Origin of the sequence: Paenibacillus nasutitermitis (genome assembly GCF_014641075.1) — a bacterium.
Taxonomy (GTDB): domain Bacteria; phylum Bacillota; class Bacilli; order Paenibacillales; family Paenibacillaceae; genus Paenibacillus_Z; species Paenibacillus_Z nasutitermitis.
This window is the reverse complement of the sequence record NZ_BMHP01000003.1, coordinates 922743-980413: the sequence shown is the minus strand read 5'-3', so window position 1 is coordinate 980413 and position 57671 is coordinate 922743. Positions and strand designations below refer to the sequence as shown.

General features: G+C 53.0%; 50 protein-coding genes and 1 riboswitch (2 of these 51 cut by a window edge). Of the genes, 32 read left to right on the top strand and 18 right to left on the bottom strand.

Annotated elements, in window-relative coordinates; all coding sequences use genetic code 11:
• Nucleotides 1-162 carry the end of a DUF6807 domain-containing protein gene (locus IEY46_RS23160; RefSeq protein WP_188995466.1) on the top strand. It extends 732 nt beyond the left edge of the window, so 162 of the gene's 894 nt are visible here — the last part of the coding sequence; its start codon lies beyond the left edge, outside the window; it ends in the stop codon at nt 160-162.
• On the top strand, nt 159-1142 hold the full coding sequence (locus IEY46_RS23155; RefSeq protein WP_188995464.1) for an NAD(P)-dependent oxidoreductase: 984 nt from the start codon (nt 159-161) through the stop codon (nt 1140-1142). Before IEY46_RS23160 ends, IEY46_RS23155 begins: the two co-directional genes overlap by 4 nt.
• Before the next feature lie 70 nt (nt 1143-1212).
• On the opposite strand, the gene IEY46_RS23150 is transcribed toward IEY46_RS23155, so the two are convergent.
• Nucleotides 1213-1917: a DUF8692 domain-containing protein gene (locus IEY46_RS23150; RefSeq protein ID WP_188995461.1), complete on the bottom strand. Its 705-nt coding sequence runs from the start codon at nt 1915-1917 to the stop codon at nt 1213-1215.
• The gene (locus IEY46_RS23145) at nt 1914-2897 is read right to left on the bottom strand and encodes an NAD(P)-dependent oxidoreductase (RefSeq protein ID WP_188995459.1); all 984 of its coding nucleotides are present in this window, start codon (nt 2895-2897) and stop codon (nt 1914-1916) included. The genes IEY46_RS23150 and IEY46_RS23145 overlap by 4 nt, the downstream gene beginning before the upstream one ends.
• A gap of 344 nt (nt 2898-3241) precedes the next feature.
• Here IEY46_RS23145 and IEY46_RS23140 point away from each other — a divergent pair, with 344 nt between their 5' ends.
• The 4 genes from IEY46_RS23140 to IEY46_RS23120 all read left to right on the top strand — a co-directional run bounded on the left by IEY46_RS23140 (nt 3242) and on the right by IEY46_RS23120 (nt 9363).
• Nucleotides 3242-4222 carry a 3'-5' exoribonuclease YhaM family protein gene (locus IEY46_RS23140; RefSeq protein WP_188995457.1) on the top strand — a complete coding sequence of 327 codons (981 nt, stop codon included), beginning with the start codon at nt 3242-3244 and terminating at the stop codon, nt 4220-4222.
• A 312-nt stretch (nt 4223-4534) separates the two neighbouring features.
• Entirely contained in the window at nt 4535-5866 is a 1332-nt protein-coding gene (gene murD, locus IEY46_RS23130; protein WP_188995453.1) for a UDP-N-acetylmuramoyl-L-alanine--D-glutamate ligase, read from the top strand.
• A gap of 83 nt (nt 5867-5949) precedes the next feature.
• Nucleotides 5950-6441: an NUDIX hydrolase gene (locus IEY46_RS23125; RefSeq protein ID WP_188995451.1), complete on the top strand. Its 492-nt coding sequence runs from the start codon at nt 5950-5952 to the stop codon at nt 6439-6441.
• Between the two features lie 438 nt (nt 6442-6879).
• On the top strand, nt 6880-9363 hold the full coding sequence (locus tag IEY46_RS23120; protein WP_188995449.1) for a carbohydrate binding domain-containing protein: 2484 nt from the start codon (nt 6880-6882) through the stop codon (nt 9361-9363).
• A gap of 94 nt (nt 9364-9457) precedes the next feature.
• Here the strand turns inward: IEY46_RS23120 and IEY46_RS23115 are convergent, their stop codons facing one another.
• Nucleotides 9458-9808, bottom strand: coding sequence for a hypothetical protein (locus tag IEY46_RS23115; RefSeq protein WP_188995447.1), 351 nt, complete (start codon nt 9806-9808; stop codon nt 9458-9460).
• A 538-nt stretch (nt 9809-10346) separates the two neighbouring features.
• On the opposite strand from IEY46_RS23115, the gene IEY46_RS23110 reads away from it, so the two are divergent.
• Nucleotides 10347-10796: an SH3 domain-containing protein gene (locus IEY46_RS23110; protein ID WP_188995445.1), complete on the top strand. Its 450-nt coding sequence runs from the start codon at nt 10347-10349 to the stop codon at nt 10794-10796.
• Nucleotides 10797-10806: 10 nt separating this feature from the next.
• Nucleotides 10807-11517 (top strand): AIM24 family protein, encoded by a 711-nt coding sequence (locus IEY46_RS23105; protein ID WP_188995443.1) that lies wholly within the window; start codon nt 10807-10809, stop codon nt 11515-11517.
• A 96-nt stretch (nt 11518-11613) separates the two neighbouring features.
• Here the strand turns inward: IEY46_RS23105 and IEY46_RS23100 are convergent, their stop codons facing one another.
• Nucleotides 11614-12183, bottom strand: a complete 570-nt coding sequence (locus tag IEY46_RS23100; RefSeq protein ID WP_229750478.1) for a GbsR/MarR family transcriptional regulator — start codon at nt 12181-12183, stop codon at nt 11614-11616.
• 274 nt (nt 12184-12457) lie between these two features.
• Here IEY46_RS23100 and IEY46_RS23095 point away from each other — a divergent pair, with 274 nt between their 5' ends.
• The 3 genes from IEY46_RS23095 to IEY46_RS23085 are packed head-to-tail and all read left to right on the top strand — an operon-like array spanning nt 12458 to nt 15383.
• Nucleotides 12458-13648: a quaternary amine ABC transporter ATP-binding protein gene (locus IEY46_RS23095; RefSeq protein WP_188995441.1), complete on the top strand. Its 1191-nt coding sequence runs from the start codon at nt 12458-12460 to the stop codon at nt 13646-13648.
• Between the two features lie 4 nt (nt 13649-13652).
• Nucleotides 13653-14492, top strand: coding sequence for an ABC transporter permease (locus tag IEY46_RS23090; protein WP_188995438.1), 840 nt, complete (start codon nt 13653-13655; stop codon nt 14490-14492).
• A 6-nt stretch (nt 14493-14498) separates the two neighbouring features.
• Nucleotides 14499-15383, top strand: a complete 885-nt coding sequence (locus tag IEY46_RS23085) for a glycine betaine ABC transporter substrate-binding protein (protein ID WP_188995436.1) — start codon at nt 14499-14501, stop codon at nt 15381-15383.
• A gap of 117 nt (nt 15384-15500) precedes the next feature.
• On the opposite strand, the gene IEY46_RS23080 is transcribed toward IEY46_RS23085, so the two are convergent.
• The 5 genes from IEY46_RS23080 to IEY46_RS23060 all read right to left on the bottom strand — a co-directional run bounded on the left by IEY46_RS23080 (nt 15501) and on the right by IEY46_RS23060 (nt 19482).
• Nucleotides 15501-16172, bottom strand: coding sequence for a stalk domain-containing protein (locus IEY46_RS23080; protein ID WP_188995434.1), 672 nt, complete (start codon nt 16170-16172; stop codon nt 15501-15503).
• Between the two features lie 244 nt (nt 16173-16416).
• The gene (locus tag IEY46_RS23075) at nt 16417-17232 is read right to left on the bottom strand and encodes a 3'-5' exonuclease (protein WP_268239542.1); all 816 of its coding nucleotides are present in this window, start codon (nt 17230-17232) and stop codon (nt 16417-16419) included.
• Nucleotides 17233-17321: 89 nt separating this feature from the next.
• The gene (locus IEY46_RS23070; RefSeq protein ID WP_229750476.1) at nt 17322-17519 is read right to left on the bottom strand and encodes a hypothetical protein; all 198 of its coding nucleotides are present in this window, start codon (nt 17517-17519) and stop codon (nt 17322-17324) included.
• Between the two features lie 218 nt (nt 17520-17737).
• Nucleotides 17738-18640, bottom strand: a complete 903-nt coding sequence (locus IEY46_RS23065) for an aldo/keto reductase (protein ID WP_188995429.1) — start codon at nt 18638-18640, stop codon at nt 17738-17740.
• A 44-nt stretch (nt 18641-18684) separates the two neighbouring features.
• Nucleotides 18685-19482, bottom strand: coding sequence for an SDR family oxidoreductase (locus IEY46_RS23060; RefSeq protein ID WP_188995427.1), 798 nt, complete (start codon nt 19480-19482; stop codon nt 18685-18687).
• 379 nt (nt 19483-19861) lie between these two features.
• On the opposite strand from IEY46_RS23060, the gene IEY46_RS23055 reads away from it, so the two are divergent.
• The 8 genes from IEY46_RS23055 to IEY46_RS23020 all read left to right on the top strand — a co-directional run bounded on the left by IEY46_RS23055 (nt 19862) and on the right by IEY46_RS23020 (nt 31512).
• Nucleotides 19862-20221 (top strand): DUF948 domain-containing protein, encoded by a 360-nt coding sequence (locus tag IEY46_RS23055; RefSeq protein ID WP_188995425.1) that lies wholly within the window; start codon nt 19862-19864, stop codon nt 20219-20221.
• 311 nt (nt 20222-20532) lie between these two features.
• Nucleotides 20533-21369 carry a carbohydrate ABC transporter permease gene (locus IEY46_RS23050; RefSeq protein ID WP_308422829.1) on the top strand — a complete coding sequence of 279 codons (837 nt, stop codon included), beginning with the start codon at nt 20533-20535 and terminating at the stop codon, nt 21367-21369.
• A 114-nt stretch (nt 21370-21483) separates the two neighbouring features.
• The gene (locus IEY46_RS23045; protein ID WP_188995423.1) at nt 21484-22845 is read left to right on the top strand and encodes an ABC transporter substrate-binding protein; all 1362 of its coding nucleotides are present in this window, start codon (nt 21484-21486) and stop codon (nt 22843-22845) included.
• 116 nt (nt 22846-22961) lie between these two features.
• Nucleotides 22962-23852 carry a carbohydrate ABC transporter permease gene (locus tag IEY46_RS23040; protein WP_229750475.1) on the top strand — a complete coding sequence of 297 codons (891 nt, stop codon included), beginning with the start codon at nt 22962-22964 and terminating at the stop codon, nt 23850-23852.
• 3 nt (nt 23853-23855) lie between these two features.
• Nucleotides 23856-26270 (top strand): DUF5005 domain-containing protein, encoded by a 2415-nt coding sequence (locus tag IEY46_RS23035; protein ID WP_188995419.1) that lies wholly within the window; start codon nt 23856-23858, stop codon nt 26268-26270.
• Between the two features lie 36 nt (nt 26271-26306).
• Nucleotides 26307-27806, top strand: coding sequence for a DUF5005 domain-containing protein (locus tag IEY46_RS23030; RefSeq protein ID WP_188995417.1), 1500 nt, complete (start codon nt 26307-26309; stop codon nt 27804-27806).
• A gap of 103 nt (nt 27807-27909) precedes the next feature.
• Complete coding sequence (locus IEY46_RS23025; RefSeq protein WP_188995415.1) at nt 27910-28851, top strand: ROK family protein; 942 nt, start codon at nt 27910-27912, stop codon at nt 28849-28851.
• Nucleotides 28852-28899: 48 nt separating this feature from the next.
• Nucleotides 28900-31512, top strand: a complete 2613-nt coding sequence (locus IEY46_RS23020; RefSeq protein ID WP_188995413.1) for a glycoside hydrolase family 38 N-terminal domain-containing protein — start codon at nt 28900-28902, stop codon at nt 31510-31512.
• A gap of 238 nt (nt 31513-31750) precedes the next feature.
• Here IEY46_RS23020 and IEY46_RS23015 read toward each other — a convergent pair whose 3' ends face one another.
• Nucleotides 31751-32650 carry an AraC family transcriptional regulator gene (locus IEY46_RS23015; RefSeq protein WP_188995411.1) on the bottom strand — a complete coding sequence of 300 codons (900 nt, stop codon included), beginning with the start codon at nt 32648-32650 and terminating at the stop codon, nt 31751-31753.
• A gap of 245 nt (nt 32651-32895) precedes the next feature.
• On the opposite strand from IEY46_RS23015, the gene IEY46_RS23010 reads away from it, so the two are divergent.
• From IEY46_RS23010 to IEY46_RS23000, 3 genes are read left to right on the top strand one after another with little or no spacing between them, the layout of a single operon-like run.
• Nucleotides 32896-34635, top strand: coding sequence for a class I mannose-6-phosphate isomerase (locus IEY46_RS23010; protein WP_188995408.1), 1740 nt, complete (start codon nt 32896-32898; stop codon nt 34633-34635).
• 30 nt (nt 34636-34665) lie between these two features.
• Nucleotides 34666-35610 (top strand): ROK family protein, encoded by a 945-nt coding sequence (locus tag IEY46_RS23005; RefSeq protein ID WP_188995406.1) that lies wholly within the window; start codon nt 34666-34668, stop codon nt 35608-35610.
• Nucleotides 35611-35636: 26 nt separating this feature from the next.
• On the top strand, nt 35637-37058 hold the full coding sequence (locus IEY46_RS23000) for a sialate O-acetylesterase (protein ID WP_188995404.1): 1422 nt from the start codon (nt 35637-35639) through the stop codon (nt 37056-37058).
• 240 nt (nt 37059-37298) lie between these two features.
• On the opposite strand, the gene IEY46_RS22995 is transcribed toward IEY46_RS23000, so the two are convergent.
• From IEY46_RS22995 to IEY46_RS22980, 4 genes are all read right to left on the bottom strand, one after another.
• Nucleotides 37299-37439 carry a hypothetical protein gene (locus tag IEY46_RS22995; protein WP_188995402.1) on the bottom strand — a complete coding sequence of 47 codons (141 nt, stop codon included), beginning with the start codon at nt 37437-37439 and terminating at the stop codon, nt 37299-37301.
• Nucleotides 37436-37921: a GNAT family N-acetyltransferase gene (locus IEY46_RS22990; protein WP_188995400.1), complete on the bottom strand. Its 486-nt coding sequence runs from the start codon at nt 37919-37921 to the stop codon at nt 37436-37438. Before IEY46_RS22990 ends, IEY46_RS22995 begins: the two co-directional genes overlap by 4 nt.
• Before the next feature lie 14 nt (nt 37922-37935).
• Nucleotides 37936-38529, bottom strand: coding sequence for a DJ-1/PfpI family protein (locus tag IEY46_RS22985; protein WP_188995398.1), 594 nt, complete (start codon nt 38527-38529; stop codon nt 37936-37938).
• A 68-nt stretch (nt 38530-38597) separates the two neighbouring features.
• Nucleotides 38598-38677: riboswitch (ZMP/ZTP riboswitch) on the bottom strand.
• Between the two features lie 77 nt (nt 38678-38754).
• The gene (locus IEY46_RS22980; RefSeq protein ID WP_308422828.1) at nt 38755-39342 is read right to left on the bottom strand and encodes a VOC family protein; all 588 of its coding nucleotides are present in this window, start codon (nt 39340-39342) and stop codon (nt 38755-38757) included.
• Nucleotides 39343-39697: 355 nt separating this feature from the next.
• Here IEY46_RS22980 and IEY46_RS22975 point away from each other — a divergent pair, with 355 nt between their 5' ends.
• From IEY46_RS22975 to IEY46_RS22960, 4 genes are all read left to right on the top strand, one after another.
• The gene (locus IEY46_RS22975) at nt 39698-41932 is read left to right on the top strand and encodes an S-layer homology domain-containing protein (RefSeq protein ID WP_188995396.1); all 2235 of its coding nucleotides are present in this window, start codon (nt 39698-39700) and stop codon (nt 41930-41932) included.
• 190 nt (nt 41933-42122) lie between these two features.
• On the top strand, nt 42123-42839 hold the full coding sequence (locus IEY46_RS22970) for an ABC transporter ATP-binding protein (protein ID WP_188995394.1): 717 nt from the start codon (nt 42123-42125) through the stop codon (nt 42837-42839).
• Nucleotides 42836-44209: an ABC transporter permease gene (locus IEY46_RS22965; RefSeq protein ID WP_188995392.1), complete on the top strand. Its 1374-nt coding sequence runs from the start codon at nt 42836-42838 to the stop codon at nt 44207-44209. Before IEY46_RS22970 ends, IEY46_RS22965 begins: the two co-directional genes overlap by 4 nt.
• A 29-nt stretch (nt 44210-44238) precedes the next feature.
• A complete protein-coding gene (locus IEY46_RS22960; protein ID WP_188995390.1) occupies nt 44239-45321 on the top strand; it encodes an efflux RND transporter periplasmic adaptor subunit in 1083 nt (360 codons plus the stop codon).
• Here IEY46_RS22960 and IEY46_RS22955 read toward each other — a convergent pair.
• Entirely contained in the window at nt 45318-46205 is an 888-nt protein-coding gene (locus IEY46_RS22955; RefSeq protein ID WP_188995388.1) for a helix-turn-helix domain-containing protein, read from the bottom strand. The two genes, IEY46_RS22960 and IEY46_RS22955, sit on opposite strands and share 4 nt — an antisense overlap.
• A 135-nt stretch (nt 46206-46340) precedes the next feature.
• Between IEY46_RS22955 and IEY46_RS22950 the strand changes: the two genes are divergently transcribed.
• Nucleotides 46341-48812 carry a glycoside hydrolase family 38 N-terminal domain-containing protein gene (locus tag IEY46_RS22950; protein WP_188995386.1) on the top strand — a complete coding sequence of 824 codons (2472 nt, stop codon included), beginning with the start codon at nt 46341-46343 and terminating at the stop codon, nt 48810-48812.
• A gap of 71 nt (nt 48813-48883) precedes the next feature.
• Here IEY46_RS22950 and IEY46_RS22945 read toward each other — a convergent pair whose 3' ends face one another.
• The 3 genes from IEY46_RS22945 to IEY46_RS22935 form a co-directional block, all read right to left on the bottom strand.
• Nucleotides 48884-49711, bottom strand: coding sequence for a carbohydrate ABC transporter permease (locus tag IEY46_RS22945; RefSeq protein ID WP_188995385.1), 828 nt, complete (start codon nt 49709-49711; stop codon nt 48884-48886).
• A 45-nt stretch (nt 49712-49756) separates the two neighbouring features.
• Nucleotides 49757-50716 (bottom strand): carbohydrate ABC transporter permease, encoded by a 960-nt coding sequence (locus tag IEY46_RS22940; RefSeq protein WP_188995383.1) that lies wholly within the window; start codon nt 50714-50716, stop codon nt 49757-49759.
• A 78-nt stretch (nt 50717-50794) separates the two neighbouring features.
• Nucleotides 50795-52048: an ABC transporter substrate-binding protein gene (locus tag IEY46_RS22935; protein ID WP_188995380.1), complete on the bottom strand. Its 1254-nt coding sequence runs from the start codon at nt 52046-52048 to the stop codon at nt 50795-50797.
• A 243-nt stretch (nt 52049-52291) separates the two neighbouring features.
• On the opposite strand from IEY46_RS22935, the gene IEY46_RS22930 reads away from it, so the two are divergent.
• The 5 genes from IEY46_RS22930 to IEY46_RS22910 all read left to right on the top strand — a co-directional run.
• The gene (locus IEY46_RS22930) at nt 52292-53329 is read left to right on the top strand and encodes a LacI family DNA-binding transcriptional regulator (protein WP_188995378.1); all 1038 of its coding nucleotides are present in this window, start codon (nt 52292-52294) and stop codon (nt 53327-53329) included.
• A gap of 455 nt (nt 53330-53784) precedes the next feature.
• Nucleotides 53785-55086, top strand: a complete 1302-nt coding sequence (locus tag IEY46_RS22925) for an ABC transporter substrate-binding protein (protein ID WP_188995376.1) — start codon at nt 53785-53787, stop codon at nt 55084-55086.
• Nucleotides 55087-55116: 30 nt separating this feature from the next.
• Nucleotides 55117-55998: a carbohydrate ABC transporter permease gene (locus IEY46_RS22920; protein WP_188995374.1), complete on the top strand. Its 882-nt coding sequence runs from the start codon at nt 55117-55119 to the stop codon at nt 55996-55998.
• Nucleotides 55991-56824 carry a carbohydrate ABC transporter permease gene (locus IEY46_RS22915; protein WP_188995372.1) on the top strand — a complete coding sequence of 278 codons (834 nt, stop codon included), beginning with the start codon at nt 55991-55993 and terminating at the stop codon, nt 56822-56824. The genes IEY46_RS22920 and IEY46_RS22915 overlap by 8 nt, the downstream gene beginning before the upstream one ends.
• Nucleotides 56825-56845: 21 nt before the next feature.
• Nucleotides 56846-57671 carry the 5' portion of a Gfo/Idh/MocA family oxidoreductase gene (locus IEY46_RS22910; protein WP_188995370.1) on the top strand. 404 nt of this gene lie beyond the right edge of the window, so the window shows 826 of its 1230 coding nt (coding positions 1-826); the start codon lies at nt 56846-56848; the stop codon falls past the right edge of the window.

The following is a 57671-nucleotide window of genomic DNA, read 5'->3' as shown; positions in this document are numbered from 1 at the left end:
CAGCTGGGCATCTCGCCGAGCTGCTGCATCGCGGGAGATTGGCATCTTAAGCGGGGAGAGTCGAGGACGTTCAGGTTTCGCGTGTATGTATTTTGCGGGGACATTTCCATACCCGCTATTGAAGACAGCTGGAACCATTATACGGGAGGAATGGGATCATGAGCAGCATTATTGTCGTACATCCGGATTTTGACCGGATTTGGCCGTACTCAGCCGACCATTTATTGCAATTGTGGCAGGAGCAGGGGGAAGCGGAGCTGATTCGGGTTTCCCCGGATTTTCAGGGCGGACTTGATGAAGTGGTGAATCGCCCGGGGGAGGTCACCCGTCTTGTTGCACTGGGTCTTCCGGTCACTAAGGAAAGCGTGGAGCCGTTCGCAGCGTTGAAGGAGGCCGTGATTATTGTTTTGGGACATGGCGGCCGGGCAGCTCAGGAAGTGGAAGACAGCTTGAAGGAGCGCGGTGTAAAGCTGTATGTTCAGCCGTCCGAAGGTTTCTGGGGGCAGTCGGTGTCGGAGTTCGCCCTGGCTTTGACGCTTTGCGGGCTGCGCCGCATTCCGCAGCTGCATCATGAGATATTGACAAGCATTGGCCCATGGGATTATCCGCTGGAGCAGTTCGGTGACGATCCCAACTTTACGAACGGTACGGTAGCGGGCAAACGGGTGCGAATCGTAGGCGCGGGGAACATCGCTTCCCGGTATGCAAGCTTCGTTCACATGCTGGGCGCCGATGTGGCGGCATGGGACCCTTATGCGCCAGAGCCTTCGTTTCACCGGGCCGGGAGCCGCCGGGAATGGCATCTGGACCGTCTTGTGCGGGATGCGGAGATTTTCGTTCCCATGGTTCCGCTGACGGACAGCACAGAAGGGCTGGTTACAGCGCAGCATATACGCGCACTGCCCAAAGGCACGCTTGTGGTGCTGGCGACGCGGGCCGGCATTGTTGATATGGAGGAGCTGAGAAGGCGCGTGCTGGCTGATGAATTGAGCCTGGCCGCCGATGTGTTCGATATCGAGCCGCTGCCGCTGGACGATCCGCTGCTCGGACGCCACAATGTGGTCCATACCCCGCATAATGCGGGGCGCACTCTGCAAGCGAATCAGCTTTGGGCCAAGATGCTTGTTGATCAGTTCCTGTAAGCGAGGGGCCTTGCCTTGCGTCCCTCCACCCTAACAGCTGAGAACTGGCCGTCATCATGAGCCAGTGGTGTCAAGAAGCAGGATCTGCTTCGGGCTGAGGGTCCGGCCCCGGCCCCGGCGCTTCGTGCATAACATGATGTACGACCATCAGCATAAGCGAGCTGAGCAGCGATAGCACCGCGAAGAGCTCGACGATTTCCTCCAGAGTCTGCTCCAGGCGTTCGGCGGCTTTGGACATTCGGGACACATCGAAGGTATCCATTCCTACCGCCAGGGCGAACAAGGCTCCGGAGATGATCAGCCAGACCAGAGCCAGACGGCGGACGCGATAGAGGCGGATCACATATACCGCCAGCGCGAGTGCCACAATGGCATAGACCAGCAGAATGAAGTCGCCGGCCTCCATCCAGGGAAGGAACTTGATGCCGGTTGACTTCAAATAATGATCGCGGACGCGCTCGTGAAAAGCGAAGCGCTCATCCGCCATCAGAAAGGCGAAGGCTGCTGACAGCAGCAGCCAGTTTAGCGGGCGGCGCTTAAAGCCATCGCGGGCGTAAGTCAGCATGCAGCAAAGCAAAGCCATCAGGACGCATCCGAACCAGATGACGCTCTGCAGCCATGTCATCGGCGTTTGCTCAGCAGCCAGGTAGATCCAATAACTTGGCCATTTGACAGCCGCAAGCACGACTACGAATAAGGCGCTCAGGATGAAAGCCGATGCGATGATCCATCGTTCCATCATATGAAGGCGCGCTTCAAAGGTCTCATTTCTCATAAAAGCCTAGCGTCCTTTCCGGTAACAACGGTACCCAGGGAAGCTCCGCGGAGCAGTTCCGCCACATGATCCACAAAGCTGTCATATCCGCGTGCAATAACCTCCTCCGAATACCAGGCGGTATGACCGGTCTGAAGAATCCGCCCCTCTGCAATTTGGCGCTGAGCCAGAGTGTCTCCGGCCAGAGAGAAGAAATCGTCTACGGCATAACCTTTCAAATGACCCTCGTCAATAGAGGTGACAACAGCCGCATTGTCCACCAGCGCGGATCGCGATACATTGATCAAATAAGCCCCCTGCTTCATCCGGTACAGCTCATGAGCTCCGAAACTATGACCTATCCCCCAACTGGAAGGATAATGAAGAGAGACAATATCCGAGGAAGCAAGCAGCTCTTCCTTGGATACTTTAGCCAGACCCTGGCCGCGATCCTCTCTGGGATCGCAGCCAATCACATTCATGCCGAAGGCCTGTGCCAGACCGGCAACATAACTGCCGATCCGGCCCAGACCGATCAAGCCAAGCGTCTTGCCGCGCAGCTCCCAGCCTTTCACCGAGGTGCCCGCCGGCACCCTGCCGCGCACCCGGTCCTGGCTCAGATGGATCCGTCGCGAAAGCGTCAGCAGCAGTCCGATGGTATGTTCCGCGACGGATATCGTGGAGTACTGCGGCAGATTGGAGAGCGTGATATCCTTCTCCTCGAGCAGCTCCAGATCGATATAATCGATGCCTGTAGCAAAGACCGCGATGCCTCTAAGCCTGGGCAGCTGCGTGATCCATGATGCATCGATGGATGGGACGGAACGCGGGGTGAGGCCCGCCACTTCGGCTTCCTGCAGAAGGTCCACCAGACGGCCGGCAGGAATGGGATCGAGCGCAGTGTGATAGGTAATATCACCGGCAAGCTCCAGACGCGATATTTGCTCCGGCGTGAAATTATCTTTGCCGCTTGCCGTAATAAGAACAGCCTTCTTCTTCAATGATATCGACTCCTTGAGCAGCTGCGGCATGGGTTTAATAGAACCTTATCGCACGGGATCCAGTTCGAATGGCGCACGATAGATCTATATGGGACTTATGCAAAATAGATATAAAACATTCGAAGTTTCATGAAAAAGGCAGACGTATATTTTCGTTACCCAAAATGGTGTATTCTCAATCACTGCAAGCGGCAAAAAATGAATTTTTCTCCGGCTGGATAAGCTTTCGTAGTATAATAACCCTAACGATCACACGTTGGCCCGGGACAACCGGTTATCTGCTGTAAGGAGACCGTGTATCATCGCCCGCGAAACGAGGGAAGCTTTAGGAGGATTTTTCAGATATGACACTGATTAAGCAATTGAATTCGCAAGACGAGTTTGTCGGCTTTTATTTGCTGAAGGAGCTTGATGTCAAACAGACCAACGGCACACCGCCCAAGGATTATTTTGATATTGTGCTTTGCGATTCCAGCGGGCAGATGCCGGCGAAGTATTGGGATGTCTCAAGTACGGACAAGGAAACCTTTTTCCCGATGGGTCTGGTAAAGGTGCAGGGCACCGTTCTGACTTACCGGGAACGGCTGCAGATCAAGATCTCGCGTATCCGCAAAACCGAACCCGATGACGGGGTGAACATTACCGATTTTATCCGCTCGGCGCCAATCCGGCCTGTTGATCTGGTCTATGCCATCAAGCAGGCCATGGAGAAGATAGGAGACCCGGAAATCAGGACAATCGTCTCCTTCTGTATCGGCAAGGTTGAAGAGAAGCTGATGCATTATCCGGCAGCCAAGACGCATCATCATGCTTATTTTGCCGGACTTGCCTATCATATGGTACGGATGCTGGAGTTGGGAGAGTTTATTTGCAAGCAGCGTCCGTTCCTGAATCCGGATTTGCTGCAGGCCGGTATTATTTTGCATGACATCGCCAAACCGGAGGAAATGATTGCGCAGCTCGGTATCGTTTCCGAATACAGCGTCAGGGGCAAGCTGATGGGCCATATCTCCATGGCTTCCAACTGGATTACGGAAGCGGCTATACGCGAGGGCATTGCGCTGGACTCGGACCGTGTGCTGGCCCTTCAGCATCTCGTGTTGTCTCATCATAATCTCGGGGAATGGGGCAGCCCGGTCCAGCCTCAGACCGCAGAAGCGGTAGCGCTGCACCATATCGACGCTCTCGACGCCAAGCTGCAGATGGTGGAGGATGCGCTTGACACGACACCGGAGACAGAGCCTTGGACCCCGATGATCAGAGGACTTGAGAATAAAGCGGTCTACCGGACGAATATTCCGCGAGCTGCCCTGGAATCCTATTAACGTTTAAGAAGAGTCAGTTCCCGCTACTAGAGTTGGGGCTGGCTCTTTTTTTGTTCACTGGTATATAAACTTGATAGATGGATACCCCCCCAAAAAAAAATGATAACGCAAAGCAGCAATTATCGAACGAGCTTCGGCGACTACAACTCGAATGCGGATCCGGAGAAGATGAAAGAACTAAGCGAGCGTTATGCTGCGATGGATGAGCCTCAGAAAGAGAAGCAGGGCGGTTCCAATATGTGGTATATTTGAATTAATGATATGCATCGGCAGAATGGTTTTATCCCTAACATTTCTTAAGCGGAGGTGCCTATGAATCCTGCTTTTGACACCTATATCCAAGCGCTGGCCGGTCGGGATGTGACAGTTATCGGCGCCGGCGTCAGCAACGCACCGCTGATCCGAATGCTGTGCTCGGCCGGAGCGCGCGTCACCGTGCGCGATCGCAACCTGGCCCTGCCCCGAGAGGAGTGGGACGATCTGGGCGTCGGGTTGCACTTAGGGGAGAATTACCTGGATCACGTTGGGGGCGACATGGTGTTCCGCACCCCGGGCATGCGCCCAGACCATCCGGCGCTGGACTCAGCCCGCGCAGGTGGCAGCCGTGTGACCAGTGAGATGGAGGAGTTTTTCGCGCTGTGTCCATGTCCCATTTTCGGTGTGACCGGTTCGGACGGTAAGACCACCACCACGTCGCTGATTGCCGACATGCTGGCCAATGGGGGACGTACGGTGCATGTGGGCGGCAACATTGGCACGCCACTACTGACGCGCGCGGGCGAGATGTCGCCGCTGGACGCCTGCGCGGTCGAGCTGTCCAGCTTCCAGCTGATAGACATGACGCGCTCTCCCCATGTGGCGGTGATCACCAACCTCTCGCCCAATCATCTCGACTGGCACCTCGACATGGATGAATATATCGCCGCCAAGTGCCGCCTGCTGGATTTTCAGAGGGCTGGCGAACTTGCCGTCCTCAACGGAGACAATCCGGCGACCGCTGCACTGCGCGGGTGGGGGCGGACCAAGTACTTCGGCGGGCACACGGTCCGCGATGATGTGATCGACGGGCTGGTACCTATCCGTGACATTCGTATGCCGGGGTGGTATAACGTGGAAAACGTCATGGCAGCCATGACCGCTGTGCGGGGGACCGTGCCGGACGAGGCAATTCTGGAGACGGTGCGCACCTTCGTCGGCGTCGAGCACCGAAACCAGTGGGTGGCAGATGTGGGTGGCGTACATTATTACAACAACTCCATCGGCTCCAGCCCCACCCGTACCGTTGCCACACTGCATGCGCACGTGGGCCGAGTGCTGCTGATCGCCGGCGGGCGAGATAAGAAGGTACCGTTTGACGAGATGGCCCGGTTGCTGCCTGATCATGTCAAGGTGTTGCTGTTGATCGGCGAAGCGGCCAGTCAGATCGAGGATGCTGCGCGCCGAGTGCCGAGGTGCCCACCCATTGTCCGCTGCGAAGGCCTGGCCGAGGCAGTGGCGCAGTCTCACAAGATGGCCGCACCGGGCGACACTGTTCTGCTAAGCCCTGCCTGCACTGCATATGACCAATATAGCAATTTTGAAGAACGTGGGTGTCACTTTGTAGAACTGGTCGGGGCGCTGCACCGGTTGGAGAGAAAAGGTTGAGCAAGGCACAGGCGTTTGCCGGGAAACCTAATTGCCCTGGATATGGAATAAATATACAAACGTACTGCAAAGGAGGTCGTAATATGCCATTTCCAACGCATATAGTAGCCGCAGGTGGATTTGTGGAAGATGAGCAAGGAAATATACTTTTAGTACAAACTCGTGACGGTGGTTGGGTTTACCCTGGTGGACAAGTGGAAGTTGGAGAAAATCTGATGGATGCTTTGATTCGTGAAATCAAAGAGGAAAGTGGAATTGATACTACGGTTAGCTACTTAATTGGTGTCTATTCGAATACAGGGATTTTTAAATGGTATGATGGTGTGACTGATGTTCCTACGCAAGTTGGGTTTGATTTCGTATGTAAACCTGTTGGTGGGGAGTTGTTAGCTGTTACTGAGGAAACAACCGATAGTCGCTGGGTGGCGAAAGATAAAGTTCTTGATTTCATTGAACACCCCGCTATTCGCACTCGCTATCAGGCATATTTGGATTTTAATGGAGCGGTAAATTACATAGCGTATTTAACGAAACCTGAGTTCATAATCAAACATCAAACATATATATCGAAGTAGATGATAACAAACGTTATTGAATAAAACAGCGGCAGTTCAGGACTTGTTTTTACCAGTCTTAGGCTGCCGCTGTTTACGATTAGTAACGGGCATGAAAGCCGGCTTTCCTTAATGTACAGGAATCCGGCTTTTTAGCTTTCAATTAATGCTTAACGTACAATTTTCACGAGATGGTACGGTGAACCATTTTATTAAGGCATTGACGAGACTGGACGAGAGTGGACTCTCTATGGTTTATAATTTTATTAAAATTACAAATTTCGACAAACATTAAATCTCAATTGGATTAAGATATTCTATGAAATCCAAATTATAGGATACCCGAGACTGTGAAAAAGTATGATGGAAAGAGGTGCTGCCGCAATCTTTTTAAGAAGCTGCCAGGCTTGTAAGTTGTTAGCGCAAAGGTCTGATCCATTCCGAAAAGGAGGCTTTATTATGAGAAAGAAGTGGGCCAAAAGGATGACAGCCGCTGTGGCGGCATGCGTAGTGGCGGGAACGGTGGGATGGACGGCTCCACGCGCCGAGGCAGCTGGCGAGGAATTTCAGATGGGCATTTTCTTTATGCCAACCTGGCCTTATACCAACAGCACCCAGTATGATTATATAAAGGATGCGGGCATCAACCTAATCCAAACCTTTTATCCCAATGATACGGGGTTCAGCTCCATCGCACAGATGAATACCGTGCTTGATCTTGCAGCTTCCAGAGGAATCAAGGTCCAGGTGTCGGATACCCGCTCCGCAAACCTGATGACAACGGCGACCAATGCGGAAATCGACAACATCGCAAACACCTATAAGAACCATCCGGCAACCGGGGGTTATTATATTAAAGACGAACCAGGCGCTTCCGCCTTTCCGAGGGCGGCGCAGGTTTATCAGCGGTTTCTTCTTAACGACCCCGATTCCGTTCCCAATGTCAATATGGTGCCTTTTCTGGGTATTTCAGGCCTCAGCTCATGGGTGAAGGCGGTCGATCCGGCTAATCTGAAATATTTGACCCTGGACCGTTATCCGTTTCCGGTGAGCGGCGGCATTAACGGGGGCTTTTATCAGGAGATGGAGAATTTGCGGTCGGTTGGCTTGTCGTACAATCTCAAGACGGCTGTATATTTGCAGTCGGTTGGCATCCCCGGAAATTTGCGCAGACCCAATGCCAATGAGCTGAGGTGGAATGTTTATAATGATTTGGCTTATGGCGTAAAAGGGCTGTATTGGTTCACCTGGTTCCAGCCTGTTCTCACCCCGGGAAACGAAGTGTTTACAACGGCCATCTTTGATGCAAACGGCAACAAAACCGACTTGTACGAGCCGGCGAAAGCGCTTGGGTCCGAAATAAAGAAATTAGGTCCGACCCTGATGGGGCTGACATCCCGCGATGTGTATGTGAAGGGCTCCCGTCCTGTCGGGACCACGACAGTTCCCGCTAATTATTTCTGGCAGCCAGCGGCTGCAACCGACCAGCTGATCTCCCATTTTGCCAATGCGGACGGAAGAAGCTATGTGATGGTTGTCAACCGGGATTATGCCAACTCCCAAACCTTAAGCTTTACTTTACCGTCCAAGCCATCGGCTGTAACCGAGGTTTCCAAAACAACGGGCAGCGAGGTCGGGACCAATTACAATAATGCGACAGGCGCAATCTCGGCTTCGTTCCTTCCCGGCGAAGGGAAGCTGTATGCGATCTCGACTGATTTTGCTTTGCCGGCGGCAACGGTGAACGACACGGACAACGGCATTGTTTATTCCGGCGGCAGCTGGATTTACAGTGAAGGACGCGGTGTCGGCGATTATGGCGACAATGTCCACCATGCAACAGCCAACAACGATTATGCGCAGTATACGTTCACGGGAACGGGAATCGACTTTGTGACCGAGAAGGATCCGAGCGGCGGGAATGTCGATATTTATATCGATAATGTTCTGCAGCAGACGATAAGCACGTACGGCACGGTTTCGAACCAGAGCCAGCAGACCGTGTACAGCAAAACAGGTCTTGCAGCCGGTACGCATACGTTCAAGGCTGTGAAGAAGACCGGAACCTATATGGTGGTTGATTCCTTCAAGGTGCATTCCGATAACAGCGTTCTTCGTGCTGCTGCCAAAACCAACGATACGTACAGCGGTATTGTTTATTCCGGAACGGGTTGGGGCTACAGCAACGGCCGTGGGGTCGGGAACTTTATGAACGACCTTCATTACACGACAGTCAACAACGATTTCTTCGAGTATAACTTTAAAGGAACAGGCGTGGATTTTCTGTCGGAAACCGACCCCAGCGGCGGAGATGTGGATATCTATATTGACAATGTATTCAAGCAGACCATCAGCACGCTCGGGACAGCGTCCAATAAATCCCAGCAGTCGGTATACAGTATAAGCGGTCTTCCTTATGGTTCGCATACCATTAAAGCGGTCAAAAAATCGGGAACGTACATGGTTCTTGACGGCTTCAACGAATATTCGGGCAGCAACCTGATTGTAAATCCCGGCTTTGAGAGCGGTGTCATTTCCCCTTGGGGAAATGCAAACGGCGGGACGGTGACCGCCGACGCCGCAACCAAAAAATCAGGCAGCTATGGCGCCAAAGTCTCCGCGCGGACCGCTCCTTGGAGCAGTCCGACCCAGGATGTGAAAGCAGCCCTTCTGGCCGCAGGGGAAGGGAACTACAATTTATCCGCCTGGTTCAAGCTGGGCAGCGGAACAGGCAGAGGACAGGTTGCCATTAAGCTGGTCGACGATTCCGGCACCCACTATGTATCGACCGATTACAAATCTATTAACAGCAGTCAATGGACTCAAGGCACCAAGCTGACCAATATCACATGGACCGGTCAACTGGCATCGGCAGTGATGTATGTGCAGACTGAAACGGGAACAACCGATCTATACGTAGATGACTTCATGCTTAGCCGGTAGCGCTGCTCGTTACCTATGAGATTACTCTCCGTCTGTTCGAACGATTAGGACAGACGGGAGGAACCTGGGTTGAACATTTTACGACGTTTCCGTTCTAGCGCAGTTCCTCCAGCTCATCCACATAATCTTTGGCTTCCTTAAGCGAAACCTTTCGCTCAATTCTGAACAATTTTATGGCCTGGATTCTTTTTCCTTCCTCAAGCAGGATACGCAGCCTGTTATCGAGTTCCATGTTTCTGTCGGGATGCTGGATCTTTTGAGGAGCGGCAGCGGGCATTGATGCGCTTGCGCTTGTGATGGACAGACCTGCTGCTTCCGGCCGGCTCTCCAGACGTTCAAGGTCTGCCCGCAGGATATTCAATTGGCCTTGGAGACTGATGACCCTGATCAGGAGCAGCAGGGAAAGTACAAGTGCAATAACCGCCACCATTTGAGTCGTATCCAATCGGAATTCCTCCTTCGTCTTTGCGTTATTTTCTTCCTATATTGTAATGAAAGAGAGAAGTTCGTTCAATGGCAGATGCAAGGGGATGGCGGCCGGTACAGGAAAGGCTGCAACAAAACCGTAATTGAAACAGCGGCTAACTGCCGATCAATCAAGGCCTTGAAACACCCTGCTAGAATACCAAGAAGGTACAGAGCCTCTAGAATTTGAGGAGACTGTACTTTTTTTCTGTGAAGGCGCATTTCTTTAGTGGCTTGTTCCTTTCTGGGCGAAGAATGTCAAAATTGGCTTTGCTATGATGAATGGGAGGATATGGCAGGGGGCTAAACGGGTAATAAAAAGTAAGCAGCCTCCATATTGTCGATTTTTAGGGTTCTCTGAAACAAAAGCGGTGCAGAATGCGTATTTATCTATAATGGGATTTGCCGGAAAAGATTGACAGGACGGATGCCGTCGAAGGATGGCAGAAAGGCCGTTTCTTCTTTTTATTGCCCTGTGCTTTGCAAACCATCTTTTGTCTGAAGGGAGGCAGGATCTGATGAGGTTTGGGAAGTGGGGGTTATCGTTTGCCTGCGTTATGCTGCTGACAGGCGCTTCCGCGAATGTAGCGCATGCCGGTTTCGTGGATAATGTGAAAGGCATTTTCAAGCTCCCGGAAGAGGTGGACGAGCTTCGTAATCAGTATGACAGCACGAAGACCAAGCTGGAAGAGGTCACGAAGCAGTCGCAGGAAACTATTGAGCAATACCGCCAGGCGGGGGACCGGCTGCATGAAGAGAATATCAAGCTGATGGAGCAGAATGAGAATCTGGCCAAACGCAATGATGAGCTTTCGCAGGCCGTTATTTCCCTTCAGGCATCGGAGGAAGCACGCAGCGCAAAATCCAAACGATTATGGCTCTTTATTTATTCCGGTATCGGACTGCTGGCGTTTTATTTCCTCTCCGGCAGATTGCTGCGCCTGCTTCTGCGAAGCAGACAAGCCTAAGGGGGAGCAAATGGAAATTATTCCTCGAACAGGAGGCGCAGCTGCAAACAGCCAACAATCGGCGGTGGAGCTGAAGCTGCAAAAAGGGGATGCCGTTCATGTGCTCCATCCTCAGCAGATTGTTGCCTTTCAGGGTACGCCGCGCCAGCGCGAAGACAAGTTTATGAATGTGCAAGGGATTTACAGAAAGAAGAAGCTGATTAAGTCAAGACTCTCGGGTCCTTCCAATCTTTTGCTTGGCCTCCCGACCGGCTATACCCTCCATTGCCTGGAACTGGATGGGGATCATGATATGCTGTTTGATTTTCGTCATCTGCTGTTTCATACGGAAGACGTCAAGATGAAGAGCGTACTGCAGAAATTCAAAAATATGGTCGCCACTAAAGATATTATGCGCATGAGGTTTCACGGGCAAGGCGCGATCGGCATTATTTCCTGCGGTCCCGTAATCGAGTTAGAGCTGGATCCGGTGACGCCTTCTTTTATCGACAGCCGGGCTTTGATCGCCTTCCCGAGCAGGGTCGGTATCGATTTGAGCGTTTACGGCAACCATCTGGCCAGCCAGCATATGAGCTATCAATGGAAAATGACCGGCGTTGGCAAGGTGCTGCTGCAGGTTGGCTGGCCGGATGCCAGTCTGGAGCAATTCATCGGCCAGGACAGCTTGGTCAAGCGGCTGCTGCGGGAAATTATTCCATTCGGAGGCGTCTGGTTCAAGTAACAGTAATTTGCACAGGTAGATATTCACAGACAAAGGACGCAGCCTCTTCAGGGGCTGCGTCCTTTGTCTGTGAGCGGAGAAAGAAACAGGACAGATTTATATTTTCGTAGTCTTGGGAACGATCTCAAAAATCTCCCCGCTTTCCAATGCATCGATCAGCCGGTTAAGCCATTCATAATATTCAAGGGCACTCTCGATCTTGGCCAAATCGGCGGTGAGCAGCTTCTGCGGCGCCTCTTCCTCTTGATGGGCGGCCAGCAGCGCCAGCATCTCTTTCCTGGATTTCTGCAGGGACTGAATATTCATTTCAACGGACTTTCGCCATTTGATGGTGAAGAAATCGGCGAAGGTCTGATACCAGTCGCTTTCCACCTCATATAAATCCTTGCGCACGCCCTTGCCCCAAACTTTATGAATCATTTTAAGATCAGTCAGAGTGCGCATGCCAGTACTGATGCTGGTCTTGCTCAGCCCCATGGTATCCACCATTTCATCCAGGGTAACCGGCTCGCTCCTGAAAAACATATTTCCGTACAGATGACCGATGGATAACGTAACGCCGTAAACATCTATATTTTTTCCGATTGATTCGATGACGCGCTGGCGTGATTTCAGAATGGATTGCTGCAGGTCGTCTGAAATAGATTCGAATTCATTTTTCTGCACGTTATGGTCATCTCCTTATTCCTGCATGCAGAATGGGCAGGCAAGAATACTTTGATTTTAATTGTAGAGAATAAAAAGATGAAAGTAAAGCACTCAGAACGAGAGGGAAAAGGCGGAATCTGAAGTAATCAGTGTATAAAGTTTATAAAGTTAAAACTGTACATAAAATATAAACTGATTAAACGGTTGATTCCGAATGCAGTTTACTTCATAATGGTACAAGTCACTAAAGAGCGAAAGAAACCGGATAATCTGTGAGGAACGGGGTGGGTTCATGTCGATCATTGAGGTTAAAGGGCTGACAAAGATATTCGGACCTGAACCGAAGAGGGCCATTGCCCTCATGGAGAAAGGGAAGTCGAAGGACGCTATTTATAAGGAGACCAAGCTCACCGTCGGGGTGAACCGCGCGAGCTTCTCTATTGAGCCGGGCGAGATCTTCGTTATCATGGGCCTGTCGGGGAGCGGTAAGTCCACGCTGGTTCGACTCCTCAACCGGCTTATTGAACCGACCGACGGGCAGGTGCTTATAAACGGCCAGGATATAGTGAGAATGAGCCGCGAGGAGCTTCGTGACGTGCGCCGCAAGAAGATCAGCATGGTGTTTCAGAAATTCGCTTTGTTTCCGCATCGTACCGTGCTGGAGAATGTGGAGTATGGGCTGGAGATCCAGGGGATTCCTAAACCCCAGCGTACGGAGCTTGGCATGAAAGCGCTGGAGCTGGTTGGACTTGCCGAACGGGCCGACAGCCTGCCGGATCAGCTCAGTGGCGGAATGCAGCAGCGTGTGGGTCTTGCACGGGGACTTGCCAACGATCCTGATGTGCTGCTTATGGATGAGGCCTTCAGCGCCTTGGATCCGCTAATCCGCAAGGATATGCAGGACGAGCTTCTTGACCTCCAGTCGCGGATGAAGAAAACGATCGTATTTATTACCCATGACCTGGATGAGGCGCTGCGGATCGGGGATCGGATCGCCCTGATGAAAGATGGTGTCATCGTGCAGATTGGAACGCCGGAGGAGATTATGATTACGCCGGCCAATGATTATGTCGAGCGTTTCGTCGAGGATGTGGATTTGTCCAAGGTGCTTACCGCTTCCCATGTGATGAAGCGGCCGGTCACGATGGCGCTCGACCGGGGGCCGCGGGTGGCGCTCCAATTTATGAAGGAGCATGGTGTCTCCAATGTTTATGTGATTGGGGAGAACCGCAAGCTGCTCGGAGTGGTTACGGCAGAGGATGCTTCCCGGGCGGTAAGGGACGGGTTGAAAATTATGGATATTCTCATTGAGGAAGTACCCTGCGTATCGCCGGATACCATTTTGAATGATTTATTCGATCAGCTTAGCCAAACCAAAGTCCCGCTTGCCGTGATCGATGATCAAAGGCGCTTGAAGGGCATTATTATCCGGGGAACGGTACTGGCGGCACTTGCCGGCATCTCCGATTTGGGAGGTAAGTGAAACCATGGCTATACCGAAAATTCCGTTGGACCGCTGGATCGATCAGGCGGTGCTCTGGCTGGAAGAACATCTGGGTACTTTCTTCAACGGCATACGCATTCTGATTGAAGCGATTGTCCATTCTTTTGAATGGGTGCTGCTGGGCATACCAGCCCTTATTATTATACTGCTTGCCGCACTTCTCGCTTACCGGCTGGTGAACTGGAAGATTGCGCTGTTTACCGTGCTGGGACTCCTGCTTATTCTGAATCTTGGATACTGGGACCATACCATGATGACGCTGGCTCTTGTGCTGACGGCAGCATTGATTTCCATCATTTTGGGCATTCCGATCGGCATATTGTCAGCAAGCAATATGAAATTCCAGAACGTCATCACGCCGGTGCTGGATTTCATGCAGACCATGCCTGCGTTTGTATACTTATTGCCGGCTATTTCTTTCTTCTCACTGGGCGTGGCGCCGGGAGTAATCTCCTCCGTTATCTTTGCGATACCGCCGACGATTCGGCTCACGACTCTGGGAATCCGCCAGGTACCCAGTGACTTGACGGAGGCTGCCGATGCTTTCGGCTCGACGCCGATGCAGAAGCTGATCAAGCTGGAGCTGCCTCTCGCGGTGCCGACCATAATGGCGGGGGTTAATCAGACCATTATGCTCTCCTTGTCCATGGTCGTTATTTCTTCCATGATCGGGGCGCAGGGTGTAGGAGCGGACGTATACCGTGCCGTTACACAGACGAAGGTCGGGATCGGATTTGAAGCGGGGCTTGCGGTGGTCATTCTGGCTATTGTGCTGGACCGGATGACGCAAAGCCTGATGAAAACAAAAAAAGGAAGAGGTTGATAGCAAATGAGAAATAAATCCTTGTTGATTATAAGTATAATCCTTATTCTGTCGGTTGTTGCCGCCGGGTGCTCCGGAAACAACAACGCAAAGAAAGCCAGGAACATCAAACTGGCTTACGTGGCCTGGGATTCGGAGATTGCCAGCACTAATGTGGTGAAGCAGGTTCTGACCACCAAGCTGGGCTATAAAGTGGAAATGCTGCAGGTGGATGCAGGACCGATGTGGCAGGGAGTATCCGATGGCAGCGCTGATGCCATGGTAGCAGCTTGGCTGCCTACTACACATCAAAGTTACCTGGAGAAATATAAGGACAAGATCGAAGACCTGGGTCCCAATCTTCAAGGCACCAAAATCGGTCTTGTTGTTCCTTCTTATATGGATATCAACTCCATCGAGGATTTGAAGAAGGATGAAACAGCCAAGCTTGTCGGCAGTAAAATAATCGGCATTGAGCCGGGCGCCGGGCTGATGATGTCCACAGAGGAAGTGTTGAAGGAATATGGGCTGGATAAATGGACCTTGCTGGAGAGCTCTTCTGCGGCAATGGCCCAGGAGCTGCAAAAAGCCTACAAGAACAAACAACCGATTATCGTTACCGGCTGGACTCCCCACTGGAAATTTGCCAAGATGGATTTGAAGTATCTGGAAGATCCCAAAGGCGTATACGGTGGTGATGAAGAGATTGATACCGTCGTTCGCAAAGGGCTGAAGGAAGACCAGTCGGACGCATATACCTTCCTTGACCAGTTCAACTGGACGCCGGACGATATGGCTGAGGTGATGGTTGAAATCCATGACGGCATGGACCCGGAAGCGGCAGCGGACAAATGGATCAGCGCCAATGAAGACAAAGTCCAGGAATGGATTAAAGGGATCGCGACTGAATAAACTTGACGGTCCTCTCCAGAAAGAACAGAAGAAACGCTGCACCGCTTGAATCACTTTGGATTCAGCGGTGCAGCGTTTTTTTGCAGCTGGAGCTGAGGCTCAGCAAAAGGGCTGAGCTTATTTATAGTACGATGTAGTTAAAGGAATAAATAGTGCGCCGTCTGCCGCTACGTCCGCATGGAAAAAAATGGACCCGACGCCTCCGATATCCACTTCAATGGTAACAAGGCCGTCATTCATCGCAACGGCGGTTTGTTTAAGCTCTGTATCTGTATCGGTGTCCTTGATAGATATTTTCTCAATATCCTTGCCTACCGCTGCGACTTGCAGGTACAGCTTGTTATACTTCTTCTTCGGATAAAGCATAAACGAGCTGCCGCGGCTGCTGGTTGCATTATCGAAGTAGACGTCTTTATAGTCTTTTCCATTATAGGTTGTCTTTGATGAATCCTTGGTATGGTACATCGAGTCAAACCCTTCGGCAATCGAAACGCCTTCGGACTTCTCGCCGAACTGGATCGTCCCCGATTTCTGATCGAAATCCACTGCGACATTCAGTACGTCTGCGACGGACCGCACTGGCAGATAGGTCGTATTATTGTATGTAATCGGAACTAGAGTATTGCCATTGCCGTCGCGGAGCTGTACAGGCTTCCCGTCTACTTTGAATTTCAGGCCCGCATTCAGATAGGCTTTAATTTGGGTCATATTTGCTCCGGCGTAAACGCCTGCGCTCGTTGCGGCGAACAGGGACAAGGCCACAGCGGCTGCGGCCACTTTTTTCTTCATGATCACGATCGCTCCTTTTATCGTTAAATATGTATGCAAATGTATGATGCCCGTGCAGTACGAGTATAAAGAACATAATGAGGGCTGGCAAGCAAACAACAGCTCAGGTTGTAAAGTTGGGCCGTTAGTATGGTTTTTTTATCCGTCCTTTAGGCGGATGGTCACAGTATTTGGTGGGAATTCCGGCCAACAAAAACTGTTGTCCCTCAAGACAACAGCTTCGTGCACAGCTATAACCTTCAAGTCAGCTTGATTGGTCTTTCCCGGGAAAAGGTTCGGCAGTGGAGACGGAACCTTCATGGCCTTTCTCCGCAGCAGGTACCGGCTTCGGCTGCTGGCTGCCAACGACGGAAGCGAAGTAAGTCTCTAGCTCAGCTGCTTTGCGCGGATCAGCCAAAGATACCTTGTCTTTCAAAAAATGCTCCACGATCAGCTCCCACTGTGGAACCACCCGTTGGGCATACATGGTGCGGACCGCATTCTTGACCATCCGCCGTTCCTTGGCATTGGAATAGACATCCTTAAAATACTGCGCCTGCGAGAAGTCCAGTCTTGGGGCCACCGCACGGAACACCTCCGCGGTCATTCGCGCATCGTCAAGCGCCCGGTGCGCGGATCCTTCTGGGACGATGTCCAGATGGGCAAGCGCGGTTTCGACGCTGACGTCATTGGTAAGCTTCTGGTCCCGAAGAAAGCCTTTCAATAAATCAAAGGCAAGCGCGCGCATCCAGTAAGCATCATCCAGTTTATGCATACGTGTATCGTAGATAATCCTTTTAATATCCTCGCCGCCCCAGGTTAGGAGTATATACGTTTCGCTGCGGTCCAGCCAGCGGATAAAATCAGCGATTACGGTCCGAAATCCCGCAGCCGTATCGATATCTTCTTGGGCAATCCCGGTCTTTCCCTTAATGAAGCTGTTCAGCTTGGAGAAATAGACGGGCTTGATCAAAGCAGAAAATTCATCCACCAGCCGGTAGTCCTCCGTGAGCCGTACCGCCCCGATCTCGATCACTTCCATCGGTTTGTCGCTGGCAAATTTCCGTCCGTTGAATTCAATATCCAGAATAATGTAGTCCGTAATGCTCGCCTCCGGTTTCTAACGCACGGTCCCCTGATAGGTAGCTGCTTCAAGTGACTGCTGCGTGCTTATTCCACAATAGCATGTTTGAATGTCTCCGTCGAGAATTCCGCAATCCGCAGCGATGATTTCCGTTGCCGCCAGGAGAATTGTGGCAGCGCACAAGTATGGGTGGCGGCCGCTGTCGTTGGCATCATTGAAAGCGGCTGAGCCTGGCCAACTGCAGCACCGATGATGGCCATCTGTGGCGGGAAAGGAGGCTGCAACCCGGAAAAACCTTCTTACAGCCGCGAATCCGCAGTCCAGCTGCCTGCAGAAAGGAAAAACCTTGCTGCACCCGCGTTTCCCGGGCTGCTGCGGTTCTCCAGTGGTATTGGGTTCAGCCGCATAACCAGACCGAATAAAAAAAGGGATACTGCAAAGATCGCAGTATCTCTTTTTGGGCTTAAAGCGGATAAAATTGGCCGCTGCGACGGAGCAAGGATCAGGTCAGCCCTGCCCAGGCAGGCTCGGCTACTTCTTTCCAGCGGTTCAGGATCATATCCATTTCGCTTCCGCTCAAAGCTCCGTTTGAGGCATGAAGCACATTAAGCAGCAGATGCTCGGGCTTGGTCGTTCCGACGATAGCGGTATCTACCTGCGGCACGGACAAAACAAAACGCAGCGCGATTTCCGTTATCTTGTCCTTATCGCCCTGAAGGAAAGGGAAATCCAACTTTGCCAGCCGCTCGATATAGGGATCAGGCGCATTCTCCAGACCTTGGCGCATCCAGACCGCATTGGCGATAGGACGCTTGGCGATTATGCCCATCTGTCTGGTTTGCGCTTCTTTAAGCGTAAGCGATATCGCTTGCTGGTCTGCGACATTGATGGAGGTTTCCAATGCATCGAAGATGTCAGTCCGGATGGCATACAGGGCATCGGTACTGTCGCCGCTGTATCCGATATAGCGGACCAGTCCATCCTCCTTCAACTTTTGTACAGCGGCAATCAGATCGCCCTGCCGCAGAATAGCCTCGGAACAGCTGTGAATCAGCACCAGATCCAGATAATCCGTCTTGAGCTCGGACAGGCTGCGCTCTACGCTGGGCCGGACGTTCCGGGCATCCCAATCGGGATAATCCAGTCCGACGCTTGTCCCCTCTCCGCATTTACTGAAGAGATAATAGTCGCTGCGCCGTCCTGCTAAAGCATTACCGAGCAATGCTTCGCTGGACTTATAGCTGGATGCGGTGTCGATCACATTAATCCCTTGCTCCAGAGCCGTGTGCAGGAGCAAATCGGCTTCTTTTTGCGATAGGTCATAGCTTTTCATTCCGATTTCAGCAGCTCCAAAACCAAGCACCGATACCTGCATATCCGTTCTGCCGAATTTTCTTTTCTCCATTATCCATCTACCTCCACGTATGATTCCGCTAACCATGCCTTCATCTAGCCGCGAATCAATGACTCCGCTCCATCGATATAGATTTCCGTGCCGCTGATATGGGACGATTCATCGGAAGCCAGAAACAGCACCAGATCCCCGCACTGCTCAATGCTGCCCGAATGTCCTTCCAGCGGCTGGCTGCCTTCCGGAAACTGAACCTCCAGCTTCACGTCATCCAGCGTAGGCGAAATATCGGTATTCTCATCGATATTGGTCTCGATCGCACCCGGACAGATTGCGTTCACGCGGATATGGGATGGACCCAGCTCCAGCGCGGTCATCTTCATTATGGCCACCTGGCCCGCTTTGCTTGCGCTGTAAGCGGTAGCGCCCGTATTCGAGAAGATCCGGTTGCCGTTGACGGAGCTGGTTATAATGACGCTGCCGCCGCCATTTTTCTTCAAATAAGGGACCGCGTATTTCAATGTCAAAAAGGTGCCGCGCAGATTGATCGATAGCGTCTGATCCCAATCGTCCACACCGAGCTCCTCCAGCGCGGCCCACTTGCCGTTAATCCCTGCATTGGCAAATACAATATCAATCTTTCCAAACTTTTCGGCCGCTTGCTGCATCCCTTTCTCGATCATTTCGGGAACAGCAACATCCGTTTCGAACACTTCCGCCCGGCCGCCCATCGCTTCGATCTGTTTTTTGACTTTATTGGCATTCTCCGGCGTTCGGTCCAGCATGCAGATTGCTGCTCCGTGCTTTGCCAGCTTCAAGGCCGTGCCTTTTCCGATGCCGGAGCCCCCACCTGTAATGACAGCTACTTTGCCTTGCAAACGTTGTTCGTTGCTCATCGTAAGAAAGACTCCTTTTTGAGTAGATTTATGGTTACCCTTGTATACACGGGAGGACATACGCTTGAACCAGCCCCTCCTGCAAATAATAGAGCTTCATCATGCCTTTTAAAAACGGTTGAAACAATATTCCGCGAGGGAATTGGCGAAACGGCTCGAATGTCGAATCATGTTATCTTAACCATTATGATTCATTTGACCTGTATTCATACAAGCGGCGTCGAAGCTTGTTGTATAAAGAATTCCGGTTGCTGTCGAAATAGGCGGCTCCGGTTTAATTGTTGTCAGATCGCGTCCGTCGGAGACGAATGCGGGCAATTTGGAATGTCCAGGCCTCCTCGGACATAGCCTGTTACATAATAAGAACAGGAGTTGAGATATGATTATTCAATGGAGTATAGCTGCCGCTTCGGTTGCTTTTGTCGGCCTGGTCGTTTATCTGATTCAGACTTTGCAGAAGGGAATGGTAACGCTCGGGGAGACGAATAAGACGCTTGCAGAGGTAAGGAATGCGGTTCACGGCTTAACCAAAGAAGCGAATCAGCTGATTCATACCGCGAACCAGATTACCGTGGATGTGAAGGGGAAAATGAAAAACGTGGACCCGCTGCTGGAATCCGCCCACGATGTAGGTGAAGTGATTCAGAACGTGACCCATTCCTTCAGACAAGCTGCCAAGCAGGTCCATGCGGCCAAGGATGCGCCGCGTAATCCGCAGGTGCAGATCAAGATGAAATAGCTTGGGACGTAAGGCGGGGCCGGAGAAAAAGAAAGGAGCTTGCTAAATAATGGGACAAGCCGCACTCGAAGCCCGAAGCCCGATTGACGCTTATAACCCATTGCAAGCTCCTTAATGGCCTTTTTTCCATTCAACTGCGGTTGTTATCAGTGACGGTTTCTATGTGAATCGGAACAAGCTCTGCCCCGGAAACGATGTCTCCATATTATAAAAATTAGGCCAAGAAACAAAAAGACACGTCCGGGAATAACGCGTAAACTGTGTATATTGTTGAAAGCGGATACAAACAAACGATATGAGGAGATCACAAAATGGTAATGAAACCGGGCGAAGTCATTCATCGTTTCCTAGTTTACGGCTTGCTCATTATAGGCAGCCTCATCTTTATTTTGCCGCTCGTGTGGCTGTTGTCCACCTCTCTCAAAGGGGATATGGTACTGTTCGATATTCCTCCGAAGTGGATTCCCGATCCGTTTCACTGGGACAATTACAAGAAAGCCGTCCAGACGTTTCCATTTTTCCGGTACACGTTGAATACAGTTTTTATAACTCTGATGGCGATGATCGGCTCGCTGATGTCATCATCCTTCATCGCTTATGCCTTCGCAAGGCTGCGTTGGCCGGGGCGGGACGCGTGGTTCATCATCCTGCTTGCAACAATGATGCTGCCTTCCCAGGTGACGATGATTCCGCTGTTCATCCTGTTCAAGGAGCTCGGGTGGGTGAACACGTATCTTCCACTCATTGTACCGTTCTTCTTCGGCAGCGCTTTTTATATTTTCCTGGTCCGGCAATTTTTCCTGACCATTCCGAAGGAGATGAGCGAGGCGGCCAAAATCGACGGCTGTTCCGAAGTGTACATCTGGTGGAGGATCTTCATTCCTCTCTCCAAACCGGCCCTGGCCACCTTGGGGATATTCACCTTTACGCTTACCTGGAACGACTTTCTCGGTCCGCTGATTTATTTGAACAATCCACAGGACTTCACGCTTGCGCTTGGACTGAGAAGCTTCCAACAGCAGTTCGGAACCCGCTGGAATGTCATGATGGCCGCTTCCTTGCTGGTCATGCTCCCGACGATCGCCCTGTTTTTCTCCTTCCAACGCTACTTTATCGAAGGGGTTACGCTGACAGGAGTGAAGGGGTAACGATAACGATTCCCCGTATTGGGGAAAGGGGGAATGCTGGTTTCCGCATAAGAATCGAAGCAGTGTCCGCAATCGCATGATAGAAGAACGAACCATTCTGTGGGAGGTCAAACCATGAATATTAAAAAAAGCGCATTTATTCTTATCGCCGTACTTCTGTTTGTTTCATTGCTCTCGGCGTGCTCCAGCTCCAATAACAACAAGCCGGCCGGGAACGCGGAGCCGTCACCAAGCAACTCTCCGTCCGGGGAAACGACAGCTCCAGCCGATACGGCGGAGCCGGTCAAGATCTCCTTCTGGCACATCTATTCCGATGGTCCGATGAAAACGCTGATGGATCAGCTGCTCGCTGACTTTCAGAAGGAGCACAAAAACATCACGGTCGACCAGCTCGGCGTCAATTTCTTCGATTATTGGACGAAGCTATCGACAGCCATGGCAGCCGGCAGCGGCCCCGATCTTGCGCTTAACGACACCAGCACGCTGCCTTCCCGCGCCAAGTCCGGTGCGATTCTGAACGTGGATTCGTTCATCGAGAAGGACGGCGTCAATCTGGCTGATTTCTTCCCGGTGCTGGTCGACAAGATGAAGTATGATGGCAAAATGTTCGGCATGCCCAACGACACGGACGTACGAGTGCTCTATTACAACAAGAAGATGTTCAAGGATGCGGGATTGGACCCGAACAAGCCGCCAGCCAATTGGGATGAGCTGGAGCAATACGCCGACAAGCTGACGAAGTGGAACGATAAGAAAATGCTCGACGTTATCGGATTCTCCCCGTCGATCGGCAATCTTCACCTGTGGACGATGGCTTGGGCGAACGGCGGCGGCTTCTGGGATGACCAAGGGAAGCCGACCTTCAACAAACCGGAGAACGTGGAAGCATTGACGTGGATGAAGAAAATACAGGATAAATACGGTGTGAAAGCAATGTCCGCCTTCAATTCTCAGGCAAGCGCGCTTGGCTTCAGCCCCTTCATTGCCGGCAAAGCGGCCATGGTAGTGGACGTGAACAATCTTTACCAGGATATCAAGACGCGCGCCCCGGATATGGAGTTCGGCATCGCCCCGATCCCTTACACGAAGACACCAGCAAGCTGGTCGGCCGGATTCGATCTGGAGCTCGTGAACAACAAGGACGACAAGCGTGCCGCAGCCGCATGGGAACTGATGAAATATTTGACGAGCGCGGACGTGCAAGTCAAGATTCATGAAGCTTCCGGCTCTCTCGTATCCAACGTGAAAGCGGCGCAGGATCCGAAATTTATGAACGATGAGAATTGGAAAATGATCGTCGATCAGATGAAGGTTTCGAGATTTATCGAGTATGTGGAGGCTATGCCTTCGTGGCATGGCAATCTCGATCCGGTCGAGCAGTCGGTGCTGAACTCCGGCAAGGATCCGCAGAAAGCACTCGATGAAGCGCAGAAAAACGCCGAGAACGCTCTGGCTAACTTCGGCAAGACGCAGTAATTTCGGGCAAGAAGCAGCAGCAACAGAGCATTTCGAAATTCGTCCGTCCGCTTAACCGGCAGACGGACGAATTTAAACAGAAAGGGGCCCGGTCCGCCATGCGAGGGAAGCGTCCGATGAAATTGAGCACGAGGGAAGCCCTGAACGGGTATTTGTTTTTTTCGCCGGGGTTGCTCGGTTTTCTGGTATTTATGGCTTTTCCGATCCTGTTTTCGCTGTACCTGAGTTTTACCTCCTACAATATGTACAACTCGCCCAAATGGGTCGGGCTGCTGAATTACAAAATCATGTTCACCGAAGACCCGCTTTTCTATAAAAGCTTAGGCAATACCTTGTATTACGTGGCGCTCAGCGTTCCGCTCAATACCGCATTTGGCGTGCTGATTGCGATTTTGATGAATCAGAAAGTGAAGGGAATCCGGCTATTCCGAACGATTTTCTTCCTGCCGAGCGTCGTGTCGGGCGTAGCTGTCGCGCTCTTGTGGCAGTGGATTCTTGATGGCAACTTCGGACTTATCAACTCGTTCCTGTCCAATTTCGGCATTACCGGCCCAGGCTGGCTGACCGACGAGCATTGGTCGAAGCCTTCCATGGTGCTCATGAATCTGTGGGCCGTAGGCGGGGGCATGATCGTTTATCTGGCCGGTTTGCAGGGGGTGCCGCGCACGTTGTACGAGGCAGCCAAAGTGGATGGCGCGGGACGTCTCCGGCAGTTCTGGAACATTACGCTTCCGATGCTGACGCCTACGATCTTCTTCAATGTGATCATGGGCATTCTCGGCGGCTTCCAAGTGTTTCTTCAGGCCTATATCATGACGGGCGGCGGCCCAAACAACTCGACGTTGTTTTACGCTTTCCTGCTCTACAACAAAGCTTTCAAGGATTTGCAGATGGGCTATGCGTCCGCGCTTGCCTGGGTGCTGCTCTTTATTACGATGGTGTTCACGTTGATTATTCTCAAGACGAGCTCCCGTTGGGTTTATTACGAAGGCTCCGAACAAAGGTGAGTTATGGACCGTGAAAATAAGAAAGTGGATTTCGGGATGACGGGACGCAGGGGAAAATGGTTCGCGGCTGCCGGACTGGCCGCTGTAATGTCGGCCGCCGTCTGGTTCACAGCCATGCGGATGGCGGATAAAGTGGATGATGTGCCGCATCATGCCGGATACGGCGAATTCATTCCTGTGGCCGAATCGTCCGGCAAAGCGATGGACGGCTGCAAAGCTGGAAATGCCGCCAACCAGTCTGGTATGTATGGAACGGCGGCCAAATCCCAGACGCACACCAACCGGGCGGGAACGATGTGGTGCGTGGAAACGGCAGACGGGGAGCAGGCCAGTCTTGTATTTGATTTCGGCCAGGTGCAGCCGCTTGGGGAAATGTGGGTGTGGAACTACAATTTTGCGGACACGACTTCGCCGAAATCCTCTTTTATTCATAGAGGTCTGAAGAACATCCGGATTTATACTTCTGCGGATGGGGATTCATGGTCGGAGCTCAAGGGGGGAGATTATCCCTTCCAGCTAGCCGAAGCGGACGGCTCCGACCGTCTGCGGGCGACCAATCTTAATGACGGACACAGCAGTCCTGTACGTTTCGGCGGCATACCCGCCCAATATGTGAAGCTGGTTGCCGATACAGATCCCGGCAAGGGCAATTGGTCTCCGATCGGGCAGGAGGAGCGCATTTTCGGACTAAGCGAGGCGCGTTTTTACAGATACGCCGAGGAAGTCGTATACAAAGGCGGCATCAGCCCCGTTCAGGCGGTGGATTCTTCCGGCAGCGAAACGTCGCATCCCGAGCATGTCGTCAACCATTACGGCATGTCGGGGGTAAATGGCAAGCACGACACCCATGGGAATGACGTTCGGACGATGTGGCTGGCGTCCTCAGGGTCCCCGGGTGCGAAAGAACCGGCTTCGCTGACGGTCGATCTGGGCGGAACCTATCCGCTGGGGGAGATGCAGGCGTGGAATTACAACGGGGTAGATGGTTCCGGCAAGATACTGACGGATCGGGGCTTGAAGAACGTCCGCATTTATTATTCGATCGACCGTCGCGATTGGACCGAGCTGAAGGGTGAAGGTTACCCCTACAGACTGGCAAAGGCGGATGGAAGTGGGAAACTGGCCGCCACGAATCTGGACGGCGGCAAGCGTCAGCCGATTGAATTCGGCGGTGCATCCGCCCGATACGTGAAGCTGGTCCCGGCCGGTGGAGCCGGGACAGGAAACTGGGAAGGTGAAGCGGATGGTCATGCGCTATACGGGTTAAGCGAGCTCCGTTTCTACAGCACTGCGGGAATCGCCGCAGAGCCGGCGCAGGAATGGACCGGGCTGTTCAGCCGATATGACGGCTGGACGGGCGCGGACGGCATCTTCTCGATTCCGCTTAATGGCAACGAAGCTCCCGGCAGCGCCACCGCACCAATCAAGACGCTGTTTCTGTTCAGCGATACGTATGTCGGCAGCGTCAACCCGGTGTCACATGCCCGTGAATCGGGCGGTATTGTGAACAATTCCGTGGCGATGCTTGACGGCAGCTTGCCGGACCCGGCAGCGGTCCGGTTCGAATGGGCGCCGAAGACGGCGGACCTCGCCTTGTTCACGCCGAAGACGCCGGCCGCCAAGGCAATGCCTGGAAGCTGGTACTGGCTGCAGGACGGAATTGCCCGGGGGAACAAGCTCTACCTGTTCCCGCTGCTGATGGTGAAAGATCCGGCGCAGCCCCCCGGATTCCAGTTCGCCATCGGTGGCGTGTCCATGGTATCCGTCCCGCTGGAAGCGGACGGTCCACGCTATGAGATTCAGGAGCAAGTCGACACGCCATTGTACCGGAAGCTCCCGGACGGAAGCGAAATGACATTCGCCGCCGGCATTATGGATAACACCGAGCTTGCGGGTGCTCCCCACCCGGACGGATACATTTATGTCTACGGGTACAAGAGTGACACCAAGGGAGTGAAACGGCTCATTGCTGCTCGCACGATTCCGGAGCAGCTGGAGACTTTCCAGGCATGGCGGTATTGGAACGGGAGCGCTTGGTCGACGCGTATGGAGGAAGCAGCGACGCTGATGGACGGTGTTTCTCCGGAACTGAGCGTCACACCTATGAAGGAAGGGCGATGGAAAGGCAAGTATCTTCTCGTCTATGAGAAGGATTCGATAGGCGGTATGGTCACTTATGCCGTTGCGGATTCGCCAGTTGGTCCGTTCGGTCCGGCGACACCGCTGTTCCACACTCCGGAACCGGAGGACGGACAAGGAATCATAACTTACAACGCCAAGGCTCACCCCCATCTGTCCGGCAAAGATGAGCTTCTGATTACGTATAATGTCAACTCGACCGATGCGATGGCAAATACGGTCAATGGGGATATTTATCGTCCCCGGTGGCTCAGGCTCAGAGAAATTGCTCCCAAATAGGTAGAGTGAATGATAAGGCAGGAGGGATCAAGCGCCATGATGAACGTGTATGAAACTTCAAAACCCGACAAGAGTGGCGACCGGATACCGGTTCGCCGGACGTGGACCTCGGACCCGGATTCGCCCCTTGGCAGCGGCACATCCGGCCCTTCATTACCGAAAGGGGAGCGGCCGAAGACCGTCTTCGACTTCGGTGCAACGTATCCGCTCGGGGAAATAAGAGTGAATGGTATCAGCCTGATAGCGGCCGAATATTCTCTGAACGCCAGGGATTGGTTTCCGCTGAAGGGAATCGCGGGCGGTGGCTCCGCTGTGTTGGAAGGCGGCGGTAGCCCGGCCAGATATGTGTGCGTCATCACGGATGAAGAGGTGCCAAGTGGCGATGGGGCGAAGGCCGGCATCAAGTTTTATGCCGGCAGAGGATTGGCCGCAGAACAGGATGAAGCCTGGACCCGGCTGTTTCACCGGCAGGAAATCTGGAGCGGGGCGGACGGGATCTATTCGATCCCCTTCAATGGCGTGGAGACACATGGGCGTGCCGGGGGAACTAAAACGTTATTTCTGTTCGGGGATACCTTCGTGGGCGGCGTTGACAAGACGACGGACGAACGGCTCTCCCCGGTGATGCTCAATAATACGATGGCGGTGCTGGAAGGCGATAAGCCTGATCCGGACGCCATAACCTTCTTGTGGAACAGCGGGGGCGACTCGCCTGCCAGCGCCATCGCCCCAACCACTCCCAAGGCGCTGAGCGAGGCGGACACTTACTATTGGCTGCAGGACGGGGCCGCTATCGGAGGAGCGTTTTATTGCTTTCCGCTCATTATCGGTCCCGACCCGGACGGACCGGAAGGGTTCCAATTTGCCGTGCATGGCGTCACCATGGTTTCTGCTCCTATGGGAGAGCGAGGCCCCGAGCTGGATAAGCAGGTACAGGTGGATACCCCGTTATCCTTCGTCTCGTCCGGCGGACATTCGACCTATTTCGGCGCTGCGGTAATGCCGAACACGGCAGAGGCCGGGGTGCCTAATCCGGATGGATACGTCTATGTGTACGGAATCCAGAACGACAAGGCTGCCAAGCTGGTCGCCGCTCGTGCCCCCGCCGGGGATTTCGTCAACTTCGACAGTTGGACCTATTGGAACGGCGGTGAATGGACGGCCCGCAAGGAGGATTGCGTGCCGATCGTCGAAGAAACCTCGTGCGAGGTCAGCGTATCTCCGATGGTTGGAGGATTCCTGGACGGCCAATACGTCATTGCATTCCAGCAAGGCGGCACGACTGGCAACCACGTGGCCGTTTATTGCGGAGACAGTCCCGTGGGTCCATTCGGTTCCGCTATTCCGTTGCATTATTGCGCGGAGCCGGAAGAAGGCAAAGGCATTTACGCTTATAACGCCAAGGGGCACCCGCATTTGTCGCCCGGCGGCGAACTGCTGATCAGCTACAATATCAACACGACAAGTATGGATATGCATATGGCGCATGCGGGTATTTACCGTCCCAGATTCATTCGGCTGCGGCAAATCCCATGAACCAAATGCAGGCAAGGCGGCATGCACCGCCGTGGCTTGTGAACGGAAGGCCTGCTTCGCATTCCGCCAGTCAGAATATCCGAACAGGATGGGAGTACAGGCCATGAGAAAGTACGCGATTGTCTTTGATGTAGGCGGATTATTTATTAAAGCGGCCGTCCTGAGCGAGCTGGGGAAAGTGGTTCCCGGCACTTATATGATCTATCCGTCCAGATCGAAAGAGGCGAAGGATGAAATTTTGAGCCATCTTATCGATTTGATCAAACAGCAAACAAGCCGGATAACGGATAAGCACTTTCGGATCGAAGGCATCGGATATGCCTTTCCGGGTCCCTTCGATTACGATAAAGGCATCAGCTATATTAGCGGAATCGATAAATTCGAGGAAATCTACGGGGTGAATCTCCGGGAAGAGCTCTTAAGCAGGCTCGGCCGTGAAAGCTTCTTTACCTATAAGCGCACGCCGGACTTTCATATCGTGTTCGAGAACGACGCTAATCTGTTCGCGCTCGGCGAATACGTAGCGGGGAAAGCCCGCCGCTACCCCAAATCGATATGCATCACAATTGGGACCGGGGCGGGGTCGGCCTTCATCGAGAGAGGCGAGCTGATTAAGAACCGGCAGGATGTGCCCCCGAACGGGTGGGTCTATAACCAGCCTTTCCGCGAATCGATCGTGGACGATTACATCTCCAAGCGGGGTATTCTACGGCTCATGAGCGATGCCGGCATGGATACCGCGAATCTGGATATCAAAAATCTGGCCGAATTGGCCATGGACGGCGATGCGGAAGCGATCGGCATATTCAAGCGGTTCGGTGAAATGATCGGGGAGATGCTGGTTCCCTTCCTCCGGTCTTTTCAACCGGATGCCGTCGTCATTGGCGGCCAGATCGTGAAGAGCAAGGCTTTGTTTCTGGAAAGCACCAAGGCCGTGCTGCGGAATTATCCCATTACCCTTGAAATTACAGACGAAACTTCCATAAGTACGTTTGCAGGCGTGTCGAGGCTGCTCGCGCAGCAGAAAAATGTCATGAAACCTTGACCGCACCTGCATGCGAACCATCATGCCACCCGGAAATGAGGCCATCGTATGACCAGAATCAAAGAAATACTCGTATATCATCACAGCCATCTGGATGTGGGTTATACCCATCCGCAGCCCGTGCTCTGGGAGCTGCAGAAAACGTATATCGATCAGGCGATCGATCTGTGCGAGCAAACCGCGAACGATTCTGCCGAGAACCGCTTCTATTGGACATGTGAGGCGACCGCGCCGGTGATGAAATGGCTGGAAGACGCCGAAAGCCGTCAGGTAGAACGGTTTGCCGCCTGCTTGCGCAGCGGGCAAATCTGCATTTCGGCCACGAATATGCACGGCACGCCGCTATGCAGCGCCGAAGAGATAGCACGAATGCTTTATCCGGTCAAAACGCTGCGCGATAAGTTCGGAATCACCATCCGCACGGCGATCAACCATGATATCAACGGGCAGCCGTGGTCTTTTGCGCAGCTGCTGACGGATGCCGGAGTGGAACTCTATACGACAGGCATCAATACGCATTTCGGCGGCATCCCGCTGACTAGACCAAGCGTCTTTCGTTGGGCGGCGCCGGACCGGAGTGAGCTGCTCACTTTCCATGGGGAGCATTATTCACTGTTCACCCAATTCTGCTCGCTGGAGGAGATGAGCACCGGGCTCATGAAGCAGGGGCTGGACCGTTATATAGCCCGGCTTGAAAGCGAAGGGTATCCGTACGATTTCATCTACCTGTCAGCGACCAATATACCGATGCTTGATAATACACCGCCAGATCAAGAGCTGCTGCGGATGATCAGGTTATGGAACGAAGAGGGCCATGAGCAGCGCATCCGAATGGCAACGCCGGAGATGCTGCTTGATAGGCTGCGGGAGCTGCCGCGTGAAGAAGTGCCAGTCTTCCATGGCGACTGGACCGACTACTGGAACTTCGGGGCCGCAAGCTCCGCGGACGAGACGAGCCTAAGCCGCCGGACCAAGATCAGCTTGAAGAGCGCGGAATTTCTCGCCGCCGCTTTTCCCGGCACGGACGGGCAGCACGCGAATATGTACAATAAAGCCTGGGAACAGGTGCAATTGTACGACGAGCATACGTGGGGAGCGAACATTTCCGTGGTCGATCCGGACGCACGATTCACCAAGATCCAGTGGATGCACAAGGCGCATTCCGCCTACCAAGCCAACAGTCTCAGCGGGTATCTGCTGAACTGCGAGCTGGAGCGGCTCGCCGGCAATCCGCTTCAGTCCGGCAAGCCTGACGGCGTCCTGCTCGTGAATCCTTCGGCCGTGGAGCAGACAGTTGATGTCCGCCTGCCGGACTATTGGTTTCATGAAGGAAGACATACGTCCGCGGCACGGTTCCATGCGAATCAGAACAATGGCGATACGGACTGGATGCTGCCGTCCCGGGGGACGGTCGCTCTGCCGCCGTTCAGCTACAAGTTCGTTTCTGTGCAGGATGCGGATGATTTACCCGCTTTGGCCTCCGCAGACACCGATGTATCCGTAGCGGAAGGAAGGGTGGAGACACCATATTACCGGCTGTCGATCGATCCGGAGACGGGTAGAATTACGGAACTGGTCGACAAGATCAGCGGTTGGCAGCTGATCGATCCGGGCAGCGAGTGGACGTTCTTCCAATTCGTCCGGGAGACGCCGGACTCGCTGCATAACAGACAGCATCGGGAGACGTTGTTCAAACGGGAAATCGAGAAATGCAACAACAGCATCAGCTGCTGGAATCATGGATGGAAGGCCGACAGAAAGGGAGCGCAGCGGCTCGTCTCGATGTCGACAGATCTGCATGCTTCCGGGGTCACACTGACCCTGATATGGGAAACGCCGGGCGTTCGCCGGCTGGAACAGAAGATTACCCTGTTCCACGCTGAGCCGGGAATCGAGCTTAGCGCTTCGATGGATATGGAGGATACGCGGGAGCCGGAAGCGATTTATTTCGCTTTTCCGCTTCAGTTGAACAAGGATTGGAAGGCGGTCTACGACAGCGCCGGCGCTCTGATCCGGCTGGACGAGGACCAACTGCCGGGCGTATGCCGGGACTGGGTCACCGTCGATCAAGCGGTATCCATGTACGACGGAAGCCACGGCGTCACGCTGTCTTGCCCCGATGCCCCGTTGGTTCAGATCGGTGATTTCAACTTCGGCCAGGAGAGCCGTTCGATCCCGAGAAATGAAAATCCGCTACTGCTGGCGTGGCCGGTCAACAATTATTGGGATACCAATTTCAGAGCTTCCCAGCCAGGAAGGGTGACAGTCAAATATCGGCTGCACACGTTCACGGCATTCGAGCCTTCAGAGATGATCCGGCAAGGCATCCTCGCCTCCCACCCGATACAGATGTTTCCTGTTATCGACTGTCCGGTGGACAAGGAAGACACGCTGCTGGAAGCAGCCGGGGAAGGCGTCGTTCCCGTATATGTCAAACCGGCTGCAACCGGTGACGGAATGATTGTCCGCCTGCACAACTGGAAGGACGAAGCGGCAGCTTTCGTCATCAGGATACCGGGAACGCGGATTGTGCAAGCATTCCAGGCCAATATACTGGAGGAGAACCTCTCTGAGCTCCCCTTGACCGAAGGCGAAGTTCACGGGCGGCTTGAAGCAGGCCAGCTGATTACGCTTCGCCTTCATCGGGCCGTGCGAGAATAACCGGCAGTTCCATTGACATGATAACACCCCTTCGGATCGTCGCTGCAGGGGGACAGGGCGTAATGTCATCCGTCCTGTCCCCTTTCATGCGGTTCGTTCCGAAGGGGTGATTGTCAAGTTCTGGGTTCGTGGCGTGACTATGTCACGGTTCAGAGGTGATTATAAGGCGCTTAATATGGTGCTTATGTTGTGCTAATAAGAAGCTCATCCGGTATCGATCGGGCAGCGCAGCGCACCACTAGAACAACTCCGTATGTTCCTTCAGCTTCTTGAGAAATTGTCCCGGAGGCGCGCCCATTTCCGTTTTGAACACCGTCGTGAAGTAATGAACTGTATCGAAGCCGGTCTCCTCTGCGACCCGTTTAATGGACCAGTCCGTAGTGGTCAGCAGAATGACTGCCTGACGTATCCGTTCTTTGCGCACGTAATTCGTAAACGTCTGACCCAGTTCCTCGCTGAACAAGCGGGACAGGTGGCGCGGGGATACGTGCAGATGCTTCGTCACCGAGGCGAGGTTCAGATCCTGCGCCAGATTGTCCCGGATATACAGCTTCGCCCGATGCACCAAGCTGGAGGACGAAGGCTGGCTCACACGCAATTTCGCAGCGCTCCGCGTATCGGCGAATGTGCATTCAAAGGCAGTAATAAGCGCGCCCGACAAGCCGAGGATACTGTCCTCGAAGAAACGCTCGGCATGTTTGACCTGCTTCAGCAGCGCCAGCCAGATCATGACGGCAGGCAGCTGCTCCGCCTGCTGGATATGGAACGTCCTGAATTTCTCCATGTTCTGAAACCGACGGACCCCTTCTGTGGAAGATTCGGAAGGGATCATCTCGAACGCAACGAAAATAATGAATAACCCTTCGCTGCTAATAATTTGATGCTTGAGATGGGGACGGGACATGAACAGCGTTCCAGGATTTAGAGGAACCCGGTCTTCCCCCTCCTCATAAGTGCCTTCCCCGTCGATCACGTAACAGATTTCAAAGAAAGAGTGTTTGTGCACATGGTTCGTGTACAGCTTCTTCTCGCCCCCCCAATAGTGGACATAGAAGGATAATTCCGAACCGCGCAAATTGACCGCGAAATCGTTCAGAACGGCATTGCTGTTATCAAGTTCCTGTTGAGTGAAATTCATTTTGTCTGACACCATCCGATTGAAAGGCGATATTCGTCGCAGTCTTGGAAGCGCTCTTTTTGGAGGAGATATACCCATCATACTGGAGAAGGAAAACGAATTCAATGAGTGTGCGACCGTGTCTATTTTTTATAAATTACTGTCTCCTCTTTACAAAGACTTCCGGGCGGCTAGCTCCTACAATGAATATAATTTCCGCATATGCAGAAATAGAATCAGAATCAGAGGAAAAGGGGTGCCTCAACATGCCATCATACGAAAAAGAACCGTTCATTCCGATTTCCGGCAGGGACAGCGAGGTGTGGCAAGGATACTCCGCCATTGTCCGGCAACTGGAAGGCGTTATTAAACCGCAAGGGAAAACGGTTATCGTCATCGAGTGTTATCCGGCCGTAAGAATAAACGAAATTCTGAATGGGCTTCAGGCTCTGAAGCCGGTTCGAATTATCAGATCCGAGGATGCGGCGCTGGATTCTCAGCAGTTGGAGGCGAAGCTCTCACGGTATTTAACGGACGATCGCGTCTTCGGCTATATGGCGCCATTTACGATAGATGAATGGTACGACGCCGGCAAGCTTGCGGCGCTAACGAAGGAAATGCAGGAGATCCGGGAAGGCGTTGTCATCGCGATCGGGTTCGGAGCGTCATTGCTGGGAGCCGGCGACCTTCTGATTTATGCCGATCTGGCGCGTTGGGAAATTCAGCAGCGGTACCGGAGCCGGGAGTTCGGCAATTGGCAGGCGGATAATAGCAATGAAGAAATCCTCAAGAAGTACAAACGCGGGTTCTTCGTCGAATGGCGTACGGCGGATCGTCTGAAGCGCGGGCTGCTCCCGCAGGTGCATTATTATCTGGATACGAATCGGAAGGACGACCCCGCAATGCTGACGAAGAATGCCTTGCTTGCGGGACTCGGACAGGCGGTGAATCGGCCGTTCCGACTTGTCCCCTACTTCGACCCTGGCGTCTGGGGCGGCCATTGGCTTGAAGAGAAAATCGGCCTTGAGCCCAAGGATCATCCTTACGCATGGGGATTTGACGGCGTGCCGGAAGAGAACAGCTTGTATCTTCAATATGGCGGGACAAGGGTGGAGATCCCTTCCATCAACCTGGTGTTTTTCGAACCGAAGGCTCTGCTGGGCGAAGGGGTATTCGCGCGTTTCGGAGCGGAATTCCCGATTCGCTTCGATTTCCTGGATACAATGGGCGGACAACCGTTAAGTCTCCAGGTGCATCCGCTGACGGATTATATTAAAGACCGGTTCGGAATGTCCTATACGCAGGATGAGAGCTATTACATTCTCGATGCGGATGACGATGCGGTCGTTTACCTGGGATGCAAGGAAGAGGCCGATCCCGAAGCGATGATGCGCGATCTTGAGCGGGCTCAAGAGGGAGAGATATCGTTTCCGGCGGACCGGTACGTCAATATTTTCCCGGCCCGCAAGCACGATCATTTCTCCATCCCTGCCGGTACGGTGCATTGCTCCGGGAGCAACGCCATGGTGCTCGAAATCAGTGCGACGCCGTATATCTTTACTTTCAAGCTGTGGGACTGGGACCGCCTGGGACTGGACGGGAAGCCACGGCCGGTGCATTTGCAGCATGGACGGCGCAACATTGAGTGGGACCGCCGGACCGACTGGGTAACGCGGAATTTAATCAATCAGGCGGAGCAGATCGCGGGGGGCGATGGGTGGACCGAAGAGCGAACAGGCCTTCACGGGCTGCAATTCATCGAGACCCGGCGCCACTGGTTTACGAGCAAGGTCGATCATTACACAAACGGCGGAGTTCAAGTGCTGAATCTCGTGGAAGGGGAGGAAGCGGTCGTGGAAAGTCCGACCGGCGCTTTTCCGCCTTTCACAGTCCATTATGCGGAGACGTTCATTATTCCGGCAGCCGTCGGACATTACTCGATCCGTCCGTCTGATCGAAGCCAAGGGAAGCCCCTGGCAACCATCAAAGCGTATGTCAGAACTTGAATTCGATTACCGGCATAGGGGGATTCCGGCGTGAACATCACCATAGATTTCGGCGGAACGAATATTAAAATTGGTCTGGTTGAGGCCGGAATGGTGGCCGCAAAAAAAAGCATTCCGGCTCATTCGGCAGGAGGTCTTGGCTCTCGCTTGCCTGACGTGGAACGATCCGTCCACGAACTGCTCGCGAAAGCGGGCGTATCGCTGCAGCAGTGCAGCGGCATCGGTCTGGCACTCCCCGGCATTGTCGATTCGAAGCGCAAGCAGGTGCTCTCGGCAATTAAAGATAAATATACCGATGCGGCCGGATTCGATTTCACGCACTGGACCAATTCGGCATTTTCCCTCCCGCTGGCTATGGAGAACGACGCCAGAGCGGCCCTTATCGGGGAAGCGGCATATGGAGCCGCCCGGGGCGCCAAGGATGCGGTTCTCGTAATATTCGGCACCGGCATCGGGACGGCTGCGATCATGAACGGTGCCATCGTTCGGGGATCTCATTATCAGGCGGGTATTCTCGGCGGACATCTGGCAACCGATATCTATGGCGAGACGTGCTTATGCGGCAACGTCGGCTGCCTCGAAGCCCAGGCAAGTCACTGGGCTATCCCGCAGCGGGCGGGGAAAATCGATGGATTCTCTTCAAGCGCGCTGGCCCGGGAAAACCCGCTTGGCTACGAGGGCGTCATCAAGGCCTACGCAGAAGGGGACGAGTGCGCCCGGCAGCTTATGGACGATCTTATCCTGCACTGGAGCGCGGGCATCGTCAATTTGATTCATGCTTACGATCCAGAAGTCGTCGTACTTAGCGGAGGTCTGATGAAGTCGGCGGCGTACTTGCTCCCGCGTGTGGCTGAGCGGGTCCTGGCACTGGCATGGACACCTTGGGGGACACCCCGTTTCGAGGTTGCGGAAGACCCGGAAATATCGGTTATGCTGGGCTTGTCCCATTTGCTTTGCGAAGCGCGGAGGCCATGAATCTTGGAAAAGAAGGAGAACTGCCCATGGAGACAAGCCAAATCGGCGTTCGCGTGACGGAAGGGCCGTCATCGTGGACTGTATTGCAGCAGACGGGAGGATATGCTGATCTCTCGCTGAGAGGGGATTGGAATGTAAACGGCGACTACGATCCGGACCTCGTGAAGGCTTATGTCCGAATCGTGAATGAAGAGGACGGGCAAGCCGTCCTGCCATGGCAGCCTTGCGGCATGCATGAGAAACAGCATTGGTCGGTGCGGTTGTCTGTGCCGGCTGGAGGCTTGTACCGCGCGGAAACCTGTCTTCGGATCCGCAAGGACGATCCGGCGATGGAGTGGCCGCTGCGGGGAGATATGATCCATCATCTCGGCGTTGGCGACCTATGGATAATCGCCGGGCAGAGCAATGCGGCCGGCTATGGCAAAGGACCTTACGACGATCAACCGGAGCTTGGCGTGCATATGCTTCGTCACAATGGACATTGGGATATGGCCACCCATCCGCTCAATGAATCGACAGGAACGCTCCATCCGCCCAATCGCGAATGGTCCAATCCCGGGCACTCTCCTTTTCTGGTGTTCGGCAAGAGGCTGAAACAGGCGACCGGGTATCCGATCGGATTGATTCAGACCGCGCTTGGGGGCTCGCATCTGCGAAGCTGGAATCCGGAAGAGGAAGGCGAGCTTTACCGGAATATGAAGCAGATTGTCGAACAGGCGGGCAGGAAAATCAAAGGGATTCTCTGGTATCAGGGTTGCTCCGATGCGAATATGCCGGAAACGGACGAATCGGTCACTTATCTGCGCAGGTTCCGGACGGTTGTTGACCATTGGCGGGAAGACTTCGGCTTGGATACACTGCCGGTATTGACGGTCCAGCTTAACCGCTTGATTGGCTGGGAGGTCTCGGATGCCCTGGACCGCTGTTGGGGAAGGGTCCGGGAAGCGCAGAAGCAAGCCGCGGAAGAAATCCCGGGTGTATATGTCGTTCCAGCGCTGGACAGTCCGCTGTCGGATAACATTCATAACAGTCCTGCAGGGAACTTGAAGATTGGCGAGCGTTTGGCCCGTGTTGCTTTATCCGCCGTATACGGAAGTCATCTTCCTTACCGCGCTCCCCGCGCCGTGAAGGCATTGTCCCGCGTTAATCCGGAGACGGAGGTGTCAGAAATCGTTCTCCAATTCGCGGACGTGGCGGGTTTTCTTCTGACCCATACGAAGGAGGATGTGTTTACGGTCGAAGATGCCGCCGGGCGGATAGGCGTGATGGAATGGCACATCATCGCCGACCATGAAGTGCTGCTCACTCTGTCCCGTCATCCACAGGAAGGTGCCGCCGTTCATGGCGCGTTCGAGACCAACCCGGCTTATTACGTGCCTTTCGATAACGCAACCCAATGGCCGATGCTGGCCTTTTACGGTCTGCCGGTCGATCCTTCCGACTGTTAGTAGCTGCAGACGATAATCGTGTAATTCAGACGTCCCCCAAGCTATTATTGGTTCTTCTTTGAACAAACCCCGGGCAAACATAGATCGAATCGGTTCTTAGGAAATTCAGCCGCAGGGAGGACGACTATTCCCCCTCGAGAACGCCGTCCCTGGCGGGCATACCCTTGCAAGGTATGAATCGGAGGGTATGTTTCTGCTTAAGGCATGTTCTTAATACTGGCTCGAGGATCCCGAATGGATTTACGGCGACGCTTTTACGAGCAGCTGTTTGCTGGAGAAGCTTCCGGGCTTGCTGCGCAGGTCATCCTGAGCATCCTCGGATGCAGGAGCTGGAGCTGCAATTACGGAATGAAAAGCGATTATAACGTTACCGCTTATCATCCTTTAGTCAGCTTCTTTTCAAATGTGACCCGATGATAATCCCGCCTGAAATAATCCTGTTCATGGAGCGTGCATTCGAACCCGATGCCCCTGTAGAAGGCCAATGCCGAAGCGGTATGAGGAGGGTGGTCCAACGTATAAAGGATAACCTTTGCAGCGCCCAGATCAGCAAGGGTCGAGCAGATGGTATGAAGAAGGGTTTTGCCAACCCCTCTCCTTTGCTGATTTACTCTGGCGGCAACGCCGACAATTTCGTATTTATGCACTTCCTCATTAAACAGATAGCCGGCATGACCGATGATGTCGCCATTTTCGTCAAGCATGACATAATAGCCGCTCCTCCGGAAATCCCTTGTTGCCAGAAACTGATTCCAGCGTTCGGGATATTTCCTCCTGATGAAATCCAGAAAAGCCAAAGGATGCTCTGCCAGAAAGTTTTGGACAATGGCAGGATCGTCTGGTTCAAGCGTGCGAATGATCAATCGTTCTCCTCCTGTCAGGTGCCCGGCTGCTCAATCATCTGTCCCGGCCGATAATAGGGATAATCCATTTTCTCTTGTACCTGCCGGGCAAACTCCGTGCTCGTCAAGGATTCCACCAGGTATAATCCCAGATCAAGCGAAGCGGAGACGCCGCCGCCGGTGAACACATTGCCATCCCTGACAATCCGCGACTTGACGACCTCAGAGCAATAAGGGGCCAGCAGCTCATAAGCAGAAGGATTTGTCGTAGCACGTTTACCTTCCAGGAAGCCGGCCGCTCCCAGCAGCAGGGATCCTGTACAAACCGAAGCTTTGATCTCCACATTACGCGCCGATTGCAGCCAGGAGATGAAATCGGGGTCATCTTTAAGCTGCCGTGTGGCAAATCCGCCGGGGACGAACAGCAGGTCATACCCCGAGAGATCCGGATAGACATGCGGCACTTTAATCGTGAGTCCCCGGTCGTCCGTGATTTCTGCTTTCGTTGAGCAGAATTCCCAGGTCACGCCTTCTTTCGCCTTCAGAATTCCCATCCATGTTACCGCCTCATAAAAACCCGAAAAATCCAGCAGGGTCATCCCGTCAAATAAAATAAAGGCCATTTTCATTTTCTGCTTACCAACCTTTCTGTTTGTTGTATGAAACAAAAAAAAGTATCTGATCCCATGTGGATCAAATACTTTGCCCAGGCGTACGGCCGCTTTTACATGTGTTCCCTCATGGTTATCCATGTTTACGCCAGTCACACACCGCTTATTTAATTGTTATTATCTTATCTTTTATTGTCTGAATATTCAAGTATTTTAATGTCCCAACATTTGCTGCAAAGTTACTTATTCCCGGCAAATCATCAGTAAATTATCATCGGGATCTTTGATCACAAACCAGTGATTATCCTGAATACCGGTCACGAGGGTGACATCATTTGCTTTGGCAAAATCATAAGATGCCTGAAGGTCGTCGGTCATCAGCATAAACGCAGGCGTCTTAATATTCGGGGCGCCGCCTGGTTCCTTCCCGCCCCACATGGGCATCGTGTCGAGAATCAGGCCGGAGCCCTCCATCGGCAGCGGACAGAGATGGCCGTTCATAATCTCGCAATCTGCATTCAGTCCCAGCAAGCGGCAATACCATTCGCGCGAGCGCTCGATATCCCGGACGGGCACGAAAATATCGCCTACCTTGTTTTTGATCGGGCTTTGCTTAACAGACTTGGACGGCTTCTCTTGCTCGGAATTGCTCATATCCATTCCCCCAAATAATAGTTTGGCCGCATTCAGCATGACGACCGGCTTGTACCACTCGGTTCCCCGGTCCGCTCCCTTTCCGCGTACGAAAAGCTTACCGGAAGCTCTCCCAACCTGATGTTTTCTGGCATGCTCGCTGAACCGGAACCCTCCCTGAAAAGGCTGGCGGCCCATCAGGCTTCGTCACATCCGGCGGCTCTATTCGCGCGAAGAGATGCCCCTCTATATAACCGATAGCCTGCTGCACCGCTTTTGCCGTTTCCAATCCACCCGTTTCCTGACGTGAAGCCGTCCGTTCTTAGCTCTATAATACCAAATGGCGGACTGAAAAACGTGCCGTTTTTTATCAAGAAACGAAAACCATAATCTGTCATTTTTTATTGTTGACAGCAGCGGGGCCTTTCACTATGCTGATCTTAAAATGGTGGAAAAGACAAAGTAATCCAGCTTTCTCTGAAGCGGTTATGGGGAGCATTCCCCTGACTTGTAAGACCGGCTTGCATCCGATTTAAAAGAAGGAGATCATGTTATGCCAAAACGAAAGCATCTGATCATGGTTTTGCTTTTTCTGCTGGGTTGTGCTTCCTTTTCCTCTGCTGCGGGGGCGTTGCCGGCCGGGGATCCGACAACTTCCATTATTCCACTCCCGGGTTCGGTCATTTCGGGTGCGGTCGTCCTTCAGGAGAAACCTGCCGTGCGCTGGAATTATGACATGGGAAACAAAGAGATACTGATGGATCCTGCGGTAGGCCCGGATGGGACCCTGTATGTCAGTTATATTGGAAAAAGCGCAGGGGATCAGGGGCTGCTTGCCATTAATCCGAACGGGACCCTGCAGTGGAAGACAGACACCAAGCTGATCGTATCCACATCTGTTTTCACAGGGGATGATGGTACCGTTTATGTAGGGACGATGGGTTTTTTCGGTTCGGGAACCCTACTGGCGATGAACCCGAACGGATCGGTCAAATGGTCCTTTGGCCAGGATTTGCTTTTCCATACGCCACCTGTTGCGGGCAAGGACGGCGTGCTTTATGTCGCACCGGGAGACGGGGTTCTGTATGCGCTGCATTCCGCCGACGGATCGGTGAAATGGTCTATTGAATTAGGTAAATACTCTTCCATAAGCTTAGCCGTCGGAGATGACGGGACGGTCTATGCGGCGAACGCCGGAGACACGCTGTATGCCATTAAACCCAACGGCAGCATGAAATGGACGTTCAAAGGGGATGCCCCCTTTATTACGAGTCCTGCTGTAGGTCCGGAGGGGGTTATCTATGTCGGATCATCCGGAGGCAGGATCACGGCCGTTTCACCGGACGGCACCAAAAGAGGCGGGTTCACAGCAGGCGGGGGCATCACATCGGCGGCTGTCGGAGCGGATGGAGCCATCTACTTCGGTGCCGAAGATTCCACACTGTATGCCCTTTTGCCGGATATGAAGCTCAAATGGAAAGCGGTTCTGAACGGGCCGGTAAGCGCGGTTCCCGTGATCGGAGCGGACGGGAAGATCTATGCGGCAACATCGACTAAAAAAGCGGCCGGAAGCTCCATCTACGCCGTGCTGCCAAGCGGCAGGGTGGGGTGGAAATTTGACATGAAAACAAGCAAGGTCTACAAGCCGGCAGTTGGTCCCGGCAATACGCTGTATTCATTGGAAAGCAGCGGCTTGGTTTATGCGCTGTCGATACCGGTAAATAAAATCGCTTTGAACCAGTCGGAGCTTGCGCTGGAGCCGGGAACCTCCGGGAATTTGAAAGCTGTGATGGAGCCTGCCAATGTCTCCAATCCCAAAGTAATATGGAGCAGCACGAATCCCGGCATTGCCTCCGTGGACAGCAGCGGCGCGGTAACGGCTATCTCTTCCGGCAAGGCCACCATCACTGCCACTGCCGCGGACAATGGGCTTTCTGCCGCATGCGTCGTTACCGTTAGCAGCAAATCCGGGGCAATCGAGGTGACAAGCGTCAAGCTGAATAAGTTCGTTCTTTCGCTGCGGATGGGGGAGAGCGAAACCTTATCCGCTACCGTAATTCCAACCAATGCGGCGAATAAGAAAGTAGCCTGGAAGAGCAGCAAACCTTCGGCGGTCCAGGTTGATGCAAAAGGGAAAGTGACGGCGCTGTCGGTAGGAACGGCCCAAATCAGCGTCAAAACGGAAGACGGCGAGTTCTTCGCCGCCTGTATCGTAACCGTGGCAGCGGCTTCCGGTGATGCCCCTTCCTATGCGGATACGAAAGGAAATTGGGCGGAGGAGAGCATCCGTGCTGCGGCAGGCATGGAGGTTGCCAAGGGATATCCTGACGGTACCTTCCGCCCGGATGCGAACATTACCCGGGCAGAGTTTACCGTGATGCTCATGAACGGTTTAAAAACAGACACCGCGGCAGCACCGCTTAAGTTCAAGGACAACGAAGCGATTCCGTCCTGGGCAATGGCGGCGGTTCAAAAGGCAGTCGCTCTCGGCTTCATTAACGGATATGCGGACGGGTCGTTCCGGCCCAATGCCAACATCACCCATGCCGAGCTAACCTCCATGGTTGTCAAGGCGTCTGGCCTGCCGGTCGACCCTGGCGCTATCACAGGGTATGCCGATGACGGGGACATTCCCGCATGGGCCAAAGCTTCGGCTGCGACGGCGGAGAAGAATGGGATCATCGTGGTCGGCGGCAAACCGGGCAACAACTTCACGCCCAAGGCGCTGGCCAGCAGAGCCGAAGCCGTCAGCGCTATTGTCAGCTTATTAAGCGTGAGGCAGCAGTAATCCTCTACAGAGACCAGCATCATTGCAAAAAAAATAGCGTTTCAGGTGCTTCAACCTGCAGCGCTATTTTTCGTTTTTAAAACCCTATTTCCATATAAATCTATTTGTCCCAATCAATCGTTAAATAGAAGGAAACCGGTATTGATAAGGATTACCGGGTTGTTATTTGTATAAGGAAAGGGTTGGATAAATGCTGCGTGTTGAAGATGTATCGCATTCTTTTAAGAATGGCAGTGAAATAACTCCGGTGCTCCAGCATATCAGTTTCCAGGTCAAACAGGGCGAGATGATCGCGCTGCTTGGAAGCTCCGGCTCCGGAAAGTCCACTTTGCTCAACTTGATGGCGGGCTTAATGAAACCCACGGAAGGCGCGATCCATATTGCCGGCCATAATATTGTGGAGATGGGGGAGAACCGGCTTGCCGAATTCCGCCGTGCGCATATCGGGTTTATTTTTCAGGCTTACGAGCTGATTGCGAACCTCACGGTCCGCGAAAATGTGGAGCTGCCGCTTGTTTTTCAATCCGTTCATCCTTCTATCCGCAAACAGAAGGCGCTCGCCCTTCTGGCTCAGGTGGGCATACCGGAGAAGGCGGAGCAATTTCCTTCCCAGCTCTCCGGGGGACAGCAGCAGCGCGTCAGCATTGCACGGTCGCTCATTACCGAGCCGTCTGTTATTTTTGCGGACGAGCCTACGGGAAATCTGGATACCAGGACGGAGGAAGAAATTATCGCCATCCTGAAGAACCTCAACAAAACGATGCAAACCACCTTTATCATCGTGACGCATGAACGTGAGGTCGCCCAGCAGACGCAGCATATTATTACGCTGCGTGACGGTTCGCTGCTGACAGAGAAAGAGACAGAGGCGGCCGGCGCAGTCAGGGGAAGGGAGGTCAAGAGTTGAGAATTCGCGATATTACACGCCTCTCATGGGATCAGGTGAAACGGCGCAAGGTGGTTACGGCGCTATGTGCGGCAGGTATTTCTATCGGGTGCGCGGCGATCGTCGTAGCCTTGAGCGTCGGCCAGTCTGCACAGACTTATATTGAGCAGGAAATGAACAGCTTTTTCAAGATGGATGAAATAACCGTCATGGAGAACAGCGGTGTATCCTCATCAAGCAGCCAGGGGCAAAGCGCTTCCGCAGATTCCGAAAATCTTGAGCGGGGGAAGCTGACACAGCAGAAGCTGGAAATTATCCGCAATATACCCCATGTGAAAGCGGCTGCGGCATTCCAGCAGCTGAACAGTTTTCAAATGCTGACCATGGATAACCGCAATTCCTATATCGAAATTATCGGAACTGACCTGGAGCTGCTCAAGGATTTTGACAAGCCGCTCATGCAGGGCTCGGCTTTGGATGGGGAGGGAACCGTGATTCTCAGCTATGGGGCGACGCTGGGACTCGTCGATGATGAGACCCGCCAGAACCTGATCGATCAGCTTCAGCGCAATCCTTATGACACCAAGCTGACCGAGCAATACAATAAACTGAATCGGGTGCCCTCCTCCCTTTATCAGAGGCAGTTGCAGTTCCGCAGCTTTCAACAGGAAAATGGGAAAGCGGCGAACAGCTCGCCTTACCGCGTCGCCGGCATATTGAAGAAACCCAGCGGGGCAAATGAGGATTCGATTGCTTATGACAAGAAAGCATATGTCTCCCTGGAGACGGCCCGAATACTGGAGCAGGAATTATACCCCGACCGGGCCAATCAGCCTGCTGAAGCGGACAGCTATAATTCCGTGGTCGTCAAGGTAGACGACCAGGCGAATGTCGAGCAGGTGGAGAAACAGATTCAGAAGCTGACGCTCTCGACCCAAACGAATCTGCAGCAAAAGGAACGGATCGCCCAGCAGTTCAGCATCATCAAGGGCGTGGCATTGGGCGGCGGTGTGTTTATCCTCATTATCGCCTCTATCTCTATCGTGGTGGCGATGACCATGTCCACTTACCAGCGGCGGCGGCAGATCGGAATTATGAAGGTGCTCGGCGCGAATCTGGGACAAATCCGCAATATGTTCATTGTAGAGGCGGCGCTTCTGGGACTGCTTGGCGGGCTTTTGGGCGTGCTGTTCTCCTATTGGATCGTATGGGGCATTAACGGAATTATAAATGCCGTCAGCTCCGGGCAGGAGGAAGTCATCATCTTCATCCCGCTGATGACGATCCCTGTAGGCATGCTGTTTGCTATTATGACTGGCGTATTATCCGGCATCTATCCGGCTATCAGCGCGTCGCGCACCGATGCTCTGACCGCCATCCGAAGAGATTAGCCATAACAGGCAGGAGAGGGGAAAGAAGCATGAAGAAAAAAATAAAATGGCTGATTGCGGGGGTTATTCTGATTGGCATCAGCTACACGCTCTACACGGTATCGAAGCCGGCTCCCAAGGTAGAGGAAACGATGAACAACCAGGCCATCACCTTCGAGGTTGCCAAGAAGACGCTGGTGAATACGGTGGAGGTAAAGGGGAAATCCATGTATGAGCAGGAAACGCTGGTCTACGCTCCTTTTGGCTCGAGAGTCAAGGCGTGGAGCGTGGAGGACGGCCAGCAGGTGAAGAAAGGAGATGCTCTCTTCCGGCTGGATCAGACAGAGATCCAGAATGAAATCACGCAGCAGGAAGCGGAAATACATAAATCGAAGCTGGAAGCCCAATTGAATGCGTTCATGGGTCAGCTTGATCAGGGAACGGAAACGCTAGAGGGCGATGAATCGGCCAGGATTCGGGGGCTTGCAGCCAAAGAGGTTGCCCGGTTGAATCAGGAGCTTAGCGATGTGACGAGCGAAATCAAGCTCAAGGATATTGCGCAGCGCAAGGCCAAGCTTGGCGAAGCCAACTTCCGTTCCCCCGCTTCGGGCATCTTTCTGTACGACAGCGCCAATGCCCGTCCACAGGCAGTAACCGAAAATCAATACGTGGGCAAAATCGTCGACCTGAACAAGCTCCAATTGATTGCGTATGTCGGCGAACAGGATATTTTCAGCATCAAGCCGGGCATGCCGGTCGTGGTCAAGATGACGGCGAAGAAGGAGCTTAAGCTCAAGGGCAGTGTACTGAAGGTATCCAAATTTGCCAAGACCGGAGCAGAGCAGAGCAATGCCGACCAGGCCGCCCAGTTCGAGGTGGTTGTTGCCCTGGAGCCCAGCGAATATCTGATAGCCGGCCTTAGCCTGAACGGTGAAATTGAAATCACCCGCAAGGAAAATGTAACGGTTGTGCCTACGATCGCGGTTATGCGCGAGCAGAATGCTTATTATGTCATGCTGGAGAAAGAAAAAGGCGTCTATGAGCGGAAGGATATCAAAATTGGTATGGAAACGCCGGAGAATACGGAGGTGCTGGAAGGCCTGAAGGCAGGCGATACTGTCATTCTGAATTAGTTGGATTGGACAAGCTGCTTGCGGTAAATAGACGGGCTGACGCCGAGCTTGCGCTTGAACGCCTTGCTGAAATAGTAGATATCCGGAAAACCGGCCTTGGCGGCGATTTCCTTGATGGACAGTTGAGGATCCTCAAGCAGGTGGCAGGCTTTGGCCAGACGGATCTGGTTCATCCGCTCAATAATCGTCATTCCCGTCCGCCGCTTGTACAGTCTGGATAGATGGCCATAGCTCATATGCAGGGAGGCGGCAAGCGCCGTGGCATTCAGTTGATCCCCGTAAACACCCTCCATGTAAATTTCCACTTTCTTCACCAGCTGATCAGGGAGCTCCGCTTCGTACGGGATATTCTGCTTGTCCGACTGCTGCACGGCCGCCAGCTTCTCCAGGAACTGGACAAGCATCAGCTGCAGCCCAAGAGGAGATCCCCCGTGCGCGGCATCGTGAAAGAAATACTGCAGATGGTCCAGCAGCCCGGAGCTGTCCCGGTAGCCGTCCACCCTCCAGCTTCCCAACCGGGCAAGCCGGGGGTAGATGCTGCCGGAGCTAGGGCCGTTAAGCTCCCGGAGCCTGAACCTGAAGCTGAAGCCTTCATGAGGGTTTCCTTTTGTGTAGATATGGGAATGGACAACGCCCGGCGGAATCAGGAAGAAATCGCCTTCCCGGATCGTGCGGGAGACGCTGCCGAAGCTCGTGATCATATAGCCGGAGAGCACATAATTGAATTCGAACCAGGTATGGGAATGCGGAGGACAGCTTGTGGCATTGCCTATTTGCTCAAAAGTGATATCGATCCAGTCGATCACGGTATCATTGACGGTAATTTCATGGCATAAACGATTGAATATAGGCGGCAATTGCACTTTCAAGGCTGGAATATCCATAATCAGACTCCTCCGCTTTTTCTTCACTATATCATAATAGGACAAAAAGTGATGAGAATAAGCGATTTACTCCAAGGCGGCTGCTGATTCAAAATGAAAGGAGGAAAAAGAAATCGATACAAGAAGGAGTTAACCATGAAAAAACTTCATTTGCTCAGCAACGCGCACCTGGATCCAGTCTGGCAGTGGGAATGGGAGGAGGGGGCGGCAGCCGCAATCTCGACTTTTCGCGCAGCCGCCGATTTCTGCGAGGAATATGAGGGATATGTGTTTAATCACAATGAGGTGATTCTGTACAAATGGGTGGAGGAGTACGAGCCTGTACTCTTCGAGCGGATCCAGAAGCTGGTCGCGCTCGGCAAGTGGCATATCATGGGGGGATGGTATTTGCAGCCGGACTGCAATATGCCTTCAGGGGAATCGTTTGTCCGCCAGATCGAGCTTGGCCGCCGTTATTTCCTTGATAAATTCGGCGTGCGCCCGACAACAGCAATCAATTTTGATTCCTTCGGCCACTCGCGGGGACTGGTGCAGATTATGCGGCTGGCGGGCTTCGATTCGTATATCTTCATGCGTCCCGACATTATGGAGACGCTCCCCGCCCATGACTTCATCTGGGAAGGCTATAACGGGAGCCGGATTATGGTCCACAAAGTCCAGGGAGGCTACAACAGCCAGCTCGGAAATGCCCACGAGAAGATCGCCCAGTGGCTGGAGCAGAATCCTGAAGAGCCGACGGGTCTGATTCTGTGGGGAGTCGGCAATCACGGCGGCGGCGCTTCCAGGCTGGACCTTGACCGGATTGCCCGGCTGAAGGAGCAGACGGAAACCTTCGAGCTCGTTCATTCCACGCCGGAGCAATATTTCCGGGATCTCCCCGGCTTGAAGGAGCTGCCGTCATTCGCAGGCGATCTCGTTTCTTGCAATGTGGGATGTTATACGTCGATGATCCGGATTAAACAGCAGCACCGCAAGCTGGAGAACGAGCTGTACATGACGGAGAAGATGCTGTCCGCAGCGGCGATTCAGGGGCTGCTGCATTATCCTGCCGCCGACCTGCACGAAGCCGCATGCGACCTGATGACGGCGCAGTTTCACGATATACTGCCAGGCTCGTCCGTACAGCAGGTGGAGGAGACGTCGCTGCGCCTGCTGGACCATGGCCTGGAAATTACGGCACGCCTGAAAGCCAGGGCGTTCTTCGCATTGGCTGCCGGTCAGCCGAAGGCTGAGCTTCAGGAATACCCTGTCCTTGTTTACAACCCGCATCCCTTCCCGGTAACGGGCCTCTTCGAATGCGAATTCATGCTGGAGGATCAGAACTGGAAAGAAGAATTCTCACAGCCGATCGTCTACAGGGACGGCATAAGACTTCCCGGCCAGGCGGAGAAGGAAGCCAGCAATTTGAATCTGGACTGGCGCAAAAAAGTCGTCTTCCGTGCCGAGCTTGCACCGTCGTCGATGAACCGGTTCGACTGCCGCATTGAACGGCTGGACAGCAAGCCGAAGCCGCAGCTTGTGGAAAGCGATGGACGGTTTACCTTCCGAACCGGCGAGCTGGAAGTGGTGATCAACGCAGGCACCGGCCTGCTGGATGAATATAAAGTGAACGGGGTATCCTGCCTGGCTCCCGGCGCCTTTCATCCGCTGGTGCTGCAGGACAATGAGGATCCCTGGAGAATGGACCGGTATGACTTTGGTCCGGTGATCGGTGGATTTAAGCTGATGGACCGCGGCCGGGGCAGCGATTTCTCCGGGCTGACGCAGGCGCTGCTGCCTTCCGTGCGGGTGGTGGAGGACGGAGAGGTCCGCACCATTATAGAAGCGGTGCTGCAGTACAATGAGTCGTCGCTATGCATCACCTACAAGCTGCCGAAGCAGGGGACGCAAATCGAGGTCCATGTACGTGTCTTCTGGAACGAGAAGAACAAGATGCTGAAGCTGTCCATCCCGACCGGGATCAAGGATGGCCGATATATTGGGCAGAGCGCGTTCGGAGCGGGGGAGCTTGCCGCGGACGGAACGGAGACGGTCGCTCAGAAGTGGGTCGCCGTCGTATCCCGCGAGCATAACCGGACAGTCACTTGTGTAAACGACGGGATATACGGTTCCGACTTCAGGGATGGGGAAATCCGGCTGTCGCTGCTGCGCGGAGCCGGTTACTGCGCTCATCCCATTCCGGGGCGGACGATTCTGCCGCAGGACCGCTTTCTCCCGAGAATCGATCAAGGCGAGCGGTTGTATACCTTCTGGCTGAACGCTTCGGAAACGGAAGACCGGCTTGCCCGGGTGGACCGCGAGGCTGGCGTTCACAATGAGAAGCCTTATGCCCTCTCCTTCTTCCCGTCCGGCGACGGTAGTCTTCCGGCATCCGCAGTCGGATTGTCGGACGAAGTCGTGCAGCTCAGTGCCTTCAAACAGGAGACGGATGGCGCTTTTACGGTGCGGCTGTTTGAACCGACCGGTACGGCTCGGGTGACCCGTTTATCCTTGCCCGTGCTTGGCATCGAACTGGATGTGCACGTAAACGGCTTTGAAATCAAAACCTTCCGCGTCGATCCGCAAGCCGGAACGATCGACGAATGTTCGATGATCGCTGAACAATAAACATTTCGCAAGCACAGCCCGCCATGCCGATCCATGCATGGCGGGCTGTTTGCTGTTTAAGATAAGGCCGCTCAGCTTTTGACGGCGCCTGCGGCGATATCGGAAATAAACTGCTTGCTGATAAAAAGAAACAGCACAATCAGCGGCAGTACGGCCAGAAGCGTACCGGCGATAACCATGGAGTAATCCGTCATATAAATGCCGTTCAGGGAAGAGAGAGCAATCTGCAACGTGTACTTGCTTTCATCGGTAATGATAATAAGCGGCCACAGGTAATCATTCCATACGCCAATAAAGGTGAACGCCCCCAGAAAGGACAGCGCGGGACGCAGGATCGGAAGCGAAATGTTCCAGTACAGCCGGAAAAACCCGCAGCCGTCCATTCGCCCGGCGTCCAGAAGCTCCGAAGGTATGGACTCCTCGGCATATTGTCTAATCCAGAAAATGCCGAATGCATTCACCATCCCAGGAATAATCAAGGCTTTGAAGGAGCCTACCCAGCCGAATTTGGCCATTATGACAAAGGAGGGTACAAGCGATAGCTGGGCAGGCGCCATCATGGTAGCCAGCAGCAGTACGAACAGCCAGTTTTTTCCCGGGAAGTCATATTTGGCAAAGGTAATTCCGGCCAGCGAATCGAAGAACAGCACCAGCAGCGTGCAGACACAGGCAACGAACAGTGTGTTCAGGAAAGCGCCGAAGAAATCTATGCTGGCCATGACCCGCGATATATTATCGAACAGCTGGCCCCCGAACCATAACTTCGGCGGGTAGCTGTAAATTTCCGCTGTCGTGCGCGTGGACATCACCACGAGCCAATAAAAGGGGAAGATTGAAACGAGAAATCCCGCAATCAATCCCAGATGAAGCAGAGCCGATTTCCATCTTGCTGTTGGCATTTCTCTCACCTCGTTTATAGAGTGTCATCCATATGGGAGTCATCGTCATTTATTGACCGAATTGCCCTGTACCAGCTTCCAGTTCACAATGGAGAACAGAGCGATAAGGACAAACATTCCCCAGCCGACGGCAGCTCCGTAACCAAAGTAATTGTTGATGAAAGCTTCGCGGTACAAATAAAGCACGATGGTGAGGCCGCCGCCGCTAACGCCGCCATCATTGCCGACAAGCACCTGGGGTTCAGTGAAGATCTGCATACCGCCTATGGTGGAGGTGATCACGGTAAACAGAATAATCGGCCGCAGAATGGGGACTGTGATCCGGAAAAAAGCCTGGGGGCCGGAGGCTCCATCCATTTTGGCCGCCTCATACAGCACCGTCGGAATGCTTTGCAGGCCAGCCAGATAAATGACGGCGTTATAACCGACCCAGCGCCAGACCACCATCAGGGAAACGGCCAGCTGGATGCCCCAGGTTTTGTTCAGCCACTCGACAGAGGTAAGGCCGAGCAAAGAGAGAATATAGTTGAGCAGGCCGTAATTATTGGAGAACAGGGTGCTGAAAATAATCGCTACCGCCACCAGCGAGGTAACATTTGGCAGAAAATAGCCGATCCGGAAGAAAGTACGGAATTTGACGAACGATGCGTTCAGCAGGAAGGCGACGACCAGAGCCGAGAACAGCATCGGAATAGTGGAATAGACCCAGATCAGCAGCGTGTTGCCGACCGCCTTCCAGAATTCGGGATCACTCAGCATAAAACGGTAATTGTTCAACCCGTTAAATGTCATATCCCCGATTCCATCCCATCGCTGAAACGACAGATACATGGAGAATGCAATCGGAAAAAGGCCGAATACCGCAAACAGCAGGTAAAATGGCGAAATCGCCAGGTAGGCCTTGCGGTGCTTCCATATTTCAGAGGCCTTACCAGGTTTGCGTTCCGGGCGCGGCGCATGCCGGTTCTGTTTGCTCAAGGCTGGTTGCTGTATCTGCTCGGCCATAACGTGTAGCCTCCTTGTGTGGAACGGCAATGGTTTGCCGTCTATTCCTTATTTAGGGGTCAGGCAAGGAGCACTGCATTATCGCAGCAGCTCCTTCTTGACCCGGGCCAGGGCATCCTCCCATGCTTCTTTCGGGTCCTTTCCTTGAAGAGCCACTGATTGGAGCTGGCGGTTGACGATGCCATTGAGATTGGCGTATTTGGATCCGAAGTATGAGGGCTTGACATTTCGTGCCGATTCGGTGAATATCTCACCGGTTGCCTGACCGCCGAAGAATTCTTCTTTCTCCAGCAGCGCCTGATCATCCAATGATTTTACAGCGGATGGAAACAAATTGATGTCAATGAAAGATTTAACCTGATTCTCCGGATTTTGGAGCCATTTGATGACCTCGAATGCTTCCTCCGGATACTCGCTCGTGGTCATAATGGACAGGAAGGAGCCGCCGTTGTTACCGTCACCACCCGGTGCCCGCGCCACACGCCATTTTCCGGCTGTATCGGGTGCGGCTTGCATAAGAATTTCCTTGTTCCAGACGGCGCCGACAAAGGAAGCGATCTTACCGTTGTTCATAGCGGCGTTCCACTCAGAGGTGCCGCCGTTTGTGTTGGCCAGCAGTCCCATTTTGGAGGCTCTCACCGCCAGATCCCACGCTTTTTTCATGGAAGAAGAGGCATCTTCCCCGATAAAAGTCTCGTCCATCGTAAAATAGATCTTGTCGCTTTGTGCGTTTACCTGTGTGTATATGCCGCCGATATTATCCGTCAGCTTAACATCCTTCCCAAGCGCGGCCTGGAGCTTCTCTCCCGCAGCAAAATAATCCTCCCAGGTGCCCATCGCCTTACCGACTTCCTGGGGATCGTCCGGCAGACCGGCTTTTTGAAACAGATCAGCGCGGTAGTACAACGCCGTTGGTCCTGTATCAAGGGGAAGCGCAATCATTTTTCCTTGGGGTGAAACGCCGAGCTGCCACTTCCAGTCCAGAAAATCCGGCTCAATTTCTTTGGCGCCGAGCTCGTAAAGGTCATAGAAACGGTCGCTGTTAGGGAACATTTCGGTAACCCAGTCATTGAAAGCGACGATATCGGGTCCACCCGATCCCGCGGCAAGCGTGGTTTTGAGCTTGGATTTGAAGTCGCCGCCAATTTTCTGGGCATTGATCCGAATGGATGGAAATTGGTTCTCAAGCGAAGCGATCAGCTTATCGTCTAGGCCGCGGTTCCAATACCATAAGGTAAGCGTTATCTTTTTGTCGCTTGAATTTCCTGCCGAGCAGCCGCAGACTGTCAGGACAAGGATGAATAACGTTAAGGCAATCCGCTTTTTTGCCACTTAAGCCGCCTCCCGTAGGTGTTCATGATCATAGTGCCGCATCCAGTGTATAAAAACTTGGCAGAATGACTCATGCGTGATGTTTCTTTAGTTATAAACGATTCCTTTCCAGATGAAACGACATGGAAAAAGTTACAAATCAAACCGTTCCATTCAGAAAAAAAGGTCACAGAAGGTTGATTTCTGGCGTTACAGTTTGTATAATCAACTCATAGAAATCGATTACTAAAGGTGAGCTGTCCTATGAAAAAACCAATTACCATCCACGATATCGCCAAAATTGCCGGTGTTTCCTCAGCCACGGTGTCGCGGGTACTCAGCAACAGCACGTATCCGGTCAGCGCCGCGATGAAGGAGAAGATTCAGCGCATCGCCAAGGATTCGAATTATATTCCGAATCTGCTGGGCAAGCAGTTGAAAACCAACTCCAGCATGACGATCGGTGTCATCATTCCTTCAATCAGCAATCCTTTCTATTCCTCTGTGATTCTTGGAATTGAGGGCATCGCCCGCCAGCACAATTTTCATGTGATTGTATGCAATTCCCTCCACGATGCGGCATTGGAGGAGGAATACCTGAAAACCATTGTGGAGAATCAGGTCAAAGGCTTGATTATTTCCTCCATTTCCACGGACAAGCGGCTGCTCAAGCAGATGGTGGATACGGGCATGAAAGTGATCGCTATCGATCAGAAGGTGGAAGGGGAGGGTATCCGTCAGATTGAGTTCGATTATCGCAAAGGCGGTTATCTGGCTACCCGGCATCTGCAGGGCAAGGGGCATAAACGCATTGCTTATGTCACCTCACAGATGGACCGCCCCAGCCGCAGAAGCATTTACCGCGGATATCTCAAGGCTACGGAGGAAGCGGGACTTGAGCCCGTTATGGTGGAATCCGCGGAAGAGGATGTCTACAACAGTGCGTATGAATTTGATATCGGCAAGAAATTAACCAGTCAGCTGCTCAGCAGCAATGACCCGCCAAGCGCGATATTCGCATGCAATGATGTCATGGCTTTTGGCGTCATCAATGAACTTACAGAGCGCGGCATACAGGTTCCGCAGGATATATCGGTGATTGGCTTCGACGGGATTGAATACGGCCAGATGATTCAACCGCCTCTTACCACAGTGAAGCAGCCGGACTATGAGATGGGCAAGATGGCCTGCAATATGCTGATGGATATGCTCAAGGGCGGCGATGGTCCGGTTTTTGATATCATGCTGCAGCCAAAACTGCTGGAGCGCAGCTCTGTAACCAACGCAAAAGAATTACTGTAAACGAGGCTTGTGGGAGATTTGTTTTGCGCATCAAGCATGTATAGCAGCATTCTTCAGGAATGCCGCTATACATAAGGGTCCGTTGGAAGCGATTGCACAAACAGACAGGCAGGAAAAGCAATCGACTTCAATAAATAGAGATCCAAGATCACATATAACATTTTAAGTAATATTAATGTTATGTATATGGGGAATCTTTATTATATTTCTCCATATCGAGTTGCTGAAAGGCGATTTTTCTAACACAGCCGGAATGAATTTTATAAAAAAGGGTTTTCAAGCTCTTATAGGCTATGTTATACTCCTCTTACAGTAATCGATTACTATTGATTTTCGATACTTGTAAATTTTATTTTTAAGCAAGTGTTGTGAGTATGTTATTTTACCTAACATATAAAATTGAAATGTGAATTGGAAAAACGGCAACTAAAGTTATTTACAGGGAGGCTATTTCAATGAAGAAGACATTTCATCTATCTGTTCTTGCCTTAACTGCTGTTCTCGCATTATCCGCGTGCTCTTCGTCAAATGGAGAAAACAACAAGCCGGATGGTTCGAATTCCGGCGGCGAAACACCGAAACAGGTCACGTTAAAGCTCGGATTGCCGGGCAGCTACGATGTGACCAGCAAAGAAATTGTCGACGGATTCATCGCCAGTCATCCCAATATTAAAGTAGAAATTCAGGAAGCGCCTTGGGGGGACTTCACCTCGAAGATCGCGACACAAATTGCCGGCAATACGATGCCGGACGTGTGGCTGCAGGAGAATGCCGTCATTCTGGGCTATGGCAAGCGGGGTGTAGCCGAGGATCTGAGCCCTTTTATCGAGAAGGATCTGAAAGCGGACGATTATATCGACGGACTGTTCGCGGCGAAAGCTACTGACGGCAAAGTGTACGGCGTACCGCATGGGATCAACCCCATCGCGCTGGCTTACAACAAGAAGGTGTTCGACGATGCCGGGGTTCCGGCGCCTACTGATGACTGGACCTATCAGGATCTGATCGATGCCTCCAAGAAACTGACGAAGAAGAATGAGGTTTATGGTTTCGTCGGCGCTTATTCCATTACACAGGGCTGGTTCCCGTGGATCAAGCAGGCCGGCGGTTATGCGCTTGACGAGACACTGACAAAAGCAATGTTCTCGGATCCCAAATCCATAACCGGTCTGACGCAGCTGGTGGACGGGGTGAAAGACGGGTATTTCACGAATCCTGATTTTCTGACGGTTAACGGCGGCGAGCTGCAGACTTTCGCGGCGGGCAAAGCGGCCATGTACTTTATGCAGTACAGCAGCCAGGTATCCATGAACAGCGATTTTCCGGATACCGACTGGGATGTTGTGAAAATCCCGAAAGCCGTCGACGGCAAACGCTATGTGCCGATGGTGACCAATTCCTGGCTGATTTCCTCCCGAGCCAAGCAGGAATCCAAGGATGCCGCCTGGGAGTTCCTGAAGTATTATTTGGGTGATGAAGCACAGAAGATTGTCGCGGACAGCGGCTCGACGCTTCCGGTCAAGAAGACGGCGCTGGATTCGCTGGATCAGAGTACGACGAAGCCTGCGAACAAGAAGGCGTTTACCGAAGGTATCGCCGAGGGGGGCGTAACGCTTGACGAGAATGCTTCCTGGAGCGAATGGCGTATTATTGTTCAGCAATATGTGAATGAACTGGCTAAAGGCAACGGCGATGCACAGAGCATTGCCAAAGAAATAGACAAGAAGGTTCAGGAAGTGCTGGACAGCAATCAATAGTAAGCCAGGGCAAGGAAAGGCTGTGGTTATATGCACAAGCAAGGATATTGGGGATATATATTCACCCTGCCATTCATCATAAATGTGATTGTGTTTGTCCTTTTTCCCATCGTGTTTTCGGCCTATATCTCTTTCACGCAGTGGGATTTGTTTAATGCTCCGAAATGGGTGGGAGCGGACAACTGGATTCGCACGCTCAAACAAGAGCAGTTCTGGGTCTCGGTGCGCAATGTGCTGTATTTCTCGGCCATTTTCGTTCCGCTCCAGACGCTGATCGCATTCGTGGCGGCTTATCTGCTGAATCTGTCGATCCGGGGCAAGACCTTCTTCCGGCTGCTGTACTTCATGCCGGTGGTTACGCCCTGGATCGCGGGAGGGCTGATCTGGGTATGGCTGTACAATTACCAGTACGGACTCATTAACTGGGGACTTGAAGCCATCGGAATCGCGCCTGTGAAATGGCTCGACAGCCAGCACTGGTGGGTCGTTATCGGAAGTGTGGCACTTACGAACGTATGGAAGGGCGTCGGCTCCTCCATGATCATGCTGCTCGCCGGCATGCAGAATGTGCCGAAGGAAATGCTTGAAGCCTCGCAGATTGACGGCGCTACCGGCTGGAAGCAGCTGACGCGTATCGTATTTCCGATGGTATCGCCGATGATTTATCTGGTTATGATTCTCTCGACCATCTCGTCGTTTCAGACCTTTGATGTGTTCCTGGGGATGTTCGGCTCGTTCGTCGCAGGGATTCCGGACCGCAATATGGTGCCGAACCTGCTGATTTACCGCGATGCGTTCCTGCTGTTCAAGATGGGCCCCGCGTCGGCAACGGCATGGCTGTTGTTTGTTATTATCCTGTCCATCACCCTTTTCCAACGTTACTTTGAGAAGAGGTGGGTGCACTATGATTAATTACCGCAAAGTGATTGCCCACGGACTGATTTATCTGGTGCTCGGCATTGGCGCGATCGCCATGGCTTTTCCGTTCATATGGATGCTCTCGACATCGCTTAAGACGCTGGGGGCCGTCTCCAAGCTGCCGCCTGAAATCATTCCGCGCCCATTCAATTGGGATAATTACGTTACCGTATGGAATAAGGTCAGCTTCGGACGTTATACGCTGAACAGCTTTCTGATTGTGGTGGTCGACCTTGCGGGCACGCTGATTTCCTGCTCCCTGGTCGCCTTTGGACTTGCGATGTTCCAGTTCAAGCTTCGCAATCTGATCTATCTCGTTATGCTGGGCACCTTGATGCTGCCTTCGCAGGTGACGATGATCCCGAGCTATTTTATCTGGAAAGAGCTCGGGGGCTTGGACACCTATTATCCGCTCATTGTCCCCAGCTTCCTGGGCGGGGCGTTCGGAATTTTCCTGATGCACCAGTTTCTCAAGAGCCTGCCAAAGGAGCTTTATGAATCCGCCGTTATCGACGGCTGCCGCCCGCCGGGCATCTTCTGGCGGATATATCTGCCGCTGTGCCGTCCGGCGCTGTCGGCGCTGGGTGTCTTTACGTTCATGAGCGCCTGGAATAATACGGTGGGGCCGCTGATCTATCTTCAGAGCAAGGAATTATATACGCTCCCCCTCGCACTGCTGTATCTCAAATCCGATACGGATATCAATACAGCCCTGTTGATGGCGGGAGCGATGATCGTGACGCTGCCGGTTGTCATTATTTACCTGATTGCCCAGAAGCAGTTCGTACAAGGTATCGCTTCGACGGGACTCAAAGGGTAGCGGTAAGGAGGAGTGGAGCAAATGAAGAAAGTTGTGCTTGTTGGAGCAGGTTCCAGAGCTTTATATATGTTTGCGAAGCCGATGGCGGAGGATTGGAAGAGCCACATCGATTTCTGCGGCATTTACGATACCAACCGCATCCGCGCGAATCTGGTAAGCGTGGAGTGCGGCGGCATTCCGGTCTATGAGGATTTCGGCGCAATGCTGAAGGCTGTCCACCCGGATACTGTCATTGTGGCCAGCACAGACAGTACGCATCATACCTATATTGTGGCCTCTCTGCGCGCGGGCTGCGATGTGATTACGGAGAAACCGATGACGATCGACGCCGAGAAGACGAATGAGATCATCGAAGCGGAGCGTGCAAGCGGGCGCAAGGTTACCGTAACCTTCAATCTCCGGTTTGCCCCTTACTTTGCCAAGGTGAAGGAGCTGCTGGCGGGAGGAGCCATCGGGGAGATCCATCATGTTTCCCTGGAGTGGTATCTGGACCGCAGCCATGGCGCTGATTATTTCCGACGCTGGCATGCGGAGATGAAGAACAGCGGAGGTCTGCTGGTGCATAAGTCGACGCATCATTTTGACATCGTCAACTGGTGGGTGGACGCATTTCCGGCGGATGTTCAGGCTTACGGTTCCAGGCGCTTCTATGGTCCGACCCGCGCCGAGCGGGGGGTGCGCTGCCTGACCTGCGATTATACCGATACCTGCGAGTTTTATCTGGATCTGTCCAAGCATCCGTTTATGGAGACGTATTATCATAAGGCGGAAAGCGAGGACGGGTACGTGCGGGACCGCTGTGTGTTCGACGAGCGGATTGACATTTATGACAATATGTCCGTCCAGG

Coding starts and splice junctions, on each gene's coding strand:
- IEY46_RS23155 (WP_188995464.1), top strand. CDS start 159: ATGAGCAGCATTATTGTCGTACATCCGGATTTTGACCGGATTTGGCCG.
- IEY46_RS23150 (WP_188995461.1), bottom strand. CDS start 1,917: ATGAGAAATGAGACCTTTGAAGCGCGCCTTCATATGATGGAACGATGG.
- IEY46_RS23140 (WP_188995457.1), top strand. CDS start 3,242: ATGACACTGATTAAGCAATTGAATTCGCAAGACGAGTTTGTCGGCTTT.
- murD (WP_188995453.1), top strand. CDS start 4,535: ATGAATCCTGCTTTTGACACCTATATCCAAGCGCTGGCCGGTCGGGAT.
- IEY46_RS23125 (WP_188995451.1), top strand. CDS start 5,950: ATGCCATTTCCAACGCATATAGTAGCCGCAGGTGGATTTGTGGAAGAT.
- IEY46_RS23120 (WP_188995449.1), top strand. CDS start 6,880: ATGAGAAAGAAGTGGGCCAAAAGGATGACAGCCGCTGTGGCGGCATGC.
- IEY46_RS23110 (WP_188995445.1), top strand. CDS start 10,347: ATGAGGTTTGGGAAGTGGGGGTTATCGTTTGCCTGCGTTATGCTGCTG.
- IEY46_RS23105 (WP_188995443.1), top strand. CDS start 10,807: ATGGAAATTATTCCTCGAACAGGAGGCGCAGCTGCAAACAGCCAACAA.
- IEY46_RS23095 (WP_188995441.1), top strand. CDS start 12,458: ATGTCGATCATTGAGGTTAAAGGGCTGACAAAGATATTCGGACCTGAA.
- IEY46_RS23090 (WP_188995438.1), top strand. CDS start 13,653: ATGGCTATACCGAAAATTCCGTTGGACCGCTGGATCGATCAGGCGGTG.
- IEY46_RS23085 (WP_188995436.1), top strand. CDS start 14,499: ATGAGAAATAAATCCTTGTTGATTATAAGTATAATCCTTATTCTGTCG.
- IEY46_RS23080 (WP_188995434.1), bottom strand. CDS start 16,172: ATGAAGAAAAAAGTGGCCGCAGCCGCTGTGGCCTTGTCCCTGTTCGCC.
- IEY46_RS23065 (WP_188995429.1), bottom strand. CDS start 18,640: ATGGAGAAAAGAAAATTCGGCAGAACGGATATGCAGGTATCGGTGCTT.
- IEY46_RS23060 (WP_188995427.1), bottom strand. CDS start 19,482: ATGAGCAACGAACAACGTTTGCAAGGCAAAGTAGCTGTCATTACAGGT.
- IEY46_RS23055 (WP_188995425.1), top strand. CDS start 19,862: ATGATTATTCAATGGAGTATAGCTGCCGCTTCGGTTGCTTTTGTCGGC.
- IEY46_RS23050 (WP_308422829.1), top strand. CDS start 20,533: ATGGTAATGAAACCGGGCGAAGTCATTCATCGTTTCCTAGTTTACGGC.
- IEY46_RS23045 (WP_188995423.1), top strand. CDS start 21,484: ATGAATATTAAAAAAAGCGCATTTATTCTTATCGCCGTACTTCTGTTT.
- IEY46_RS23040 (WP_229750475.1), top strand. CDS start 22,962: ATGAAATTGAGCACGAGGGAAGCCCTGAACGGGTATTTGTTTTTTTCG.
- IEY46_RS23035 (WP_188995419.1), top strand. CDS start 23,856: ATGGACCGTGAAAATAAGAAAGTGGATTTCGGGATGACGGGACGCAGG.
- IEY46_RS23030 (WP_188995417.1), top strand. CDS start 26,307: ATGATGAACGTGTATGAAACTTCAAAACCCGACAAGAGTGGCGACCGG.
- IEY46_RS23025 (WP_188995415.1), top strand. CDS start 27,910: ATGAGAAAGTACGCGATTGTCTTTGATGTAGGCGGATTATTTATTAAA.
- IEY46_RS23020 (WP_188995413.1), top strand. CDS start 28,900: ATGACCAGAATCAAAGAAATACTCGTATATCATCACAGCCATCTGGAT.
- IEY46_RS23015 (WP_188995411.1), bottom strand. CDS start 32,650: ATGAATTTCACTCAACAGGAACTTGATAACAGCAATGCCGTTCTGAAC.
- IEY46_RS23010 (WP_188995408.1), top strand. CDS start 32,896: ATGCCATCATACGAAAAAGAACCGTTCATTCCGATTTCCGGCAGGGAC.
- IEY46_RS23000 (WP_188995404.1), top strand. CDS start 35,637: ATGGAGACAAGCCAAATCGGCGTTCGCGTGACGGAAGGGCCGTCATCG.
- IEY46_RS22995 (WP_188995402.1), bottom strand. CDS start 37,439: ATGATAAGCGGTAACGTTATAATCGCTTTTCATTCCGTAATTGCAGCT.
- IEY46_RS22985 (WP_188995398.1), bottom strand. CDS start 38,529: ATGAAAATGGCCTTTATTTTATTTGACGGGATGACCCTGCTGGATTTT.
- IEY46_RS22980 (WP_308422828.1), bottom strand. CDS start 39,342: ATGGGCCGCCAGCCTTTTCAGGGAGGGTTCCGGTTCAGCGAGCATGCC.
- IEY46_RS22975 (WP_188995396.1), top strand. CDS start 39,698: ATGCCAAAACGAAAGCATCTGATCATGGTTTTGCTTTTTCTGCTGGGT.
- IEY46_RS22970 (WP_188995394.1), top strand. CDS start 42,123: ATGCTGCGTGTTGAAGATGTATCGCATTCTTTTAAGAATGGCAGTGAA.
- IEY46_RS22960 (WP_188995390.1), top strand. CDS start 44,239: ATGAAGAAAAAAATAAAATGGCTGATTGCGGGGGTTATTCTGATTGGC.
- IEY46_RS22955 (WP_188995388.1), bottom strand. CDS start 46,205: ATGGATATTCCAGCCTTGAAAGTGCAATTGCCGCCTATATTCAATCGT.
- IEY46_RS22950 (WP_188995386.1), top strand. CDS start 46,341: ATGAAAAAACTTCATTTGCTCAGCAACGCGCACCTGGATCCAGTCTGG.
- IEY46_RS22945 (WP_188995385.1), bottom strand. CDS start 49,711: ATGCCAACAGCAAGATGGAAATCGGCTCTGCTTCATCTGGGATTGATT.
- IEY46_RS22940 (WP_188995383.1), bottom strand. CDS start 50,716: ATGGCCGAGCAGATACAGCAACCAGCCTTGAGCAAACAGAACCGGCAT.
- IEY46_RS22930 (WP_188995378.1), top strand. CDS start 52,292: ATGAAAAAACCAATTACCATCCACGATATCGCCAAAATTGCCGGTGTT.
- IEY46_RS22925 (WP_188995376.1), top strand. CDS start 53,785: ATGAAGAAGACATTTCATCTATCTGTTCTTGCCTTAACTGCTGTTCTC.
- IEY46_RS22920 (WP_188995374.1), top strand. CDS start 55,117: ATGCACAAGCAAGGATATTGGGGATATATATTCACCCTGCCATTCATC.
- IEY46_RS22915 (WP_188995372.1), top strand. CDS start 55,991: ATGATTAATTACCGCAAAGTGATTGCCCACGGACTGATTTATCTGGTG.